This is a genomic window from Lysobacter sp. CCNWLW3 (assembly GCF_036697405.1).
Classification (GTDB): Bacteria; Pseudomonadota; Gammaproteobacteria; order Xanthomonadales; family Xanthomonadaceae; genus Lysobacter.
Genome location: NZ_JBAHWA010000014.1, coordinates 1 through 53802, shown reverse-complemented (window position 1 = coordinate 53802; position 53802 = coordinate 1). Strand labels below are relative to the sequence as shown.

Sequence of the window (53802 nt, the reverse complement as noted above, 5' to 3'; positions counted from 1 at the left end):
AAGCGCTGGCCGAAACTGCGTTCGACATGTTCCAGACCGCGCACCGGCGCCATTTCGTAGAGCCAGACGTAGCCGCGCAGGGCCAGGCCGGCGATCAGGACCGCGGCGCACACGCTCAGGAACCTGGCCGCCGAGGGACGTCGCGTCATCCACCAGGCCAGCCAGGGGAATACCAGGTAGAAGTGTTCTTCCACGCACAGCGACCAGGCATGCGAGAAGGCCTTGTTGTGCTGATAATCGATCAGCAGATTCAGGGTGAAGGTGAGGAACTGCCAGACCGGTTGCATGCCTTCGGCTTCGCGGAAACCGGGCCAAGCCAGGTACAGCGCCAGCACCGCCAGGAACGCCGGCAGCACGCGGAACGCGCGGCGCAGGTAGAAGTCGCCGGGCCGGAAGGGTTGCCCCTGGCTCAGCGGCTTGAGCAGCTGGCCGCCGATCAGATAACCGCTGAGCACGAAGAACAGGTCCACGCCCATCCAGCCGTACGTGACCACCTCGCCCCAGAACTCGCCCACGCCGCCGACCAGATAGGAGTGGAACAGCATCACCCAGACGATGGCGATGGCGCGCAGCAGATCCAGACCGGGAAGGCGACTCATGCGCAGACTCGTATAGCGTTGCGGCGCGCAGCGGCAGCAGCGCGCGACAGTGGAAGGAGTGGGGGGATTTGCGGGCGCCGTCGCAACAACCGGCTGCGTCCGCACGAGCAGCATAGAACCCGCACGCGATCCTGCCTATCCCCGCCAACGAGCTTGCGCCGAGTCGTTTCGGCGCCGATCGGCAGCCGGGTCCGGACCGGCTTCGAAACCGGCCGGGCCGATGCGGATACCGGAGCGGAATCCCGCGATCCGGGCGGCGCACCGAGGCTTCCGGCGACCGCTCCGCCGGCCCCACCGCCTGGCCCCGACCTCCCGCCGGCCGGCACCGCCGGCGACCGCAAAACCGTGGACAATGCGCGCAATTGCGGCCCGACCGCGGACCGCGCCGGATCGGAGGGGATGCACCGATGCTGCAAAGGCTCATGGGATTCGCAGCGATCGTCGCAGGCGCGGTACTGGCGCTGGCCAGTCATTGGCTGATCGGCCTGGCGGTGCTGATCGTCGGGGTGCTGCTCGCCACCAGCGCGCGCCGCAACGCGACCTTGACCAGCGACAGCGGTTCCGGCCCGGGCTACGACAGCGGCAGCAGTTGGAGCGGTTCCGGCAGCGACTGGAACTCGTCCGGCAACGGCAACGACGGCCATCGCGATTGCAGCGCCGGCGACAACGACGGTGGCGGCGATTGCGGCGGTGGCGACGGCGGTGGCGACTGAGCCCGCCCCTGCGATCGATCAGGAGCCCGTATCGATGTCACGACGCGAACGCCCCACCGCCCTGCCCGGCAACCGCTCCATGCCGGCGGCGGGCGTGATCCCGGAGCTGGCCTATCCCGACGTGCGCGCCGCGGCGCAGTGGCTATGCCGCTGGTTCGGATTCCAGGAGCGCCTGCGCATAGGCGAGCACCGCGCCCAGTTGGTGCTGGGCGACGGCGCGGTGATCGTGGTCGGCCTGCCGCAGGCCTGCGATGAGCAACCGCCGCAGTCGCGGCACGCGGTGATGGTGCGGGTGGCCGACGTCGACGCGCACTACCGCCGGGTCGAGGCCTCCGGTGCCCGCACCGGCGGGCCGCCGGTCGACTATCCCTATGGCGAGCGCCAGTACAGCGCGCTCGACCCGGGCGGGCACCGCTGGATCTTCTCGGAGTCGATCGCGGACGTGGACCCGGGCGATTGGGGCGGCCAAGCAGGCCCGGGCATGGACTGAAGGCGACGCCGGCGCGATCGCGGGCTTGCGCTAGGTGCGATTGACCGACACCCCGCCCTCGACCGCCAGCGCGCTGCCGGTGACGAACGAAGACGCGTCCGAGGCCAGGAACAGCGCGGCCTGCGCGATCTCTTCAGGCCCGGCCACGCGCTTGAGCGCGTACAGCCCGGCGATGTAGCGGCGCGCCTCCTCGCTGTTGCCGAACTCGCGATAGGCCGGCGTGTCGGTCGCTCCGGGCAGCAGCGCATTGCTGCGCACGCCGCGCGCGCCGAACTCCACCGCGATCGAGCGGCTCAAGCCCAGCAGCCCGGCCTTGCTCGCCGCGTAGCCGGCCACACCCGGGAATGCCGCGGTATCGCCGACGAAGGACGAGGTGAAGATCAGCGACCCGCCGCCGCGCGCCAGCAAGGCCGGCAGCTGATGCTTGGCGCCCAGGAACGCGCCGGTGAGGTTGGTGTCGAGCACGTCCTGCCACTGCTGGCGCGACAGCTCCAGCGTCGGCGCCTGCGCGCCGAGCACGCCGGCGTTGTTGAAGGCGATATCCAGACCGCCGTAGCGCTGTTCCGCGCAGCGCACCAGGGCCTGCGCATACGCCTCGTCGCGCACGTCGCCGGCCAGCGCCGTGGCCACGCCGCCGGCCGCCGCGATCTCGGCGGCCAGGGCCTCGAGCAGATCGCCGCGACGCGCGGCCAGCACCAGCCTGGCGCCCTCGCGGGCGAAGCACAGCGCGGTGGCGCGGCCGATGCCGGAACTGGCACCGGTGACGATGGCGATCTTGTCTTGCAATCTTGCGTGCATGTGGGGCTACCCGGGAAGGGCCGCTCGTGCGGCGATGGGGCACTGATCCCTGCAGGCAGGGCGCGATATCCGATTCCTGCGCCCCGGCGTCTCAATCGGCGAGACGCAGGCCATACACAGTGCGCGGTCGAGATCGCCGGAGCGCGACATGCCCAGCTACTACCTCAACCGGACGCCGCAGCCCAACGGCGTATACGAAGTGCATGCGCTGGGCTGCCCGCGCCTGCCCCTGTATCGCATCCATCTGGGCGACTTCGCGCAGGCCCGCGAGGCCTTGCCGATCGCGCTGCGTCATGGCGCGCCGGCGCAGGTCTGCGCACGCTGCGCCTCGGGGCAAACGCGGCGCTGATGACCGCGCACTCTAATTGTGGAAGGCTTCGAACTTCACCGTAACGGCCTCGCCCGAACCGGCGCCGACCATGACCAGATAGTACTTGCCGGGCCGGATCGGCCCCGAGTACAGGTCCGAGCAGATCGCCAGGGCCTTGGACAAGGCGCGGCCGCTCGCATCGAACAATTGATAGCCCGGCGACTTGCCGTCGTACGGGTCGCCTATGCAGCTCATCTGGTGCGATAGCACGAACAGGTCGCCGACGTCCGGCTTGGCGATGTCGATCAGGTAGGTCGTACGTTGCCCGGCCTCGACCGCCACCGTGCGCGTATGGCCGTTCGCCAAGGCGACGGCCCGATCCATATCGGGCGTCCAACGCGCCTGGAAGAACTCGGCCGGGCCGGTCCTGCGCGCCGCCGTCTCGGCCGGCGCGCCGATCCGGCCCAGCGCCTGCGAACCCAATTGATGCGAGCGCAGGAAGCCGCGCTCGCCGGTGACCGCCAGGTCGAAGGCGCAGGCATCGAGCAGGAACGCGGCGACGCCCGCGCCGATGCAGGCCTCGCGCGCCTGCGCGAGGGCCGCGGGCGACGGTGCCGCGGGCGCCCGCGGGAAGTCGCGCAGGTCGTAGCTGGCCGCGTCGCGGCCGGGCGCGTAGTCGAACAGCGATTCCTGCGCGGCGATGCGCCAGCTCTGCACGAAACCGTCGATCCCGATCGCGTCGGGCTGGACCAGGGGAACCCCGGAGCGCGGCACGAAATCGTGGCGCGGATCGTCGTCGGCGCGCCCGATCAATCCCGCGTCCGCGGCCGTGTCGATGCCGCGCATCACCCGGTAGTCGACATCCATCCAACTGCCGTGAGGAATCACGCGCAGCGTGCTGCCGTCGGCCCACATCACCGCGACCACGTCCGGCCGCGCCTGCGCGCCCCACACGCCCAGCGCGTGGCCCCCGCTGAGATCGTGCTGGACGAAACCGCCCTGCCACCGCAAGGGTTGCCCGTCCACGCGCACGCCGTCGGCATAGACGCCGATACGGCGCGCGCCGGCCCGCACCGCCACCGCGGTGACCGCCGCCACCGAGGCGCTGCCGTGCCAGGGTTCCTGGCGCACCTGGATCTGGGCGTCGCGCGCGCTGCGCAACAGCCAGAACTCGCCGGCGCGCTGGGTGCTGAAGACCGCGCCGCTGGGCGCGATGTAGTGCGGCTCGCCGACCACGCCGCCGCCGTGCTGGGTGCCATGGGCGTCGGCGCCGCCACCCGCCGGCGTCGGTCCGGTCGGCGCCACGCCGGACGGCGCGGGCGGCTTCGCGGCATCCGGCTTGCGGCAAGTGTCGATCGCATCGTTGCGGCGGGGCGTGGGCGTCGGACTGCCGTTGGACGAGGGCCGCAGGCAGACCTGGTCGTATAGCGCCAGCCGTTCCAAAAGCGCGTCCTGCTGCTGTCGCAGCGCTGCGCGCCGGGCCGGATCGTCGGCGCCGCCCTGCTCCCCGCACCAGGCCGCGATCGCCTGCTGCGTCTGCGCCAGTTCGCTCTCGGCGCTGTCGCGACGTTCGGCGATGCCGCGCAAGGCCTCGTCGATGTTGTCGCGGGTTTCCTGCTTGTACTTGTCCGGATCGGCGCGCATCCGCGACGACCAGCCGGTCGCGCCCAGGTGCTGCAGGAATTCGTCGATGCCCGGCGCGCCGGCCTGGGCCATGGCCTTGAGCTGGCCGGTGTAGGACGGCCGGAACGCCAGATACCCGTCGGCGGCGTCCTTCAGGGTCGGATAGGAGGGGAAGCACACCGTCACCGCCTGCATGGACTGACCGTTCTCGATCCAGCACGGCGTGGCTATCGGCGACTTCAATGCCTCGGCCTTGGATGCGGCCAAGGGCTTGGCCTGATTGCTCACCTTGCAGTTGACGATGGTGGTCTGCGCGCAGCCCGGCTTCGGGTCTTGCTGCACGTTCCAAAGATTGTTGCCGGACTTGACCGTGTGATTGCCGGCCGGATCGACCTTGCCCCCGAGGCTTTCGGCGCGCGCCTGGCCGGCGATATAGGTCCACAGCACCGGCCCCAGGCCCCCGACATTGTTGCGGATCAGCGGCTCGGTGACGTTGCGGGCAAAGCCTTCGTTGATCTTGCGCAGCGGGTCGCCGGCCGCGCGCGGCGACGGACATTGCACCTGCGCGTAAGCGGGCACGCAGGCCAGCGCCAGTATCGCCGGCAGCAGCCTGCGCGCGATGACCGGCCCCGCGCTCACGGCGCCGCTCCGCTGCCCGCTACCGTTTCGCGACCGTCGCGGCCGATGTAGCGCGATGGTGCGGACGGCGGATACCACCAGCGCTCGGTGCTGCCGTCGGGCCAGCGCTGCTCCAGCACCGCATCGCCGTTGCGGTACAGCGCCTTGCTCAGCGACAGCGCGCCCGGATCGGGCTTCAAGGCCACCCGCAAGGCGTCGCCCTGCGGCCAGCCGGGCACCAGCGGCGCGCTGGCCGGGTCCGAGGCTGCGAGCACGGAACTCGATGCGGAAGCAGGCGAGTCGGCCTGCCGCGATGCCGACCCGCGCCACCACCAGTATCCCAGCAGCCCCAGCAGCGCGATCAGCGCCAGCGCGAATGCCTTCTTCACGGCCTCACTCCCTGTGATGACGGGCCGGCAGCCCGCGCCGCGCCGTTCCCGGCGCCACCGATCACCAACGCAGCACGCGCGGCAATCAGGACAAGAGGGGCCCGCGATTCGCCCGGCTTATTTCGTTCCCAAGGCCAGGGCCGAGCCGGTGAAGGGCACCGCCGCCTTGTAGCCGGCGGGTATCGGCGCCGAGGTGCCGGCGGCGGTGCCGAACTGGGTCACGCCCGCGCCCAGGATCTGGGCCAGGTCGTAACGGCGGCCGCCGAACTCGAAGGCGCGGCTTTCCAGCAGCCAGGCCGAGAACACGTTCGACGCCAGCACCGGCGCCTGGGCGGGCCCGATGCCCTGCTCCACCGTGGTGCCCACGACCATGCCGGTCCGCCGCAAGGTCGCGACGCGCTCGCCCAGCGCGAACGAGGCAGGATCGTCGAAGCTCGCCGCCGGTTCGCGCTGCAGATAGATGGAGAACTCGCCGACCGGATCCAGGCCCAGGTTCAAGGCGCCGTTGATCACGCTGCCGGCCTCGAACGGCCGCGCCGCGAAAGTGAAATGCGCCGTGGTCTCGCCCTGCGCGCCGTCGAACAAGGGCGCGTCGATGCCGGACAGATGCAGGAAATAGCCGAAGTCGGCCAGGCTGTTGTCGTCGGCCAGGTAGAAACGGCCGGTCGCGTACCACGCCAGTTCGCCTGGCATAAGACGCTGGGAACGCGCTTCGGCGCGGCGCGGGGGCCGCGCGGGGCGGCGGCGGCCGGCGCTGCGCGCGCCGGGATGACGGGGTGGGTTCATGTGGTGACGGCTCCAACTGGCGCACCCGATAGTAAGCGGCAAGCTTGCCGCGGCGCCACCTGGCGGCAGACATGCAGGTGGTGCGAGAACGGCTCCGTATAGGAACACCAGGCAGCGAGCGCGCTTCTCAGGTCAACGGTCGATCAGCATCGACGGTCCGTCCCCGCTCAGGCGGCGGACAGCACAAATCTCGAACCCGCTTGCTCGAACGCGTCAGCGCCGCAGCGCGCGCTTGGCGAAAACCACGCAGATCACGCCGAACAGCATATGCGCGAGCACGCTCCAGGCGATCCAATCGAGGTGCTTCAACGAGGGCGTGGCGTTGACCCGCGACAGCGGCAGGACCACGAAATTCATCACCAGGTACAGGGCCACGCCGTAGGGGATGCCGTAGGCCCAGGCACGCGACACCAGGCCGGTATAGCGGCGTGCGACCAGGGTGTAGACCAACACGAACATCGTCGCCATGAACAGGTGCAGCAGCACGCCGAGCCCGGCCGCCTGCAGGCCACCGTCGAAACTGGCCGGGCCGAGCACGCCTACCGCGATGGTCTGGAACAGACGCACCGTGCCGGGACCATCCCAACCGAACCACAGCGTGGCGGCGAACGCCATGTCGCCCAGGGCCACGAGCAGACCGCCCAACAGGACCTGCGCCCAGTCGGGCGAGCGCGAGGCGTGATCGAGGCTGGAGGACATGCCGGAACTCCCCGCGTTCGGATGGTGGCCGGATCATAGGCGGCGTTCGCCGCATCCGTATGTGCCGAAGGCCTGGGTTCGCCGATGCGCGGACCCGCAACAGGAGCGAGCACCGGACCTCCGGCCCGTCGGCGGCGGCCCGCGCAGGAAGCCGATCGCCGCTACACCCGGTTATCGACAGGCAGCCTTACATGGGCGCGACGACCCGGGTCCTTCGGCCGGCCGTCGGCACTGTCCGGAACGGCTCACTTGGCAAAACGGTCGCCGGAGGTCGCGTCGCGGGCGGAATCGCTCAAGGCATAGACGCATTCGAAGAACGGCTCGACTTCCTCCCAGGAGCGATCGCTCCGATACGCCCTCAACAACTGGCGACCCAGGTCCACCACATCGGGATCGTCTTGCAGATGCGCCTCCAGCGCGCCGCGGCTGTCCGCCTGCGCATGCAGGTCGTGGTCCTGGCGGTTGTAGGCGTGGAACTCGACGATCAGGCCGGGCGCGTCCACCTGGGCCCCCGCTATCGCGCACGAACGCGATGGCACCGCGCTGGCGCGCTCCACATGTCCCTCCGCGAAGCTGTCCTGCAGCGTATGCAGAATGCTGCCGAAGGCCATGTCGCGGATGTGTTGACGCAATCCGGGGCTACCCAGGGTGTACAGGTCCTGCAGGTACCAGTCGGTGCGCCCGAAACGGCTTCGTATCGTCTCGTTGGGCACTTCTTTCAAGCGGGTTTCGAGGCGATATTCGCCGCGCATCACGCGCCAGTTGAATTCGGCCCAATCGAGCATCAGCTCCTGCGTTTTCGCGGCGCCGACGCCATCCGCGGACGCCATGGCATGCAGGAACTGCAGATCGCCGAAATGGGTGCGATACAGCATCGCCGAACGCGACTGGGCATCGAATACGGCGCCCGCTCCGGCCCGATCGTTGGCGTCGTCGAAAAGCTGGTACCAGCAATAGGGCTGGGTCTGGAAACGGATGGTTTGCGTCACTTTGCAGTGCGTGCCCTTGCCTTCGCCACTGCTGATGCGAAACGGGGGATCGTCGTTCCAGCGTACCCCCGCCAGCACTCCTGCCGGCGCACGCGTGCTGTCCAGGCCGTCGCAGATGTTGCCGTCGCAACCGTAGATGCGGTTGGTGATTTCCTCGTGTACCGGCTCGCCGAAGGCTTTCAATCCGAAGCCGGCGGCGCTGCGCTCCAAACTCGATATCCAACTGCCCTGCACCCCGCTGAGCCGCCGCTCTTCGGCGGTACCGGTCGGCGACAGCTTGTGCGCATCCACCGTCGCTGCTGCTGCGGCCACCACCAACAGCACCAGGACCGACGCCCTCGCGTACTTGTTACGACCCATGTTTTCCCCCTGTATTCGCGGCGCCATCCTGATATGGCCAGATCGACCAGACAGCCCGGACACCGCCTTCCATGCTTGGATGGACAGGTATTCAGACTATCACCGCGAAAGTTCGGGGCCTTGCTGCAGCGCGGAAAGGCGGCGTCGCACTCCCGCGCCTCAGCGCAGCTGGCTGTCCTTGCTGCCGCGGCGGTTGTAGCCGCCGACCGCGCCCTGCTCGCGGTCGTGCGCTTCCTGGCAGCTCACGCACAGGCGCACGCCCGGGATCGCCTTGCGCCGGGCTTCGGGTATGGGCGTGTCGCATTCTTCGCAGCGCTCCAGGCCGGGGCCCTGCGGGAGTTGGTCGCGGGCGCGCTTGATCGCGTCCTTGATGGTGGCGTCGATCTGGTCCTGCACGGCGCCGTCGCCTGCCCAGCCGGTTGCCATGGCCGCCTCCGGGTGCGGTGGAAGGGAGAAACAGCATAGCCGAGCGAAGCTGAGCGCCGCACGACCCTGCGACCCGTTCTCCGACCCGCCGCCACGGGAACGCAAGCGGACCTGCGTCTCCTCCCACGATACGCCGGCGTGTGTCCGCAGCGTGCCTGCGCTACCATCGGGCGATGCTGCCGGCGATGGACCGCGGCGACGGTCTCCAGGGGAGGGGGAATGGATCCAATACCAGGCCAGGGCACCGCGTCCCGCCCAGGCGGACGCGAACGCGCCCGCGGCCGCCACGACGGTCCCGCTCCGGACCGCGAACCGCCCCGCGCCGCCCGCCGCCGCGCCCACGCTCCACCCCTTCGTTCGCGCCTGGCCGTCCTGGCTCGCGCGCTCGCGCTTTCCGTCCTATTCGCAACAGGATGCCAACCCGCCATGTCCACCCAACCTGCCTACGTCGCGCCCAACAAGACCGACGCCAGCCGGCCGCTGACCTTCGCCCAGCACGATTTCGGCGCCGCGGCCTACGACACCTTCGGCTGCAGCGTGCTCTACAACGGCGAGTACGCCCTGCGCGACTCCGACGAGACCAAGACGCCGTCCTCGGCCTCGCTGGGCAACGACTACCGTAAGTACATCGCCGCGCCCTGGGCCGCGATCCGCAACTTCCCCGGGCCCGCGCAGCTGAGCTGGCGGTCCAAGGACGGCAGCGCGCACGAGGCCACGATCGACATCCCCGGCCTGTTCGAGGATCGGGTGATCCGCCATAACGTGCCCAGCGCCGAACTCGCAGGCGCCGGCGTGATCGCCGAGGATCCCGAGATCCTGATCGAGGTCAACGACCGCACCGTCAACGTCTACATGCGCGCCATGGTCCATACCCGCGAGCTGCAGATCCCCGGCAACAAACACAGCGACTTCCGCAACGATCCGGTCCTGGTGTTCAGCCATACGTACTAAAGGAGTAGTGCGATGACGGACGACAAGAAGAAAAAAGGCCCGGACGGCGTAAGCACCTACCCCGCCGACGCCCACGACCTGGCCAGCTACGACCAGGCCAGTCAGGCGCTGTCGCGGCTGTCCACGCCGGTGCTGCTGCACAGCTCGAACCCGCACGAACGGCTGTTCATCGCCGCTTTCGACGGCACCGGCAACAGCATGCTCAAGGATGCGCCGACCAATCACACCAACATCGCCGATGTGGTGCGCCAGACCGCGGCCGCCAACAGCCGCGGCATGTCCAACATCCGCGTGGACTATGTCGAAGGCCCGGGCACCCAGGACAACGCGCTCAAGGGCGGCCTGGACAGCATGAGCGGCAGCTCCTACGACGACCGCATCGAAGAGATGTACGTGCGCCTCACCGCCCAGAGCAAGAAGTGGCTGGCCGAAGATCCGGACGCGCAGATTCGCGTGGTCAGCGTCGGCTTCAGCCGCGGCGCCGAGCAGGCCGCCGGTTTCACCCGCCTGGTCGACGAGCGCGGCATCCACGACCCCAAGGGGCGCGTGGAAGACCGCAACCTGTTCGGCCATCTCAAGGAAGTGCGCTACACCGGCGAGGCGCTGGTGCCGCCGCACGAAGTGCCGCAGGCCGTGGCCCTGTTCGATCCGGTCGGCACCGGCGAGCCGCGCAAGCACGACCGCCGCCAGCCGCCCTCGGTGCTGTCGGGCTTCCAGATCACCGCCGAGGACGAGCGCCGCAACCTGTTCAAGTCCACCAGCGTGCTGGACCCGGGCGTCAGCGAGAACGGGCGTTTCCTCAACGTCACCGTCGGCGGCGCACACAGCGACATCGGCGGCAGTTACGCGCTCAACGGCCTGTCGGTGCGCAGCGGCAACCTGATGGTCGACTACCTCAATTCGCTCAGCGACCAGCCGTTCCTGGCCAAGCGCGCCCTGCCCTCGGCGCCGGAAATGAACGTCGTCCACCGCTCCGAAGAGCATCAGTGGTTCTACCGCACCTCCGATTTCGACAAGGACGGCCAGCGCGACCGCATGACCCGGCTCACGCCGGACAAGCGCGTGTCCGACCCGCACAACAACGAGCCGCGCGACGAGGACATGAACGGGCGCTTCCCGCAGCGTCCGGTCGCGATCGGCCCGCTGCCGCCGGAGCGGCCCTCGCCGGAGCCGCGCCTGACCGCCGATCCCGCGCCGATCGCCGCCGACCCCCGCGCGCTGTTCCAGCGCCTGGGCCAGGCCGCGGTGAACGGCGACGTCGACGGCGCGCGCGCGGTCGGCGGCAGCTTCCTGGCGTCCGAGCAGGGCCAGCAGCTGCAGCGCCGCGGCGGCGAACAGGCGCAGGCCGCCGCCGCGCCGCCCGAACAACGCCAGCAGGACAAGCCGGCCGACCCGACGACGCCCACGCCGCCCACGTTGCCGCCGAACGGCCACGACGGCCCCGAACGCCGCATGACGCCGCGGCTCTGACAGCAGGACGAGAAAGCGCAAGATGGAGAAACAGGATCTGGAGTTGTTCGCCGTCCAGTTGATGGGCGTCGCCAAGATGTTCGAGGTGGTCTGCGACAAGGCCACCGAACGCTTCACCCAAAGCGCGACCGAACTCAAGCGCACCGCCGATGTCTGGGAGACCAACGCCCAGCTGCTGACCCGCGATCTGGTCGCCAGCGTCGGCGAGCAGACCCGCGAGGCCATCGAGCAGGGCGTGGGCTCGGCCTCGGTGCAGTACGGCCAGCAGTTGCAGAACACCGCCGCGGCACTGCGCGAAGTCTCGCGCAACGCCGAAAAAACCTTGCAGCAGCTGGACGAGCAGCGCCGCGAACTCAAGCGCGAACAGAAGTCGCTGATCTGGACCGGCCTGATCGGCCTGGGCCTGGGCGCCATGCTCGCCGCCGGCGGCGCCGGCTACCTGATCTGGCAGAGCGGCCGCGAAGTCAAACGCGCCGAATTCGCCAGCGACATCCTGAGCGCGACCAAGTCCGGCGCGCTCAGCCGCTGCGGCCAGGCCTTGTGCGCGCGCGTGGACGCGAACGCCAAGCGCTACGGGCCCAAGGGCGAATACCTGCTGCTGGAGCAGTGATCGCACAGGGCGGCGCCCGGCGGCCGCCCTGTTCCCGCGCAGGGCTCAGTCCTGGGTTTCGCCCGACAGCGGCGTCGCCCGCATCGAGGGCCGCGCCTGGAACGCATCGAACCAGCCGCTCAGGCGCGGGCGCCCGGCGCGGAAGTCCGGCAGGGAGCGGAACTCCAGCCAGCCCAGCACCGTCGCCAGGGCGATATGGCCGATGTGGATCGGGCCGTCGGTATCCAGCTCGCTTTCCAGCCAGTCGTAGCTGGCCACCAGCTTGCCGGTGTAGCCCTCGCGCAGGGCCGGATAGCGCAGCGCCTGCGGCCGGCGCACCGTCTCCCAGCGCACCTTGATGCCGGCATCGCCCAGGCCCTGCGCGATCGACTGCAGGCGCAGCGCCTGCCAGCGCGCTTCGCCCTGGTCGGGAATCAGGCGCGGTCCTTCGTGCAGCGTGTCCAGATAAGCGCAGATCACGTCGGAGTCGAACAGGGCCGGCAGGCCCGGACGCAGCAGCACCGGCACCTTGCCCAGCGGGTTGGCGGCGTAGACCTCCTCGTTGCGCAAGGTCGGACTGGTCTCGTGGTGCACGACCTCGATGCGATCGGCGATGCCGGCTTCGTGCGCGAACACCAGCGCTTTGCGCGCGTACGGGGAATGGGTCTGGTAGAGCAGTTTCATGGCAGGACTCCGAGGGAAGAACGAACTTATGCGTGAGCGGCCGATGCCGCGCCGTCGGCCTGGGCCAGGCGCGCATCGTGCAGCAGTTGCGCGACCACGGCGGTGATGCGTTGCGCGGTCGGCAGGTGCAGGAATTCGTTGGGGCCGTGCGCGTTCGACTGCGGGCCGAGCACGCCGGTGACCACGAACTGCGCGGCCGGGAAACGCTGGCCCAGCATCGCCAGGAACGGTATTCCGCCGCCTCCGCCGATCAGGGCCAGGCCGGCGCCGAAGCTGGTCTGCGAGGCCCGCTCCAGGCTCGCGCCCAGCCAGGGCGCGGTCTCCGGCGCGTGCCAACCCTGCGAGACCATGTCGATGCGGAACACGACTTCGCTGGCGTAAGGCGGCTGCGATTCCAGCAGCGCTTTCAGTCGCAGCGCCGCGGCCTGCGCGTCCAGCGTGGGCGGCAAGCGCAGGCTCAGCTTCAGGCCGATCGCCGGCTGCATCACCGCGGCGGCATCGGCCACCACGGGCAGGCCGTCCAGTCCGGTGACCGCCAACTGCGGTCGCCAGGCGCGATTGAGCACCACTTCGGCGGGATCGGCGTGGACCGGACGCAGGCCGGCGCTCAGCGGCAGCTGCGCGTGCAGGCCGTCGCCGAGCGCGCTGGCGGCGGCTTGCGCCTGCGCGCGTCGCGAGTCCGGGATCGGGGCGTGGAACTCGCCCGCGATCTCGCCGCTGTCGGCATCCTCCAAACGCGAGAGCAGACGCCGCGCGATCCGGAACGAGGACGCCACCACGCCCGAGGCATCGCCCGAATGCACGCCCTGCTCCAGCACGCGCACGCTCAGCGTACCGGCGACCTGACCGCGCAGCGAGGTCGTCAGCCATAGTTGCTCGTAGTTGCCGCAGCCGGCATCCAGCGCCATCACCACCGCCGGCGTGCCCAGTCTCGGCGCCAGGTGCTCGACGTAGTACGGCAGATCGCCGCTGCCGGACTCTTCGCAGGCCTCGATCAGGATCGCGCAGGGCGCATGCGCCAGGCCCTGCGCATGCAAGGCCTGGATCGCCAGAATCGCGGCGAACAGCGCATAGCCGTCGTCGGCGCCGCCGCGGCCGTAGAGCCGTTCGCCTTCCAGCGACGGCGTCCAGGCTTCGCGGCCCTGGCTCCAGCCCGGCATCGGCGGCTGCTTGTCCAAGTGTCCGTAGATCAACACCGGCGCGTCGCCCTCACCCGGAATGTCGATGTAGATCACCGGCGTGCGTCCCGGCAGCGTCACCACCTCCACGCGCGCGCCCGCCACCTCGGCCAGGCGTTCGCGCGCCCAGTCGGTCATCAGCGCCACCGCGCGCCGCATATGCCCGCGCTCGGCCCAGTCGGGCTCGAACGCCGGCGATTGGCAGGGAATGGCGATGTACTCGCTCAGCACCGGCAGCAGGTCGTCCTGCCAGCGGCGCGCGATGAAACTGTGCAATGCGGAAAAATCCATGGCCCGGGTCTGTGATTTGGAGCTAGCATCCTAGGAGCGCACTCTCGCGGTTTGGCCGCGAACCAATGCGGTCCCGCGCTTTTTTTCCGCGTTGCATGCAAGTTCCGGAACCCGTATGTCCTTAGACCGATTCGACCGCCAGCTCCTCAACCTGGTCCAGGAAGACGCCGACCAAACCGCCGAACGGCTGGCCGAACAGGTGTTCCTGTCGCCGTCGGCGGTGCAGCGCCGGCTGCGCCGCCTGCGCGAGCAAGGCGTGATCGTGCGCGACGCGGCGGTGGTCGATCCCAGGAAGGTCGGGCGCCCGACCTTCTTCGTGGTCTCGCTGCAGGTCGAACGCGAGCGCCCCGAACTGCTGGCCCAGCTGCGGCAATGGCTGGCGGCGCAGGAGCACGTGCAACAGGCCTTCTACGTGACCGGCGAGGCCGACTTCGTCCTGGTCATCACCGCGCCCGACACCGAGACCTACGACACGCTGATGGCGCGCCTGGTCGGCGACAACCCCAACGTGAAGCGTTTCACCACCAATGTCGCGCTGGGCGTGGTCAAGCGCGGGCTCACGATTCCGATTCCGCTGGACGAAGACGAATGAAACGGCGGCGCGCCGACGGATTTGCGCGCCCGCGGCCGCTCGCGCGCGTTTTTCCCGCATCCGCAGCCGCATAACGCGGCCGGGATGCAGCTACGATGCGACAGACTGCCGGCATGAACCCGACCACCGACGCCGCGCACTGGAACATCGCCGACCTCTGGGACGATTACCGCCCCACCCCGCTGATCGCCCTGCCCGTCCTCGCGCGCCGCGCCGGCGTCGCGCAGGTGCTGGTCAAGTGCGAGGGCGAACGGCCGCTGGGCAACTTCAAGGCCTTGGGCGGCATGTACGCGGGCTTGCGCGCCCTCGCGCGCGCGGTCGGCGTCGCCTCGCTGCGCGAACTGGAAGCGCGCCGCGACGCGGCCCGCGGCCACCGCCTGCTCTGCGCCAGCGACGGCAACCACGGCCTGGCCGTGGCCGCCGCGGCCACACGCGTCGGCGCCGCCGCCTCGGTCTACCTGCCCGCCGATATCGACGCCGGTCGCGCCCGTCGCATCGCGCGTCTGGGCGCCGAGGTCGTGCGCGTGCACGGCACCTACGACGACGCCGTCGATGCCGCGCAGGCCGCGGCGCTGCGCGGCGCGGGGATGCTGATCGCCGACACCGGCGCCGATCCCGCCGATCCGGTGGTAGGCGATGTCATGGCCGGTTACGGCCTGCTCACCCGCGAGGTGCGTGCGCAACTGCACGAGCACGGCGACGGCCGGCTCACACATGTCTTCGTACAGGCCGGCGTCGGCGGGCTCGCCGCCGCGATCGCCGAGGGCCTGCACCAATGCATGTCCGGGCCGGGCCACCTGTGGGTGGTCGAGCCCGCGGCGGCGGCCTGCGTCGCCCGCGCCCTGTCCGAAGGCCGTCCTGTGCGCATCCCCGGCGACCTCCACACCGCCGCGCAGATGCTGTCCTGCGGCCTGGCCTCGGCGCCGGCGCTGGCGATCCTGAAACGCCATGGCGCCGGCTCGGTACTCGTCAGCGAAACCCAATTGCACGCCGCGCCGCAGGCACTGCGCGACGCGAGCGGCCCTAGCGCCACGCCTTCCGGCGCGGCGGGCGTGGCGGGATTGCTGGCCGCTGCCGACGACGCCGCGTTGCGGATCGCGCACGGCCTCGACCAGCGCAGCCGGGTGCTGCTGATCGTCACCGAGCGCATTGCGCCCGATCGCGGTTTGCGACCGGCAGCACAGTACTGAGCGAAGCGTCGGACGATTCGGTCACCGGCGTTTTGCACCAATAGCAGGCACGCACGGGCGCGGACCCGCGCGATCACGATTTCCGACTCGATTGGCCCTTTCGACCGCACACAAATTGGCTCTCCTAGCGGCGCGGCCGGCGGCCTAAGGTCCGTCCTGCCCACCACAAGGAGGTACCCACGATGAAAACCCGCACTTTCCGCCCGGCCCCGCTGTCGACGCTCGCCGCCGCCACGCTGATCGCTCTGTGCTCGTCCACCACCGCCATCGCCGGCGACGCGCACCACGTCGGCATGGACTGGAACGACAACGTCATCACCCGCCTGTGCGCGCGCCAGTTCGAGGTCGCCCAACGCATGGACATGGAGTCCTTCCGCGACTACGACGCCGAGACCTTCCGCGCCGTGCACGACGAACGCGCGATCACCGTGTTCGGCAGCGGCGCGACCCGCATCGGCATCGATGCGATCATGGCCACCTTCGCCAGCCACTTCGCCGATCGCGAAGCGCAGTGGAGCTGGACCGAGCGCTACCGCGTGGTCGACGGCTGCAGCTCGGCCTTCATCCTGTACGAAACCGTCTACGAGATTCCGCGCATCGGCTTCCGCTCGCGCGCGCTGACCGGCGTGACCTACACCTACGACCGCGGCAAATGGCTGGCCATCGCCGATCAGGGCACGCCGCTGCCCTGATCGCTCCCCTGCAGCAGGTTTCGCAGCAGGGGCGGCGGCGAGGCCGCCCTTGCTGCGCAGCCGTTTCCGTCAGCGCAGGTTGCTCTCGAAGGCCATGTAGCCGCCGATCCGATCGGCCCAGCGCACGTCCGCTCCCGCCGGCGGCAGGGTGCTCACCATGGTCAACGACGCGTCCACATAATCGGCGAAGGTGCCGGCCCATTGCTGCGGATCCAGGGGCAAGGCATGGCCCAACACCGTGGTCAAGTTGACGATGGAATGGCGCGACAGTTCGTGCGGGTACCACTCGCCCTGGACGTAGAAGGCGGTGCGGAAGCCGGTGCCGACCGCGTCGTAACCGAAATCCGAGGGCGGCAGCGAAGGCACGTAATCCCAGTAGTTGTAGACGCGGATGCTGGCGCTGGCCGCGATGGCGCCGTTGTAGGCCGCCTGCCAGCTGCTGGTGCCGACCATCGGGCTGGAGAAGTTGATGTTGGTCGAGGCGATGGGCTGGCTGATCGCCAGATCCAGCGAGAACAACTGGCTCAGCGCGGCGCCCAGGCTGTGCCCGGTGACATAGACCTGCTGCGGCTGGTACTGGTCGATCAGCGCGAACAACTGCTCGCGCATCGACTGGCTCATGCCGCCGCCCTTGCCGTCGTAGATGCCGTAGAAGCCCGAGGCCACGCGCGGCGCGGGACTGATGCCGCCGCGGCTGGGCACGAAGTCGCGGGTCAGGAAATGCACGTCCTCGTACGCGTCCATGTCCGAGTCGGTACCGCGGAAAGCGAAGATGAAGGTGCCGGGATCGTCGATGGCCTGGAACACCAGCCCGTAGTTCTCTTCGGACCCGGTGAACAGGAACGCGTCCCAGCCGGTCCAGGCATCGATCTGGTCGTAGCCCCGCGGCGAGGTGAACGGCGTGCCGCTGTAGTAGTCGTAAGCGGCCTTGGAGGCCTGCGCGAGCGCGATGGTGAGGTCGGCGTCGAGCACGGGCTGGCTGGCGATATTGAGATTCTGGTTCACGGCATCCGTCCTTGTGATGGGTGAGTCGGGGTGTGGGTGAATCGGTGGCGGCGGCACGAGCCTAAGACGAAACGCATTCGACAAAAACACCCGCCTACATTTCAGGTGTCGAGGCTTCGATCACCTTCATCGCCTCATCGGCCTTGCGCTGCGACTCGCGCCGTTCGGCTTCGGTTTGCGGCTTGGCAGGTTCCACGGGCTGCACCGCCTGTTCGGCGGGCCATTCCATGACGACAGGCGCGGATTCCGACACCGGTTGCGTCGGCGCGCTGGCCTCCGGCGACGGCGACGGCGGCGGTACGGGGCTGGCGCCCGCGCTCCATGCGGTGCGCCCCAGCAACAGGCGCACCAGCAAGACGAAAACCAGCGTGCCCACTATCGCCACGATCCACCAACCCGCGTTGTTCTGATGCGGAATCGGCCTGCTGCGCGGATGCATCGGCGTCCTCGGCGAAGGAGGCCCGGACAGGGCTGCTGCCGGATCGCCGCCCCAACCGGCATCGCGCCCCGAAGACGAGCCCTCGGTGTCGTCCGCCAGAATGCTCGCCGCCTCGAGCAACGGCGCCAGCATGGGTCGCAACGCCACGCCATCGATCAGCTGCACATGCCCCTGGCGTATCGCGGCGTCTTGTGCGGCGCGGGTGAACTCGCCGCTGGACACGAGTATCGCCCCGGTCGCTCCCTCGTTGACCATGATGCCCAGCAATTCGTGCACCGCGTTGTGGGTTACTTGCACAGCGTTCCAATGCTTGCATTGGACCAGGATGTAAGCATCGTCGCGGCGCAGCTTGAGATCGATACCGCCGTCGAAACGACGTGCCGTAGCGCCCGTGCCCACATGATCGACCTGGTAGCCCTGGCCCCTGTAGTACGCCGCCAGCAGCGCCTCGAACTGATCCCAGCGTATTCGGGACAAGGCATCGTGATGGCGCTGCACGACCGGTTTCAGTCTGCTCATGGGCCCTTCCCCGGACAGCATCCCTGCCTACCCGCGCGCCTACAGCCGCGCCCCCTTTCGCCCAGAATATCGCGCCGACGGACTCGTGCCGCAAGCCAGGCCAGGCGACGACCTGCCTTCCCGTGCGGCATGTCATCCCAGCGCCCGACCGCGCGTTCAAAGCCCAACGCCCCGGAACCTCAGCGCCATGCCCCCCAACCCGATCCGTCTGGCTGCGCTAACCCTGCTGCTCCTGACCGTCGCGTCGGTCCCCGCCGCGCCGCCCTCGGACGCCGACCCGCGCGACCGCGGCTACGGTCCCGACCCCGCCCAGCGCCTGGACGTGTATCGCCCGGCGCGCGCCCGCGGCGCGCCCATCGTGCTGATGGTCCACGGCGGCGGCTGGCGGATCGGCCGCAAGGACGCGCGCGGCGTGGTCGGCCACAAGGCCGCGCGCTATCTCGCCGACGGCAAGCTCTTCGTCTCGATCGACTATCGCCTGCTGCCGCAGGCCGACCCGCTGAGCCAGGCCGAGGACGTCGCGCGAGCCCTGGCCTACGTCCAAGGCGAAGCGCCGGCGTGGGGCGGCGACCCCGCGCGCGTGGTGCTGATGGGCCATTCCGCCGGCGCCCACCTGGTCGCCCTGCTCGCCGCGGCGCCGGATATCGCCGCCCGCCAGGGCGCCAAGCCCTGGCGCGGCACGGTGGCGCTGGACAGCGCCGCCTACGATGTCGACGCCTTGATGCGCCGCCCGCACCTGCCGCTGTACGACCAGGCCTTCGGCCGCGATCCCGCCTACTGGCGCCAGGCCTCGCCGACCCTGCGCCTGCGCAGCGCGCCGGCGCCGATGCTGCTGGTGTGCTCCAGCCAGCGCCGCCAATCCTGCGCGCAGGCGGAAGCATTCGCCGGCCGCGCCGCCGAACTCGGAGGGCGCGCCACCGTGCTGCCCGTGGATCTGAATCACGCCCAGATCAATGCCGATCTCGGTCTGCCGGGCGCCTACACGGACCAGGTGGAAACCTTCCTGCGATCCCTGTGATCTCGCGGCGCGCTCAGCGCGCCATCGCGATCGCCAGCACCAGCACCGACAGACGATTGACGTAGGCCGTCATCGTGTCGGCGACGCTGCCCCATCGCGGCGTGAACGCGTCGCAGGCGCCGCCCGGATTCGCCTGTTCGCCGAAACCCGATTCGACGATGGCGTCGGCATTGGCCAGGATCTGCGCGCGATAGGCCTGCAGCGGCATCGGGTTGGCGCGCCAGGCCTGCAGCAGATAGCGCATGAACACGCCCACGCCGGTCTGATAGTCGCCGTCGTCGTTGCCGGGCGACGGCGCGTCGTAGGGGCTCGCAGACGCGGTATCCAGCCAGGGCATCGGAAAATCGCCGGACACCGCGCCGTAGTTGCGCGGCTGGTAGGCGTTCTTGAACACGCCCTCGATCAGCCCCGGATACAGACCCAGCACCTTGGGCGTGACGCCTCCCGGCCAGGCCCCTTGCGCTTCGCGCAGCGCGCCCAGCAACAGGCCCTGGTCGCCGGTCCAGGCCAGGGTGCTGCGGTACATCGCATCCCAATAGAGCTGAGCGTTCGGCCCCACCGGCTGGAAGGTGGACACGCGCTCGCGCACCAGCGCGCCCGCGGGCAAGGCCATCAGCAGGGACTGATCGGCTTGCGGCGTGCCGACCATCCATTGATCGAACCAGACGATCTGTTCGGACCAGGCGCTCGCGCAGGCGGAGGCGTTCAGGGCGCTGGCGCGGAACACCGATGTGAACGCCGGATTCCGCGAGGCGCGGTGCAAGCGCAAGCTCAACAGCGCATACAGGCCGTTGGTGACCGTGTTCTGCACCGGATTGAGATAGCTGCGCCACCATTGGCTCTGCCGCGACGGCACCGGGTCCGGGTAGTCGTTCGCGGTGATCGGCGAATTCCACGCGCCGCCCGGCGTCCGACGCGGCATCATCCATGCATTGGGCGACGGCGACGGATTCGGACGGGTCTGGCCGATGCGCTTGCCGACGTTGGGCGCGCCGATGTTGTTCGGATGGCCGTCTGCGAACGGGCCCCAACCCGGCAGCTCGCGGAACGGATAGATCGCCGCGCCGGGCTGCAAGGACCAGCCGGGGCCGTACATATAGGCCCAGGCATTGATCGCGATCTTGAGGAAATCGTCGCGCCGCTGCGGCGCGAAGCCCTGCTCGGCCGCGCGCAAGGCGGCGATGCCGATCCAACCGAAGTCGTCCCACCAATTGCCGGCCTGGGTCGGATCCAGGGCGCCGATCGCGGCGTCGCCATAGGGCCGGCTGTCGACACCGCTGGCCGCGAAGTAGTCCAGGATGGTGTCCATGGCCCAGGCCGTGCGCCAGACGTTCTCGGCCGAGATCCAGCGCGGGTAGATCTCCTGTTCGAACAGCTGCCTGGCCTTGTCCCGGTAGGTCTGAACCTTGCCGTTCGCCGATGCCGCATCGGCTTGCGCCTGGTCCGTCCATCGACCTTCGTTGGTGGTGTTCATGTCCTCATCCCTGAGCCGTGTGGAAACGCATCGCTGGGTGGTGCGTGCGCGCAGCATAGTCCCGCCGTCGCTGCGGCAGGCACACCTGGGCTACCTGCTTTCGGTGATGGGCGACGGCGTCTCGGCGAGCTAGAAAGTGGGATTCGCCGGCGCCCGGCTTCCCTGCTCGAAACACTCTGGCGTCGCGCGCCGCCATGAGCGGCGGTTCCACCGCGACCGCCCCGCCCGGCATCGCCCATAGGTGCAATAGCCAAGCCCCCCGCCGGGGTCCAGCATCGCTGCGATCCGGCATTCGATGTGGTCGAAAGACACCCTGGGGAGGGCTCTCATGTTCCGCAGCACGCTAGATTTCGTCTCGCTCGCGCTTTCGGCCTCCGATCGCATGTCCGCCCGCGCCAGCGGATTCGCCTGCGCGCTCCTGCTGCCGGCCCTGGCCAGCCTGGCCCTGTTCGCGCCCGGCACCGCGCAGGCCCTGGATTGCGGCAGCAACAACGGCTACACCTGCCTGGGCACGGCCAGCCAATACGCGGGCGGATTCAGCCCCGGCGTGGGCAACGGCGGCTTCGGCGGCGGCAACTGCATCGCCACGCGCACGCCGGTGGTGTTCATCGCCGGCAACGGCGACAGTGCGATCAGTTTCGACATGCCGCCCGCCGCCGTCGCCGGTTACGCCACGCCGGCCCACTCGATCTACGACGAACTCAAGGCGCGCGGCTACAACGACTGCGAGCTGTTCGGCGTGACCTATCTGGATGCGGACGAACGCGCCGCGCCGCAGTACAACTACCACGAGCCGGCCAAGTACCAGATCCTCAAGACCTTCATCGACAAGGTGAAGACCTACACCGGCCGCAGCCAGGTCGATATCGTCGCCCACTCGCTGGGCTCGTCGATGAGCCTGGCCATGCTGCGCTACTACGGCTACCACGGCAGCGTGCGCCGCTTCGTCAACATCGGCGGCGGCCTGCGCGGCCTGCAGACCTGCCTGAGCACGGGCTATCAGTCGCCGTACGCCCCGACCTGCAACGCCGAGGCCTACGTCTTCCCCTACGACTACTACACCTTCGGCCTCTACCCGAGCACCGGCGTGGCCTACTACGGCTACAACCGCTGGACCGGCAGCGGCAGCAACAGCCTGCGCGCGATGCCGACCCTGCTCAGCACGATCTCGTTCTACACCATCACCGGCGGCCTCTACGACCAGGTCCATTGCTTCACCACCAGTTACTCGGGCGGCTGCAGCTCCGGCGCGCTGTTCAACGCGGCCGCCAACGTCAAGGCGCAGGTCGACATCGGCACCGGCAGCAGCGCTTATGCCTACGACTGGGACTGGTCGGACGGCAGCCCCTACAACGCCGGCGGCGGCGACACCAGCAACGGCGTCGGCCACTTCCGCTCCAAGAGCAACGCCGGTCGCATCGTCTACAACATGCTCGCGACCACCTGCACCACCGGCTGCGCGAACGGCTACGTGGGCGTGAACGGGCCTTCGGTGAATCGCTGACCGTCGCCGCCCGGGACGGTCGACCGCGGCCGGCTCGGGCGGCGCTGCACGCACCCCGCACTTCGGTCCCACCGCCAGCGCGCACGCGCAACCGTGCGCGCCTTCTCCGTATCCGTAGCCTTAACCGCACGGATACGAGCGTCCGGTCTTGCACCCGTCGCCTCGGTCCAGTACATCGTGCGGCCTCGCGTTTCGTTTCCACGCATTCGAAGGGCCGCTCATGAAACCACTGCCGCTGCTGTTCGCCTTGTCGCTGCTCCTGTGTCCCGCCGCCCAGGCGGCCGAATGCAAGGACACCTCCAAGTACGCCGACGCCCGCGTGGTCATTCAGGACCTGGGCCGCATCCTCAATCCCGACGGGGTGCAGGAAGCCTACGCGGTGAAGGCCGGCGGCATCGAGCAGTGGATCAACGTGCGCGGCCAGGACAAGGCCAATCCCTTGATCCTGTTCGTGCATGGCGGGCCGGCCTCGCCGCTGACGCCGACCCTGTGGCAGTTCCAGCGCCCGATCGAGGAATACTTCACCGTCGCCAACTGGGACCAGCGCGGCGCCGGCAAGACCTACACCCGGCAGGATCCGAACGGCTACGCCGACACCCTGCGCATCGAGCGCTACGTCGACGATGCCATCGAAGTGGCCGAGTACCTGCGCAAGCGCTACGGCAAACCCAAGTTGGTGCTGATGGGCCACAGTTGGGGCACCATCATCGGCATGCGCGCGGCCCTGAAGCGGCCGGACCTGTTCTACGCCTACATCGGCGTCGGCCAGGTCATCGACGTGCGCGAGAACGAGCGCATCAGCTTCGAGCACGGCATGCGCCAGGCCCAGGCCGAGGGCAACCTGGAGGCGATCAAGGAAATGCAGGCGATCGCGCCCTACCCCGGCGACCGGCCCATCACCCGCGAGCGCATCATCGCCGCGCGCAAATGGGCGCAGCATTACGGCGGCCTGACCGCCTACCGCGACAGCTCGACCTACTTCTACCGCGCACCGCTGCTGTCGCCGGAGTACGACGACTGCGACCGCGCCGCCGTCGACGAAGGCAACGTGTTCTCGCTGGGCCGCCTGCTGCCCGAATTCCTGACCGTCGACATGAGCCAGGTGCGCGAATTCCCGATCCCGGTGCTGATGTTCATGGGCCGCCACGACTACACCACGCCGTCGGAACCCACCGCCGCCTGGCTGGCCCAGCTCAAGGCGCCCTACAAGCGCGGCGTCTGGTTCGAGCACTCCTCGCACATGATGCCCTGGGAGGAGCCCGGCAAGCTGCTGACCAGCCTGCTCGACTATGTGCGGCCCTTGACCGCCGAAGGCGGCGGCGACAAGCGCTAGCGCCGACGTACGGCCGGCAGCCTTGGCGCAGGCGGGTCCGAATCCGTCCTAGAGAGCAGGGTCCTTGACGACGAAGACCAGGTTCAACCGGCGCTGGAATACGCGCTCGTAGCCCTCGTACGGCAGCGGCTGCGCCTTCAGCACCGCCGTCTCGATGGAACGCTTGCCGATGGCGTCGTATTCGCAGTCGGGCGTCGCCATCACGGACACGACGATGCCGCCCGGGAGTTGGGTCACCGCCAGCACGCAGCGCTGGCCTTCGGCCACCGATTCCGGCCGCGTCCAGCGCTCGAGGATGGCGCGCTGCACGGCCAGGCCGTATTCGCGGACCAGCGGGTCCCGCGACTCGGAGGCGCGCTCCTGCGCGGGGAGCGCGCCGGCGCTCAGACTCAGCAAGGCGGCCAGCATCCACGCAGATCTCATTGGCGCTTCACCGGCGGGCGGCGGCGATAAATGATGTAGGGCCAGAAGCCGCCCACCGCGAACGCGGCCACGGTACCGAACAGCGCCTTCAAGGCCGCGCCGATGCCGTCGGGTACCTTGAAGGCGCCCGACTGCGGGTCGTACCAGGTCAGGTAGAGCAGGCTCAGACCGAAGATCAGCATCGGCCCGCCGAGAAAGATCAGCGCGAACCAGCGCACGCCGGAACCGGCGCCGCCGTCGTGCAGCTTGCCGATCACGTCGGTGGTGGCGAAGTTCGCCTGGAAGGGATCGACGGTGGAACGCGCCGGCTCCATGGGCTCGGGCGCCGACGGCGCGACGGGCTGGTTCAGATCGACTTCCTGCGAGGGTGGCGCCAGCAACTGGTCCAGATTGGTGCGGGCCATGAGTTCTTGCAGTTTCGGATCCATTCCGGCCTCCCCGGGGCTCGAAATCTGGCGCATAGATAGCAGATGCCGCGAAACGGCGTCCAGCACGGTCGCAGTCCGCCGAGCATGCGGTTCCAGCCGGCGCGCTCCGGACCTAGGTCGGCTTCTTTCCGGGCCTGATGCCGCCGGACGCCGCCGCGCGCAGGATGCGGCGGAAGCTCGGGCATTCCATGTGACTGGGCGCACGACAGGCCGCTGCGTGGCGCAAGCCCTCGCGCAGCCCGCTGAGCTTGCGAATGGTCGCATCCAGCTCCTCTGCCTTGGCCAGCAGCTTGTGTCGGTCGATGCGCGGCTGGCCGTCCGCGGCGAACATCTGCGCGATCTCGTCCAAGGCGAAGCCGGCGGCCCGTCCTACCGCGATCAGCGCCAGCCGCTCCAGCACCGCCGGATCGTACTGACGGCGCAGGCCGTGCCTGCCGATCGGCGCGATCAGGCCTTTTTCCTCGTAGTAGCGCAGGGCCGACGCGGGTACGCCGGAGCGCCGCGCGACCTCGGCGATGTCCAACTCGCTCACGCCCTTGACCTCAAGTCGACTTGAAGTTGCACAGTGCGGTCTCCCTCATTCGAAGGCAAGCCCACCGCCATGAACGCCGACGCGCAGACCTCCCCCAACACCGCCGGCCTGTGGAACGGCCCCGCCGGGCACGCCTGGGTCGAGTCCCAGGCCTTGCTCGACCGCCTGTTCCTGCCGTTCCAGGAACTGCTGATCGCGGAGATCGCTATCGGTTCCGCAAGCCGGGTGCTCGATATCGGTTGCGGCACGGGGGCGGTCTCGCTGGCGGCCTCGCGGCGGCTGGGCGCGCAAGGCCGCTGCCTGGGCATCGACATTTCGGAACCGATGATCGCGATGGCGCGCGTGCGCGCCGAGCAGGAAGCTTCGTCGGCGCGCTACGTCGTCGCCGACGCGCAGACCTACGATTTCGAACCCGGCGGCTTCGACCTGTTGCTGTCGCGCTTCGGCGTGATGTTCTTCGACGACCCGGTCGCGGCCCACGCCAACCTGCGCCGCGCTACCGGCCCCGGCGCCGAACTGCGCTGCATCGCCTGGCGCGGCGCCGCCGAGAACCCGTTCATGACCGTCGCCGAACGCGCCGCGGCGCCGCTGCTGCCCGAACTGCCGGCGCGGCGCGCCGACGGCCCCGGGCAATTCGCCTTCGCCGACGCTGAGCGCGTGCGCAACATCCTCCAGGACAGCGGCTGGACCGGCATCGACATCGCGCCGATCGATGTGGACTGCGCCCTGCCCGAGCGCGAGCTGGTCCCCTATCTCAGCCGCCTCGGCCCGGTCGGCCTCAGCCTGCGCGGCGCGGACGAGCCGACGCGCACGCGGGTGATCGAAACCGTGCGTAACGCGTTCGAGCCCTATGTGTACGGCGGCACGGTGCGATTCACCGCGGCCTGCTGGATGCTCAGGGCCAGGGCGGCCGGGGCCTGACGCCGCCGGCGGCCGGCGCCGAAAAAAGGCCGCTCGATGAGCGGCCTTCGCGTGAATTCGCCCAGCGGCGATCAGGGATGCGCCAGGGCGTAATCGATCGCCGCGCACACGGCGGTGGCCTGCGCGGTGTTGCACTGCTCGGGCGTGGCGCGCGGGCTGTCCGGATAGACCTCGGTGGTGGTGCGGTAACGCGCGTCGGTGACGCCGGCACACAGGCCCAGCGGCCGCAGCGCATAGTGGATGACGCCCGGCGCGACCACCGTCGAGCCGATGATTTCGCCCTTGTCGTCGGCCGGCGCGATATGGGTGACCTGGGCCACCGCCGCGATCACCGCCTGCTGGAAGGCCGGCTGCGGAGCCTGCGTGTCGTCGACCAGATAGAAGCCGTCGGGGATTTCGCCGGGCTCGAAGGGCTTGCCGTCGCGCGCGGCCAGCGCCGGGCGGAACTCGGATTCGTCGCTGTCGGTGGTTTCGTGCAGGTCGATGTGCACCAGCACGCTCTCGCTCACCGGGGCGACCAGGCGCATCAGCGCGGCCGACTCCGGTGCCGGGCTGTCTTCGCGGAAGGAGCGGTTCGGGTCGATCGCCTGCGGGTTCCAGCGGTGGATGCGCTCGTAGGCCCAGGGGCTGATGCAGGGCGCGATCAGCAGGTTGGCGCGGCCGGCGTAGTCGGCGGCATGGCGCTCGACGAATTCCAGCGCGCCGTGCACGCCGCTGGTCTCGTAACCGTGCACGCCGCCGGTGACCAGAGCGGTGGGCAGGCCGTCCTGCCAGTCCCGGCTCTTGATCGCGAACAGCGGATAACTGTCGGGCGCATAGTCCAGGCGGCCGTACTCGATCACGTCGAAGCGCGAACGCAGCGCATCGATCTTGCTCAGCACATCGGCTTCGTAGCTGCGATGACGGACCTGTCGCGAGCGCCACTCGGCGACTTCCGCGGCCCCCCAAGCCTGACCGGGGGTACCGATGGGATAGAAAGCTGTGGCGGTCATCGCGTCGCTCGCTCCGAGGCTGGCTGAAGGGATCCGGATTTTAACATCCGCCCCTTCGAAAATTTTTTCACCGGGCTTGTCGATTCCGCCCGCCTTGGTTCGTCGCCCTGGGTAAGAGCGCCGCTCATCCGCCCACTCAGGAGCCCCATCCATGTCCTTCCAGGCCTATCTCGACAACATCCAGACCAAGACCGGCAAGACCCCGTCCGACTTCCGCGCCCTGGCCGCCAAAAAGGGATTGGCGGGCCCCAAGGGCCTGCAGCCCGGTGTGAAGCCGGGCGACGTCATTGCCTGGCTGAAGCAGGACTTCGATCTGGGCCATGGCCATTCGATGGCGATCGTGGCCTTGCTGAAGGGCATGAAGAAAGAGGGCGACAAGTAAGGCGCATGCGCCTCGGTCGGCCCGGTCGGCCGAGGTTTTCACTTCCGCAGGCTGGGCCTGGGTCCACCCTGTTTCCACACCCCCAAGAAGGAGTAAGCGATGAAGAACTATCTGGCGATATTTACCGGCTCGGCGGCCTCGATGGACGCCTGGAAGACCCTGGACGAAGCCACGCGCGCGGCGCGCGAGAAGGCCGGCATGCAGGCCTGGGAGGAGTGGGCGACGCGCAACGCCAGCGTCATCGTCGATCACGGCGCGCCCTTGGGCAAAACCAAGCGCGTCACCAGCGAGGGCATCGCGGACATCCGCAACGCCATGGCCGCCTACAGCGTGGTGCGCGCCGATTCGCAGGAAGCCGCCGCCAAACTGTTCGAGAACCATCCGCACTTCGCGATCTTCCCGGGAGACGGCGTCGAGGTGATGGAGTGCCTGCCGATTCCGGGCATGTGAAGCGTCCGACCGCGCCCAGGCGCGCGCCTGGGCCAGGCCGGCCCTAACCGGATCGCGCCACCGCCGCGCCGCAGGCCATCGCCTGCGCGCGCGCGGGCGGCGCGGCCTTGCGCCGCAGATGGCCCTCGCCCCACACGCGCACGCTCTCGATCAGGGGCAGCAGGGTCTGGCCATACGCGCTGAGCTGGTAGATCACCGGCGCCGGCGCCGCGCCGGTGGGCCTGCGTTCGACGATGCCGTCGGCCTCGAGCTCGCGCAGCTGCTGGGTCAGCACCTTGTGCGAGATCGGCGCGACCCGCCGCGTCAGGCCGGCAAAATGCAGCTCGCCGTGGGCCAGCCAATACAGGATGGTGAGCTTCCATTTGCCGCCGATGGCGCCGAACGCGGCCGCCAGCGGACAGCCATCCAGCGGATTGGGCCGGGCACGGTTACCTGCAGGTGCGTTCTTGTTCATGCACGCCTCGCGCTCGCAATCTGTCGCCATCATGCGAAACGGAGCGCGACGATGCAAAACACCCTGCGATTGCGACGGTTCGGCGCCTGCCTGTTGGCGCTGTTGGCGATGACGGCCTTCGCGCAGCCGCCGCGCGCCACGGCCGAGACCGCCCCAGGCGACGGCCAGCACGATTTCGATTGGGAACTGGGCCATTGGAAGACCCAGGTGCGGCGGCTGACGCGCCCGCTGTCGGGATCGAAGGACTGGGTCGAGTACACCGGCACCACCGTGGTGCGCGGCGTGCTGGACGGTCGCGCCAACTTGGTCGAACTGCGTGTGGAAAGTCCGGCCGGCCGCATCCACGGCACCAGCCTGCGGCTGTACAACCCGCAGACCCGGCAATGGAACATCAACTACGCCAGCGCGAGCAACGGCATGCTCACGCGTCCGCTGTACGGCGCTTTCCGTGGCGGTCGCGGCGAGTTCTACGGGGCGGAAGACCTGGACGGCCGCGCGATCCTGGTGCGCTTCGTCATCTCCGACATCGGCCGCGACTCGGCGCGCTTCGAGCAGGCCTACTCCGACGACGGCGGCCGCAGCTGGGAGACCAATTGGATCGCGGTCGATACCCGCGTGGCGTCGCCGGACTGACCGGCGCAGGCGGGCTTGCGTCCCCCTACGCCGGCGCTCGTCCGCCGCGCCTCAAAATCGATACTTCACCGTCGCCAGCCAGCTGCGCTCGCTGCCGGGGTAATAGCCGCCGTACGCGCGCGAGGAAACGTATTCGCGTTGCGCGAGATTGCTGACGTTGAGGGCGAAGCGCCACGGCCCGCGCTGGTAATGCGCGCTGGCGTCGACCAGGGCGACGACGCCTTCGGCGCGGGTGTTGCCCTCGTCGTTCCAGCGGCGGCCGATGTAACGCGCGCCGGCGCCGACGCCGAAACCGTTGTCCATGCCGTAGTCCAGCCACACGGCGGCGGTCTGCTCGGGCACCTGGATCGGGGTGTTGCCCAGCTCGACGGCGTTGGCGCTGTCGATCACCTTCATGTCCAGCCAGGTGTAGGACGCGGTCAGGTCCAGGCCCCGCGCCAATTCGGTCTTGGCCTCCAGTTCGACGCCGCGCGAGCGGATGCGGCCGATCTGGCGGCCTTCGAAGGTCTGCTGGTCGTAGGTGAGCACGTTGGACTTGCGCAGGTCGAACACCGCCGCGGTCAGCAGGGTGCGCGCGCCCTCGGGCTGGAACTTCACGCCCGCCTCCACCTGCTTGCCGCGGCTGGGCTCGAACGGGCGCGCGTCGGCGCCGACGCCGCTGGTGGGCAGGAAGGATTCGCCGTAGCTGATGTAGGGCGCCCAGCCGTTGCCGACCAGGTAGGTCACGCCGGCGCGCGCGCTGAACTGGTCGTCGGTCTGAGTGCTGCGGCTGCCGCCCAGGCGATCGCGGGTGACGGCTTCGACGCGATCCTGGCGGCCGCTCAGGGTGAGCACCCAATGCTCGCCGTAGCGGATCTGATCCTGCGCGTACACGCCGATCTGGGTGGTGGCCTGCTTGAAGTCCGTGCCCAGCAGCGAGGGCGCGGCGATGGGCCGGCCGTAGACGGGCGCCAGCAGGTCCAGGTCCGGCGCCGGGCCGGAATAGGACTGCGTCCAATAGCCGATCCGGGTCCAGTCCACTCCGACCAACAAGGTGTGTTCGGCGGCGCCGCCGCTCACGCGGCCCTGCAGGTTGGTGTCGACGGTCCACTGGTGGACGCGGTCCATGTCGTAGCGCGCGCTGCGCGTCAGGGTGCGGCCGTCGCCGCCCAGGCTGGAATGGATGTGGTGCTTGTCGGTGTCGAAGCCGTTGTAGCGCAGGTTCTGGTGCAGGGCCCAGGCCTCGCTCAGACGGTGCTCGAACAGATAACCCAGCGCGTGCTGTTCCTGTTCGATCCAGCTGTAGCGCGGCTCGCCTTCCTTGACCCGCGTGGGCACGCCGCCGGGGCCGACCACGTAACCGGTGTCGTCGCCCGCCCGGCTCTTGAAGTACTCGCCCAGCAGGGTGAAGGAGGTGTCCGGCGAGGGCTGCCAGCGCAGCGACGGCGCCAGGTAGTCGCGCCTCACCTCGACCTGCGCCCCGTTCGGGTAGCGCTCCTGGGTGTGGCTGTCCAGGCTGGTGGCGACCACGCGGTAGCTCAGCGCGTCGCTCAGCGGGCCGCCGACGTCCGCGGCCAGCCGCCGCCGATCGAAGCTGCCCACCTGCAATTCGAGCTCGCGCACGGCGCTGGCGCTGGGCTGCTTGCTGACCCGGTTGACGACGCCGCCCGCGTCGCTCTGCCCGAAGGTCACCGACGCCGGCCCGCGCAGCAGTTCCACCCGCTCCAGCCCGTACGAATCGGTGAGCGAATAGGCCGGCATCAGCAGGCCGTCGCGGAACATGGCGTTGGTGGCGTCGAAACCGCGGATCAGCAGCCAGTCGATGCCGCGCGCGTCGTAGCCCCAGTTGCCGACCACGACGCCGGGCGCGTACCCCACCGCCTCCATGACCGTCTGCGCGCCGCGCGCATCGAGCTCCTCGCGCCCGATCACCGAGATCGACTGCGGCGTCTCCAGCAGCGGGGTGTCGGTCTTGGTGCCGGTGGCGCTGCGGCGCGCGGCATAGCCCTGCACCGGCCCGTTCGCGGTTTCGTCCACCGCCACGCCGTGCACGGTGACCGCCGGCAGGGTCGCATCGGCCTCGTCTGCCGCGGCATCGCCGGCGCCGGGTGCGAGCGGCGCAGCGGAAGGGCCCGCCTGGGCCGACAAGGACAGACTGGCGAACGCGAACACGCAGGCGATGGCGGCCGCGAGCGAGGCCGTCGGCGCGGCGCCAGGCCGGGAAGAAACATGCATGCAGGACGATTCCGGAACGTGGGAGTGCGTCCACTATAATGAGAATGCTTCTCATTTCAAAACAGCGGCGCGCGCCGATGCCTTGGCGATTTGCGGCGCGCGTAGCCGCAGGCTGCGGCCGGACATCGCCCACGACCGCGCTGCGCGACCGAGGTCGCGGCGTTCCCGTCGCGCCCGCAGCGCCGCGCACACGGTACGATCCGCCCCCAGCCCTGCATCCATCGCCGCCTCACCGCATCGGCGATGCGCCGGCGTCGCCACCGAGAGATCGCCCGTCGTGCCCCACTACTCAGGCCCCTTGCTGACCCGTCCCATCGCCGAGGCCCTGCTCGCCGCGCGCGACGCCCGGGCCGGCGCGTGGACGGGCTCGCTGGATCTGGGCCGTACCAACGACGAGGCGCGCTTGGACGCGCAGGACTGGCAATGGCGCGAACGCAGTTACCCCTACCCCGGCCCGCTCAAGGACCGCACCGTCTACTACTGGGACGGTGCGGACTACGCACCGGTGTCGCGCTATGCCGGTTCGCTGATCAAGCTGGTGCCGACCGAATGGGGCGCGCCCACCTTCGAAATCGACGGCATCAAGATGCTGCCCACCGCCAAGACCTCGCCCGTCGACGACGCGCAGCGCAAGGTCGCGCTGGTCGAACCGCGCGGCAAGGTGGTGCTGGATACCTGCGGCGGCCTGGGCTATTTCGCCGCCTGCTGCCTGGACGCGGGTGCGGCGCGCATCCTCTCGTTCGAGAAAAACGAGAACGTGCTGTGGCTGCGCACGCTCAATCCCTGGTCGCCCGACCCGGACGCGCCCGCCCACGGCGGGCGTTTGCGGCTCGCCCATGCCGACGTGTCCAAAGCGATCGCGCAGATCGCCGACGCCTCGGTCGATGCCCTGCTCCACGATCCGCCGCGCTTCGGCATCGCCGGCGAGCTGTATTCGCAGGCTTTCTACGATCAACTGGCGCGGGTGCTGCGCCGCGGCGGCCGTCTGTTCCATTACACCGGCAGCCCGAACAAGCTCACCAGCGGCCGCGACGTGCCGCGCGAAGTCGCCAAGCGCCTGGACAAGGCCGGCTTCAAGGCGCAGCTGGCGTTGGACGGCGTGTTGGCGAGCAAACGCTAAGGCCGCGCGCGCCGGCGATGTCCCGGCGCGCGCGGACGCAGCGCCGGAAAGTCCGACGTGCGCCGCCGCGCCGTTCAGGCCTTCGTGGACAGCAGGGCCGGCAGCACGTGCTGCAGGGCCAGCTTGACCTCGTCCACGCTCAGCTCCGGCTGGCAGATGGCGCGGATCGCCAGGCCCTCGATCAAGGACTGCAGCAGCAGCACCCGGGTTTCGGCCTCGCGCTGCGGCAGGCCCAGGCCGCCGTCCTCGGTGCCGCGCACGAACCACGCCACCAGGTCGGCGCGCAGAACCCGGTCCGACGACTGCGTGGCCGCGGCGATCTCATCGTCGCGGGTGGCCTGCGCGGTCAGCTCCAGGAACAGGGCCGCATTGGTCAGGGTGGGGTCCTTGGCCTGCCACTGCTGGAACACCCCGGCGATGCCGCCGACCAGGTCGCTGCTGGTGTGCAGCTGCGCCACATCGGCCCTGGCCTCCTCGAGCTGGCGCCCGATGATGGCCAGGATGATGTCGTTCTTGCTCTTGAAGTAGCGATAGATCAGGCCGGCGCTCATACCGGCCGTATCGGCGATGTTGGCCATGCTGGCGGCATGGAAGCCGTGCACGACGAAGCACTTCTGCGCCGCGACCAGGATGCGCTCGCGCTGGGCGAGCGCGCGCGCCTCGGCCTTGGGGCTGGACTTGGCCTGCCTGCTCATTGGCTACGCTCGTTCCAGCCACCTCCGAGGACCTTGTAGAGCGTCACGCGGTTGATCTGTTCGTTCAAGCGCGTGGTCACCAGGCCCTGCTGCGCCGCGTACAAGGTGCGCTGCGCATCGAGCTGGTTGAGGTAGCTGTCGCGGCCGGCCTTGTAGCGCGCGGTGGACAGTTCGTCGGCGCGCGCGGCCGCCTCGACCAGCGCTTCCTGCGCCTGGCGCTGTTCGGCCAGGGTGGTGGTCAGCGCCAGGGCGTCGGCGACGTCGCGGAAGCCGGACTGGATCGCCTTCTCGTATTGCGCCAGGGCGATCTGCTGGTCGGCCTTGGCCGAATCCAGGCCCGCGCGCAGCTTGCCGCCCTGGAAAATCGGGATCGACACCACCGGATTGACCGACCAGGCGCGCGTGTTCGCATCGAACAACCCCGACAGCTCGCCGCTGGCGCTGCCGAGCAAACCGGTCAGGCTGATCGAGGGAAAGAACGCCGCCCGCGCGGCGCCGATGTTGGCGTTGGCGGCGCGCAGCAAGTGCTCGGCCTGCAGCACGTCGGGGCGGCGCAACAGCACTTCCGACGGCAGCCCGGACGGCAAGGCGGCGATGCCGCTGACCTCGCTGGTCAGGCGCTGCGGCAGCAGCGCCGGATCCACCGGCTCGCCCACCAACAGGTTCAGCGCGTTGATGTCCTGCGCCACCTGCCCGGCATAACGCGCCGCGTCCGCGCGCGCCTGCTCGACCTGGGTGCGCGCCTGGCTCACTTCCAGGCCCGACACCGCGCCCAGCTCGCGCCGCTTCTGGGTCAGCTCGTACGCCGACTGCTGGTTCTTCAAGGTGGCTTCGGACACCGACAGCAGTTCGCGGTCGGCGGCCAGGGTCAGGTAGGCGTTGGCCACTTCGGCGATCAGGCTCAGCTGCGCGCTGCGGCGCGCCTCCTCCTCGGCGAAGTAGCGCTGCAGCGCCGACTGGCTCAGATTGCGCACGCGCCCGAACAGGTCCAGTTCGAAATTGGTGATGCCCACGCCGGCGGTGTATTGGTCGACCACCGCCTGATTGTCGCCGCCGGTGCGCTGCAACTGCGCACTGACGCCCACGGCCGGAACGCGGTCGGCGCGCTGGATGCGGTATTGCGCGCGCGCCTTCTCGACGTTCAGCACGGCCACGCGCAGGTCGCGGTTGTTCTCCAGCGCGCGGCCGACCAGGGTCTCCAGGTTCGGATCGGCGAAGAAATCCTGCCAACCGATGTCGGCCACCGCGGTCGAGGCCGGCGCGCCGCCCTCGCCCACCGGCGCGGCGCCGGTGAAGGCCTGGGTGGTCGGCGGCAGCGGCCATTCGCCGGGAATCGCCGCGTCGGCGACGGGCAACTTCGGCGCCAGGCTGACGCAGCCGCTGGTCGCCAGCGCGATCGCCAGCGCCAGGGTGTGGATCGGAAGCTTATTCATGGCTCTGCGCTCCTGCCGAAGCCTGCGCCGGGGGCGCGTGCTTTTTCCTGACGAACAGTTTCTCCACCACCACGAAGAACAGCGGTACGAAGAAGATGCCGAGGAAGGTACCCACCACCATGCCGCCCAGCACGCCGGTGCCGATCGCGCGCTGCGCGCCGGAACCCGCGCCGGTGGCCAGCGCCAGCGGCAGCACGCCCAGGCCGAAGGCCAGCGAGGTCATGATGATCGGGCGCAGGCGGTCGCGCACCGCGGCCAGGGTGGCCCCGATCAGGTCCATGCCGTTCTTCAGGTTCTCCTTGGCGAACTCGACGATCAGGATCGCGTTCTTGCTCGACAGACCCACGGTGGTGAGCATCGCCACCTGGAAGTAGACGTCGCGCTCCATGCCGCGCGCCCAGGTCGCCAGCACCGTGCCCAGGATGCCCATCGGCGCGATCAGCAGCACCGAGGTCGGGATGGCCCAGCTTTCGTACATCGCCGCCAGGCACAGGAACACGATCAGCAGCGACAGCGTGTACAGCAGCGGCGTCTGCGCACCGGCCTGGCGTTCCTGGAACGACAGGCCGGTCCATTCCAGACCGATGCCCGGCGGCAGTTGCGCCACCAGCTTCTCCACTTCCGCCATGGCCTGGCCCGAGCTCACGCCCTCCTTGGCTTCGCCGTTGATCTCGAGCGCCGAGACGCCGTTGTAGCGCTCCAGGCGCGGCGAACCGTATTCCCAACGCGTGCTGGCGAAGGCCGAGAACGGCACCATGTCGCCCTTGTCGTTGCGCACGTACCAGCGATTGAAGTCGCTGGGCACCATGCGGAACGGCGCGTCGGACTGGATGTAGACGCGCTTGACCCGGCCGCGGTCGACGAAATCGTCGATGTACTGACCGCCCCAGGCCGCCTGCAGGGTCGAGTTGATGTCGTCGATGCTCAGGCCCAAGGCGGCGGCCTTTTGATTGTCGACGTCGACCCGGAACTGCGGCGTGTCCTCCATGCCGTTCGGGCGCACGTTCTGCAGCAGCTCGCTCTTGCCGGCCATGCCCAGGAACTGGTTGCGCGCGGCGACCAGCGCCTCGTGGCCCAGGCCGGCGTTGTCCTTCATGTAGAACACGAAGCCGTTGGAGTTGCCCAGCTCGAACACCGCCGGCGGCGCCAGCGCGAACACGAACGCGTCCTTGATGCCCATGAAGCTGCCCATCGCGCGGCCGACCACACCGTCCACGCTGTTGTCGGGCATCGGGGTCTTGCCGAAGCTGGTCAGCCAGCGCCAGCGGTCGCCCCAGGTGTTTTCGCGCTCTTCCCACGGCTTGAGCTGCGAGAACGCCATGCCCGCGTTCTGGCCGTTGCCGGCGAAGCTGAAGCCCTGCACGGTGAACAGCGAATCCACCGCCTTGTCCGACAGGAACTGCTCCTCGACCTTCTTCAGCACCTCGCCGGTGCGCTCCTGGGTCGCGCCGACCGGCGCCTGCACGATGGTGAACAGGAAGCCCTGGTCCTCCTGCGGCAGGAACGACGACGGCAGACGGAAGAACATCACGCCCATCAGCACCGCCATCGCGGCGAACACCATCATGAAGCGGCCCGAGCGGGTGACGATGCCGCGCACCACGCCCTGGTACTTGCTGTTGCCGGCATCGAACTTCTTGTTGAACCAGCCGAAGAAGCCCTTGTCCGAGGCGTGGTGGCCCTTCTCGATCTGCTTGAGCATGGTCGCGCACAGCGCCGGAGTCAGCACGATCGCGACCAGCACCGACAGGCCCATCGCCGAAACGATGGTGACCGAGAACTGGCGGTAGATGACGCCGGTGGCGCCGCCCAGGAAGGCCATCGGCACGAACACCGCCGACAGCACCAGGCCGATGCCGACCAGCGCGCCGGTGATCTGGTCCATGGATTTGCGGGTGGCCTCGACCGGCGACAGCCCTTCCTCGCTCATCACGCGCTCGACGTTCTCGACCACGACGATGGCGTCGTCCACCAGCAGGCCGATCGCCAGCACCACCGCGAACATGGTCAACATGTTGACCGAATAGCCGAACAGGGCCAGCAGGCCGAACGTGCCCAGCAACACCACCGGCACCGCGATGGTGGGGATCAGGGTGGCGCGGAAGTTCTGCAGGAACAGGTACATCACCAGGAACACCAGCACGATCGCCTCGAGCAGGGTCTTGATCACCTCCTCGATCGCCACCCGCACGAACGGCGTGGTGTCGAACGGCGTCACCGCCTTGAGCCCCTTCGGGAACGAGGGCTTGAGCTGCTCCAACTCGGCCTGCACCGCCTGCGCGGTGGCCAGCGCATTGGCGCCGGTGGCCAGCGAGATCGCGATGCCGGTCGCCGGCTTGCCGTTGAAGCGGGCGATGGTGCCGTAATCTTCCTGGCCCAGCTCCACGCGGGCGACGTCGCGCAGCTTCAGCACCGCGCCGCTGCTGTTGGACCGCAGCACGATGTTCTGGAACTGCTCGGCGGTCTGCAGGCGGTCCTGCGCGGTGATGGTGGCGTTGAGCTGCTGGCCCTTCACCGAGGGCGTGCCGCCGAGCTGGCCGACCGCGACCTGCGCGTTCTGCGCTTTCAGGGCGCCGATGACGTCGGCCGGGGTCAGCTTGTAAGTGTTGAGCTTATCGGGGTCCAGCCAGATCCGCATCGCGTACTTGGTGCCGAACAGCTGGGTGCTGCCGACGCCGTCGACGCGGGCGAGCGGATCGACCAGGTTGGCGGCCACGTAGTCGGCGATGTCGGCGCCGTTCATGCTGCCGTCCTCGGACACGAAGCCGATGACCTGCAGGAACGACGAGTTCGCCTTGGACACGCTCACGCCCTGCTGCTGCACGATCTGCGGCAGCAGCGGCGTGGCCAGCTGCAGCTTGTTCTGCACCTGCACCTGGGCGATGTCGGGATCGACCCCGCTTTCGAAGGTCAGGGTGACGCTGGACTGGCCGTCGGACGAGCTGGTCGCCGACATGTACATCAGGCCGTCGATGCCCTTCATGTTCTGCTCGATGATCTGGGTCACCGAGTTCTCGACGGCCTTGGCCGAAGCGCCGGGGTAGGACGCGTTCACCGATACGGTCGGCGGCGCGATGGTCGGGTACTGCGAGATCGGCAGTTGGGTGATCGCGATCGCGCCACCGAGCATGATGATGATCGCCAGGACCCAGGCAAAGATCGGGCGATCGATAAAGAACCGTGCCATGAATGTCTCCGTTTACGGCTTAGGCGCGGCGGCGGGGGCGGCCGGCTTGGCGGGCGCGGCGCCCTTCTCGGTCGCATCGACCGGCATGCCGGGGCCGATCTTCTGCAGGCCCTCGACGATCACCCTGTCGCCGGCCTTGAGGCCGCCTTCGACCAGCCACTTGTCGCCGATCGCCTGGCCCACCTGGACCTCGCGCGGTTCGACCTGGCCCTTGGCGTTGACGACCATCGCGGTCGCGCTGCCCTTGGGATCGCGGGTGATGCCCTGCTGCGGCACCAGCAGCGCGTTCTGGCGCACGCCGGTGCCGATCAGCGCGCGCACATACATGCCGGGCATCAGCAGTTGGTCGGGATTGGGCACCACCACACGCAGCAGGAAGCTGCCGGTGCCTTCGTCCACGGTGACTTCGGAGAACGCCAGCTTGCCGTCCAGCGGGTACTTGCTGCCGTCTTCCAGCAGGATCGTCACCGGCGTGTTCGCCTCGGTCAGGGTGCCGGCGGCGATCTGCTTGCGCAGCGCGAGCAGCTCGGCGCTGGACTGGCTGATGTCGACGTGCACCGGATCGAGCTGTTGCACCACCGCCAGCGGCTCGGCCTGATTGGCCGTCACCAAAGCGCCCTGGGTCACCGCCGACTTGCCGATGCGGCCGCTGATCGGAGCGCTGATGCGCGCGCGGCCCAACACCACGCTGGCGTTCTGCACGGCGGCGCGGCCGGAGGCCACGTCGGCCTGGCTCTGCTTGAGCGTGGCGATCGCGGCTTCGTCGTCCTGCCGGCTGACCGCGTCGATCTTGACCAGGTCGCTGGAGCGCTTGGCGTTCAAGCGCGCCGAGTTCAAGGCCGCTTCGCCGCGCGCGAGCGTGGCCCGCGCGGTTTCCAGATCCGCCGCGTAGGTCTTGTCGTCCAACTGGTACAGCGGCTGGCCGGCGCGGACCAGGCCGCCTTCGGTGAACAAACGGCGCTCGACGATGCCGCTGACCTGCGGCCGCACTTCGGCGATCAGCGAGGCGCTGGTGCGCCCCGGCAGTTCGCGGGTCAGGGTGACGGTCTCGGGCTTCAGGGTCACCACCGTGACCTGGCCCTTCTGGCCGCCGGGGCCGCCGGGCGGCTCGCCGCCGCCGCAGGCGACCAGCGCCAGGCTGAGCGCGGTCGCGGCCAACAGCTGAGGAGCGCGGGTAATAGCGTTATGGAACATGGACTTATGCGACGGCATGGGGGAGCCTCAGGTCGTTGTTGCGGTCGGCCGGACCGCGGGCATTGCAAAGAATGAACGATCATTCTCTTTTCAAGGGCGCGCCGGGTCAAGCGGTTCGATCCATGCCTAATGGCCTATTTTATCGATAAACGATATTTGTATTATCGACACACGATAAAACGCAGAGGTTACCGCCATGAACCGCACAGCCACCCGCGCCCTGGCCGCGGCCCGTCCCGTCATCCAGGGCCTGACCCTGCTCAACCTGCTGTATGCCCTGTGCCTGATCGTGCTGCTGTGCGCCAGCCTCCTCATGAACGGCTGGCCGGAACGCGCACTGGGCTTTGACCAGGTGGCGAAATACCCGCAGGCCTCCTACGGCTTGCGCGCGATCGTCGTCGTCGGCATCGCCGGCGCGGCGATCGTCCACACCGTCCTGCGCCGGCTGTTGGCCATCGTCGACACGGTGCGCAGCGGCGACCCCTTCATCCAGGCCAATGTCCGCCGCTTGGACTGGATCGCCTGGAGCGTGCTGGCGCTGGAAGCGCTGCGCATGCTCGTCGCCGCGATCGCCGCCGCGGTGTGGGAACCGGGTCGCATCGAAAGCTTCTCCTTCACCCCCTGGCTGGCGGTATTGCTGCTGTTCGTGCTGTCCGGCGTGTTCGCCCACGGCGCCCGCATGCGCGCCGACCTCGAAGGGACGGTGTGACATGGCGATCGTCGTGCGCCTGGACGAACAACTGCACGCGCGCCGCATGACGCTCACCGAGCTCGCCGCGCGCATCGACATCACCCTGGCCAACCTGTCCATCCTCAAGACCGGCAAGGCCAAGGCGATCCGCTTCTCCACCCTCGAAGCGATCTGCGCGGCGCTGGAATGCCAGCCCGGCGACCTGCTCGTCTTCGACCCCACCCTGCCTTCCGAGGATTGACGCCATGCGCAACCCGTTCGCCCCCGACCCGCGCCACGAAGGCGTGCGCCCCGTCCAGATCTGGGGCCTGCGCCTGTTCTTCGCGCTGATGCTGCTGTTGGTCGCACCGACCGCCTGGCGTGCGCTGCTCACCCACGAAGGCCCGTGGGAGCCGGTGCGCGCGATCGCGTTCGCCGTCTGGGCCACCTACCCCGCGCTCGCGCTGTTCGGCCTGCTGCGACCGCTGCGCTGGCTGCCGCTGATGTTCTTCACCCTCGGCTACAAGGCGGTGTGGCTGGGCTTCGTCGCCTATCCGCTATGGCAGGCCGGCACGCTGTGGGACACGCCGACCGGCGAGGTCGCCGCGTCGTTCCTCGCGCTGCCCTTGCTGGCGGCGGTGGTGCCGTGGGGCTATGCGTGGCGGACGTACTTCGCTTGGCCGCGGCGGGCTGGCGCATCGCAGCCGACGCCAGCGAGCGCGGCCTAGCCGGCTCGCACCGCTGGCGCAATACGCAACGCGGTAATGGTCACAGGTCGAAGCCCTACTTCTTCGGCGGATCCTCGCCGGGCAGCGTCTGATGACCCTCGCCCTCCGGCAGGTCCGCGTTCTGCACCTGCTTGCGCCGCGCGTGCGCGTCCTGCCCGGACGGGTTCTCTCCGGGCAGCGTCTGATGGCCCTGACCGGCCGGCGGGCCGTCGTCGTGTTGGCCGCCGTCGTGCTTCCGGTTCTGGCCTGAAGTGTCCTTGCCCATGTCGATCGCCTCGTATGCCGGTGCTGTGGGCCGGCGATACCGCACGCTGAGGGCTGGGCGGTTAACGCAAGGTCGATTGGTCGCGTCCGGCTCTTCACGGGCGGCGAACGCGCGCACCTAAACCCCGCCAGCCGGCCCTCTATGAGCACCGCAGCCGGCAAGACCTTCACTACCTCACAGTTCACGCAAGCGGCGATGGGCCGCCGCCTCGCCCGGGACTATGCTCGGTCCATGCCCTTGGAGCGTCCGATGGACCGGATCGAGCCAATCTCCGCCCTGGCCCTCACACCCGCGGCCGTCGCCGCCGGCCTCCCGCCAGTGACATGGCGCAATAGCTTGCGCACCAAGCTCATGCTGTGGTTCGGCGCGCTGGTCAGCGTGTTGCTGCTGATCGGCTTCGTCCTGGCCTTCCTGCTCGCACGCTATCAGATCATCGCCAATGCGCAGGAGCGCACGCGCTACGAGGCGGCGCAAACGGCCGACCGGCTGCTGGCTTCGATGGAGTCGGTGCGCATCACCGGCGCGGGCATGATCGACCTGTTCAACAGCCTCGCCCTGGACCGCGAATCGACCATAAAGACGATGGAGGCGCTGCTGAACGCCGATGCCAGCGCCATCGGCGGCCTTATCGCACTGGAACCCAACGTGCTGCGCGACGGCGCGCCGATGGCCTACTACGTCGGCGTCGACAAGCGCGGCGTGCGCGATCGCGACCTCATCGCCCTGGGCTATAACGCGCACCGCCAGGGCTGGTACCAGCGCACGCTGCATGCCGATGCGCCCTGGTGGTCGGAGCCCTACTTCAACGAAACCGCCGGTGGCCTCTGGATGAGCACCTTGAACATGCCGCTCAAGGCGCGCGACGGTACGCGCCTGGGCATGATCAGCCTGGACGTGCCCATCGCCCGCTGGGCCGAGCTGGTCGAGCCGCTGCATCGCATCCACGGCCAGCGCCCGGCGCTGTTCGCGCCCAAGGGCAGCATCGCCCTGCACCAGGACCCGGCCGTCGCTCTGAAGACCACCCTCGCACGCTACATCGTCGCGTCCGGGCGCACCGATCTGATCGACATGAGCGCCGCGCAAGCGCGCGGCCGTCGACTCGAGTTCACCCACACCCTGCCGGGCACCCGCGAGACGCGTTACTCCCTGTTGGAACCGATCGGGACCACCGGCTGGAGCCTGCAGGTGTCGATGTCGCACACCCCGCTGCTGGCCGCGCTCAGGCGCACCCTGATCGAACTGGCGGCCATCGTACTGGTCGCCCTGGGCCTGATCGCGCTGCTGGTGCGTCGGATGGCGGCCCGCATCACCACGCCGTTGAGCGACCTGACCGGTTCGGCCAGCCATTTCGCTGCGGGCGAGTTCGATTACCCCCTGGGCCAGACCGAGCGGCGCGACGAAGTTGGGGTGATGGCGCGCGCGTTCGACAATGCACGCAGCTCGATCAAGCGCCAGATGGTCGAGATCCAGGACATGAGCACGGCACGCCAGCGCCTCGAAAGCGAGCTGGACATCGCCCACGAAATACAGCTGGCGATGCTGCCCAGCGCGCGCGTGCTGGGCACCGACACTTGGCGCTTGCAGGCCAATGCGCGCCTGGAGCCGGCCAAGGCGGTGGGCGGCGACTTCTACAGCTTCTTCGAACGCGACCGCCATACCCTGTGGTTCGCGATCGGCGACGTCTCCGACAAGGGCGTGCCGGCCGCCTTGTTCATGGCGCGCACGATGACCGTGCTGGAAATCGCCGCAGGCCTGGGCGGCTCGCCCGAGATCGCGCTCAAGGAAGCCGCACGGCGCCTGCTCGAAGGCAACGACACCTGCATGTTCGCCACCGTTCTGTGCGGCCTGATCGACGCGCGCAGCGGCGAACTCGCGCTGGCCAGCGCAGGCCACGAACCGCCGGTGCTGCTGCGCGCGGACGGCGACGCCCAATTCGTGGACCTGAACTCGGGTCCGCCCCTGGGAGTGTCGGTCGCGGACCGCTATCCGGTGTGGCGTGGCCGCCTGCGCAATGGCGATGCCCTCGTGGCCTACACCGACGGCGTCACCGAAGCCTTCGACGCCGGCCAGCGGGCATTCGGCGGCGAGCGCCTGCTGGAGGCCCTGCGCCACGGGACGGAAGCCGGCGCGCTGTGCGGCGCCCTGGTCGCCGACGTGCATCGCTTCGCCGCCGGTGCCCCGCAATCCGACGATATCGCCGTGCTCTCGCTGCACTGGACCGGCAGCGACGCCGGCACCCGACCGGAGGATGCCATGCGCCATCACTTCCGCGCGCCGCAGGAACGCGCGCTGTTGCCGGGCTTGCTCGCGACCCTGGACGAAGCCCTGACGAAGGCCGGCGTCGATCGAGCGCGCGCCGGCGACGTAAGGCTCATCGCCGAGGAGGTGATGTGCAACGCCGTCGACCATGGCGCGCGGCCCGGTATCGAGCACGAAGTCGTCCTCGACCTCACGATCGGCCACGACCGTATCGCACTGGACTTCCGCGACGACGGCCCCGCCTTCGATCCGCTCTCGCAAGCCGAACCCGACCTGGACGCCGACATCGACGATCGCCCCCTGGGTGGCCTGGGCCTGCGCCTGATCCGCAGCCTCGCCGACGAGGCGACCTATGCCCGCGAGGGCCGCTACAACCTGTTGCACATCATGCTGCTACGAACCGACACCGGCGGTTGAAGCCGCCTCTCGCCTCTGGAGCCACTCATGGACCTGACGATCCGGATAGACCCGCCCTCCGCGCACGCCCAGCGCGTCAGCCTCGCCGGCCGCCTGGACACGGCCAGCTACGCCGAACTCGATCGCCACCTGGCGCCCGTGCTCAACACCGCCCTGTCTTCGCTGGTGCTGGATCTCGCCGACCTGGAGTACATCAGCTCAGCCGGCATCCGTTCGATCTTCCGCGCCCGCAAGGCGCTGTCGGCGCGCGGCGGCAAGGTCGTGGTGGTCAACCCGCAGCCGCAGATCCAGAAGGTGTTCGACCTGGTCAAGGCCGTGCCCATGAACGAAATCTTCAGCAGCATGGCCGAAGCCGACGCCTACCTCGACGCGATGCAGCGCAAAGTCCTGGCCGGCGCCGCGGGCGGCGACGACGACGCCGATTGAACGGGCGCCGTAGCCATTGCCTCAAGGCACGTCGCAGCGCCAGATCGAACTGGCCAGCCACAGGTTGGCGCGGGTGACGTGGTTGTAGATCTCTTCCAGCGGCGTGCCGCCCTGCGCCGTGCATTGCGCGACGGCGTCGGCGCGCGCATCCGCCAGGGCGATGCCGGGGTCGTAGCTCTGGCCCTGTCCGCTGACCGTCACCACGGCCGCCATGACCGCCCAGGAGGCCGGCAATAGCAGCGCCAGGGCCATCGCGATCGAAAGCTGTCTCATTGCGCGCTCCTTGACCGATGCGAGTGCGCGCATTCGAGCATGGCGGGCGGAGAAGACCGTGAAAGGCGGGTAACCAAAGCGTGAAAATGTGTCGCAGGACACAGGGCCCGATGACCGCATCGCGAATCCATGTTTCGACCCGTGTTCTGCCTCGCCGCCCACCCTATGCCCGCGCCGGATCGACACCCGGTCCGAGGCCCTAATTCTTGGACAGCAACCAGTGCTCGCCGGTCGTCCAACCGATAAAAACCCGAGCGCCGTCGGGGCCGGGCTGTCGCTGGTTCAACCTACGGCCCTTCATCGCCAGGCGCAAACCGAGCATGGCAGGCTCGAACTTCGCGCGAAATGATGCCTGCTGCTCGCTGAAATGCGCCTCTATGGCCGCTACGGCGTTCGATCGACGCGAGGAATCCAGCGCCGACAGGTAGAAGATCATCTGCCGCCAGGCGTAAGCCGTGTTCTTGATCATGGTCAGTCGAGCGCGCCAATCCACGATCCGCATCTGTTGACGCCTGCATATCCACTCGAACGAACGCTGCGCCATCGCCTCCAGATTGGGTTGCAGCCAGGCCTTCAAGCCGAGATCGTCGAACAGCAGCGCCAGGTTATGCGTGGTGAGGATCTGCGCCTGTTCCAGGATCGTCCCGTTCACCGCCGCTCTCCAGGCCCCCAGTGGCGCTCCTGCCCGCGCCGCCGCCAGCATTGAAAGGGCGTCGCCGCGCGATGCATCCCTCCGCCAAAAGCTCGGTTTCGACCCAGCCTTGCGCGGGTCCGGAAGCGCGGCCAGCGCATCGGTGTCGATCGCATAATAGTCGGCGTACACCGTCCCGGCGATGCTGCGGGCAGCCCGCCTGCCGGCGTCGGCGAATTTGGCCGAGAGCTGGCCCATGAAAATATCGGCGGCGACCTCGTCGACGAACGGTAGATTCAATTGCGCGGCTTGCGCCAGGGCCCGGTATTCCTGGAGCAACTTGTTGGGAAAAATGGCATGCGGGAATGCTAGCAGCGTCACCGCGGCCGACTCGACCAGGGCCTCCCGCGCCGACGCGACCGCCGCGGCGTCGGCCGCCCGATCGTTTTCGATGATCGCAACCCAAGGCAGTTCAGCCAGCCGGACCTGGCTTTCCAAATTGACGAGCAACAGCGAACGCCGCCTCCGGAAAGCGCGGTACGTAGCGGCGTACAGCCGCCGCAGCGTCGCATCCGCAAAGCCGGCACTGCGGATCTCCGCTGTCAGTGCAGGCAGGACCCGAGCCACGGTATCGGCTGAAGTGATGATGCCGCTTTCGATCAGCTCGGCGACCGTGCCCCGGCGACAACGTTCCAGGCGACGTCGGATGGCGGTCGGCAAAGCGATGCCGGATTCGAGCGCGACCCCCTCCGCCTCCGCGGAGGAGATCGGAACGCATAGGGCCGTGAAATCCGCAATGCCCTCCGCGGCAGGATACGCGGCCAGCCGGGCCGAGACCGCTTTGGCGATCAGATGATGGGCCGGTGCAGCGACATCCCGGCGCTGCCGCTGCCGGTAGTCGCCCAGACGATCGCCTCCCGGCGGCCCATGCGCTTGCACGAAATCGTCGACGATCCGGCGGACGCGGCCAACCTGACGCCCCGTCAAGGCCATCGGCTCGTCGGCGCATACGGCCAGCAAAGCGAACAACTCCTCGACGCGGTTCTTCGTGGGGTCCCGGGCCAGCGCCGGGGCGCGCCTGGCCGCGTCGATCCTCAGGCATAGCCCGCGCGCCGACGCGGACCAACCCGACGGGTATTGCCGGCACGGCCAACCATCAGAATACGTATCGAGAAACAAGGCGACCGTCTCGTCGTAGAGGGGCAGCCGCACCTCGACGGCATGCCTCTGCTCCGCCAACCTCGGCTGCGCGGGCAATGCGGCAAGCCGCCGCGCGACGTCCCCCGCGCTGAATACATTCACTTCGGCGGATGCGATCGACGCGCCCTGCGCCGGTGGCGGGAAGAACCGCAGCCGATCGAAGAACGGCGCGATTGCCTCGATCAATGATCGCGCCTCTTCGACGCGATGCCGGCCGAGCAGCCAGGCCACCGTCGGCAGCGCGGCTTCCTCCGGCAGATCGATACGGTAATCGCCGCATTGCAGACGTTGGCGCAAGTGCTCCAGGCCCGCATCGCTCAAGCACCAAAGATTCAAATCCAGGCGCTCGTAGCCGGGCCGAATTCCAGGCAACGATGCCGCGAGTTCGCGCTCGTATCCCGTAAGCTCGCCGCCCGCCAGCAGCCTGCCGGTGGCGAAACCGCCGGCGGCCACCTCCAATGTCACCCAAGCGGGCACTTGCGCCAACGGCGTGCGGGATCCGTAGCTCGCGGCGCCGGAGACCATGTGCTCCAACACCCCGAGCCAACGCGCGGTACGTTCCTCTGCGCGAGCGCGGACCTCCGGATCAGGGCTGGTTTCCGACGTGGTCAGCGCTTTCGACAACTGGAAGGCCGCGTAGGCCGAACCTAGGCCCTTCGCCTCGACGGGATCATCGCTTCGGTTCGACATGTGCGTGGCTGAGGATGCAACCGAATGGGTCCGAGGGCTGGATTCGAACCAGCGCCTTCCCGGTTAAGAGCCGAGCGTTCTACCGCTGAACTACCCCGGAACATGCGAACAATGTCGCATCAGCCGCCCGACGAAGCAACAGGCCTGGCCAGCGAAGCAAGCGGCACGTAAAGCGGAGCACGGGCGCAGGCTTCCACGACGGCGCGGCACGCGCGATGGCGATGCCTACGGCGGCGTGCGTTCAAGGAGCTGAATCAAATAACCGCGGCGACGCCCTCATCCGGGCGGCCGATGATGGTTGAATGGCCGGGCATCGAATTCGACCGCCTTCCGTCATTGCCGCAGGAACCTGAGCCATGCCCCTCAGCATCACCAGCCTCAAGGCCTATGTTCCGGCCCAGAACTTCGAGATCTCCAAGGGCTTCTACCGGGCCATGGGCTTCACGATGTCCGAAGGCTGGGGCGGCACCGCCGATTTCGACTTGAACGGCCATCGCTTCCGCCTGCAGAACTACTACGTCAAGGACTGGGCCGAGAACTTCATGATGGTCATCGGCGTGCCCGACATCGAGGCCTGGCACCAGCGCGCCAAGCAGGTGGTGGGCAGCGGCGCCTACGCGCCCGCGCGCTACATGCCGCCCGAACCGGTGGACGACGCCAGCGTGCTGCACGTCTGGGACCCGAGCGGTGTCTTGCTGATCTTCGTGCAGTAGCGGCCGGCGCAAGTTTTGCTCCTAGAATGGCCGATCGCACCGACGCGGCCACACATGAACACCCACCCCGTCTACAAACCCGGCTCGCTCGCGGACACCGACCGCATGATCGCCGCGCATCCCTTCGCCCTGGTGATCAGCTCCGCCGCCGGCACGCCGCTGGCCACGCCGCTGCCCCTGCTGCTGGAACGCGACGCCGACGGCGCCATGACCCTGCTGGGCCACATGCCGCGCGTGCACCCGCACACGGAGCTGCTGCGGCGGGAGCCGCGCGCGCTGGCGGTATTCCAGGGCGCGCACGGCTACATCTCGCCCTCGTGGCTGAGCGACCGCACCCAGGCGCCGACCTGGAACTACGAAACCGTGCAGTTGGACATCGACGTCGCCTTCGACGACAGCGCCGAGGCCACCGAACTCGCGCTCAATCGCCTGGTCGATCACATGGAACGCGAGCGCCCGGCCGCCTGGTCGGTCGCCGACATGGGCGCGCGCTACGACAAACTCGCCCCGCACGTGGTCGCTTTCCGCGCCCGCGTGGTCGCGGGCTACGCCAAGTTCAAACTGGGCCAGAACGAGCGCCCGGGCGACCGCAGCGAGATCCTCGCGGGCCTGGAGCGCACCGGGCAGCAAGCCTTGCTGGACGCCATGATGCGGGCCGGAACCTCATCGCAGTGAGATCGGCGGCCTGAGCCGGGCCGTGCCCAACCTGCGTCGAGTCGGGCGCACGCGCTTCGGAACGCGCAAAACCGTCGGCTATGATCCGGCGAGTAGGCACCCTCCGCCAGCGAGGCAGTGATGGTCCATTCCCGCCATACCGCGAGCTCCACCGCCAACGCATCCCGCCGCGCCACCTGGGCCGTGCTGTGGCTGGTGGCGGTGACGCTGGTGCTGCATTTCCTGTGGGGCAGCTATCACAAGTACGCAGCGCAGGACCCCGCCGCCTACGGCATGTTCTGGTCGCGCCGCGCCTGGCTGTGGACGCACCTGGCCGGCGGCGCCCTGACCGCGCTGCTGGGGCCGCTGCAGTTCATCGCGCGGCTGCGCAACGCCTACCCGCGTGCGCACCGCTGGACCGGCCGCGTATACCTGAGCGCGATGCTGGTGGCCTGCGCCGGCGCGGCCGGCTTGATCGCCACCACGCCCGGCGGCTTCGCCCTGCAGGCGGCCTTCGCCGCCACCGCGCTGGCATGGCTGTGCACCGCGCTGCCGGGCTACCTCGCCATTCGCGCCGGCCGTACCCAGGCGCACCGGCGCTGGATGCTGCGCAACTACATCGTCACCCTGGCGCCGATGGTGTTCCGCCTGTCGATCCAGGTGCCGGGCGTTATGGCGCTGACGCATCCGGCCGTGCTGATTCCGACGCTGCTGTGGCTGAGCTGGGCCGCGCCGCTGCTGGTGTTCGAGTTGGCGTCCGCCGTGACGCGCTGGGCGCACCGCGCGCCGGCGCCTAGCGCAGAGCCCGCCTAGGGGCGCGAAAAGCCGGACATATCTGCGCTCCGTCCTGAGAAGCCCCGGGCTTGGCCGACGGCGGCGGTGTCCTGCGTTGAACGGGAAACGCCCCACCGAAACAGGAAAGATACGAATGGACCCGTATGTCTGCGTCGACCAAACCACCTGCCACGCATCGATCGACTCATCCGACGACATCTACCTGCTGGTATTCCGAGGCAATACCCGCGCACCGTTCCACAACTCGATGTCCGTCATCCATCCCAGCGCTTTCGCCGATTTCGAAGACGGGCAAAGCCGCGGCAACGATATCAAGATCGGGCGCTACTTCGACGACTCGCTGTACGTCGTCGGCCTGCTGGAACGCGACGAGGACAACGACTTTCTCGACAACGGCGCCAAGTTCTTGGACCTGGTGAGGGCGCAGGCCAACCTGGCCTGGACCACGCGCATGGGGGCGCTGCAGCTCGGCGGCGGCGGCCAGCCCAGCGAGGCACAGTTGGCTGCCTCGGCCAACATCGTGATCACCGCCATCGAGGGCACGGTCGGGCTCGCCACCACCTGGCCCGTGGGCGACGACGATCCCATCGCGCGCTCCCGGCACCTCAGGATCGCCCCCGGACAAGAGCCCGTGCTGTCCTACATCGGCGACGGCGCCAGCTACCGTATCCGCTTCAAGGTCAGGGACTTCTGAGATCGCGCTGGGCGCGGCGCCAAGGCATGGCGGCTTGATCGGGCGTGGATCGGTCGACGGCACCTGGGTGCGTCGCGCGCCCATGGCTCCACCGTCGTCGAACAGGGCGACGGTGCTCGCATCCGCCGTGACGGGCTACCGGCGCGCCGGCCGCCCTACCCTCAATCCTCGGACCGTCCCGTGCCTTCGCGATCCCGCACGTAGCCGCGCTTCAGCGGAAACGGCGGCAGCCAGGGCTCGCGGCGGACGCTCCAGCTTTCGTAGGTCGGGATCAGGTCGCCCGGAACGTCCAAGGCGCCCAGGCTCAGCTCGATCTCGTCGCCGCTGCGCGCGAACACCGACGAACCGCAGCGCGGACAGAAGCAGCGCCCGCCGTAGTCGCGGATCTCGCCCTCGATGGCGACCGCGTCCTCGGGGAAGATCGCCGAGCCGTGAAATACCGAGCCGCTGTGCTTGCGGCAATCCAGGCAATGGCACAGGCCCACCCGATAGGGGCGGCCCGACGCCACCACTCGGACGTCGCCGCACAGGCAACTGGCGGTGTATCGGTCCATGCGTGTCTCCTGCGGTCAGCCGACCGGGCGACGATGGCAGATGGGCTATGTCGTTTCGATGAAGCCGCCGGTCTTGTGCACTCGGACGAAGCCTTCCTTCATCACGGGCAGCTCCGCTAGGCACTCCATGGCCTTCTCCACGTCCAGCACATAGATATCGACCTGTGAGGTCTTCACGTCAGTCCCGGACATGAACTCGATCCCCGCCGCGTGCAGCCGCTGGCCCAGCAAGTCCTGCGTGCCGCGCAATACCTGCAACGACCGCGGCGCGGTCTGCGCCACGTACAGCGGATCGCCGGTGTAAGCGGCCAACTGCGCCTGGGCGTCGCCGGTGAAACGCACCACCACCCGGTAGGCCGGCCGATGCTCGATATACAGCCCCGCGAACGTGTCCGGCCGCTCGGCCTGCATACGCTGCTCCAGCGCACCGATATCGGCCTGCCGCGCGAGTCGGCGCTCGGCCTCGTCCACGGACACGCCGTAGGTTTGCGCGTACGTGTGCGCTACTGGATTGCTCTCGGGTGGGGCTGCGCAGACGCTCATCGAGAACAGGCCGCAGGCCAGGATCAGGCACGCGAAGCGCGCCGGGGCGCGGGTAGCTTCTTCCATGAGGCTTGGCTCCTTGGATCCATCGAGCGAACGATTGCCTGCGACTTTAGCGCGCGGCCGCACCGGGCGATCACCGGCTCACCGCACGGCCGTACAACAACGCAAAGCGCAGCCACAAGGAACTCAGGAAACATGCGCCCTCCCCGCCTCCAAGTCCCCGGGGATGTCAGATCTTCTCTTAACCAGCCGTACCGCCGCGCTTTCGATCCAAGCGGCGCATTCTCTTGACCTCGCCCCCGATGCTGGGATCTTCACGCAACTCCAGCAGCAGCATCTTCGCCCTTGGGTCTTTGGAACGCTTCAGCGCAAACAGCAGCGGGGCGCGGGCATGGCCCAAGCGAGGATCCTTGACCAGCCGCAGTAGATCGTCGATCACTGCATCGCTGAAGGCGCCATCCAGCGCAATTGCAGCCACGTAATGAATCGCTGGCGACAGATGCGCGGCGTTCTGCTCGAACAGCGCGACCAACTCATCCCAGTACGGCCGCGCTACCGGCGAACCGAGGGCACGCAGCAGCATTTCCCGGATCTGATCTGGGTACTCGAGCCGTTTCACGTGCTCCAGTAGGATAGGAATGATGGCTGGGTCAAGTTCTCGACCATCAAGCAAGTCCGCCACCACCTGCACGTTCACGCCGGCAGCACGCAGCCCTTCCACGATGGGCTGAGCCGCTCGATCCCATTCTTCTTGAAGTTGCTTTCGCTCCTCCTCTTTCCGGGCAAGCATCGCTTGGTGCTCGGGGTCAGAGCCTAGCTCAGCGATGAGCTCAGCAGCAGTCTTTCGCTTCTCATTCATGGAATAACCTTCAGAGCTACTTCTCCAGACCTAACTGCAGCTTCTAGGGGCGCTGACAATTGCGCACCAGGCCTAACGAACAAGTTGAACTGCATACCATTTGCTCGAGCATAATCAACATAGTTGCAGAACTAGGGTCAGAGTGGACTTTTCCTACCCAAACGGCCGGCGCCCGCCTACGGATGTCCAATGGCGATTCTCGGAGACTGCACGCAGCTCGCATGGAAACGTCGCATGCCCCGCCAGCCCCGTCTCGACCTGCCGCACGTCCCTCAACACGTCGTACAGCGCGGCAATGATCGCCGCCCCTGCTTCTTCGAGGAGATCGATCGTACTCGCTATCTGAGCGAACTTAGCGATATCGCCGGGCGCATAGGTTGCGCGGTCCACGCCTATGTCCTGACGACCAATCACGTGCACCTGCTAGTGACGCCGTCCCAGACGGGTCAAGTCGGCTCGATGATGCAAGCACTCGGCCGACGCTTTGTCCGCTACGTGAACGATCGATACCACCGCACCGGTACGCTTTGGGAGGGGCGTTACAAGGCTTGCCTGGTGGACAGCGACCATTACCTACTGCGGTGCTACCGCTACATCGAGCTCAACCCCGTACGGGCAGGGTTGGTGCCCACGCCTAGCCTGTATCGCTGGTCTAGCTATCACGCCAATGCGCTAGGCGAACACGCCCCACTGATCACCGCGCACTCCGCCTACCTGGCATTGGACCCGCAGACCGAACACCGCGCACATGCGTATCGCGCGTTCGTCGAAGAAGCGCTCGACCCAGAAGAGTTAGATGTCATTCGACTGCGCCTACAACGCCAGCACGCACTCGGCGGAGATCGCTTCCGCACCATGATCGAGGAACAACTACAGCGTCGCGCCGGACCGGCGAAGATCGGGCGGCCACATAAGGCGTGAGCTGGCGGGGCGCTGTAGCTGAAAGTGCACTCTGACCCCTGTTTCCAGCGCTACCTCCCTTGCTCGCGGGCGACAAACCGCTCACAACTCATGGTCTCCTCTGAGATGGCAGCCTCGGGTCCGAACGGGTCTACCTCAGCACTTGAAGATATGTATGTGCTTTCTTTGACATTGCAGGACCGAGCATCAAAATCCATCGATATGATCGCGTAGCGAACATGGAACGTGCTCGTGTACGTGCCATCTTCATTGCAGTCGCGCCCCTCACGCCTAATGCCATAGCTCCAAGCAGACTCTCCTGAGGGCAGGTCTTTCGGAGAGCCTAGACGCTTAATTGCTTGCGACTTGACCCGTTCCGCCCCCATCAACCATTTGACATCATCGATTACATCTCCGCTCCCTATTTTTTCGGGTGCTATATCCATACTTTTTCCTGTGCATTCGCGAACATCACCAGATGCACAGCTGGCAATCGTCAGGCAAGAGATCGCGAGGGCAAGTGCTTTTGTTTGCATAAAGATCACCATTTCTTGCATCCGAAACAACGTTCTTCCATAAAGAAAATTCTCTGATGGCCGTTTCGCACCTGTGCTTGGTGGCCGGCCTCATGAGCAAGCAAGCTGGCCAAAGAGCAAGCCTTTGCCGACATGAACATATGAGGATACACGTCCACTAGATCACCATTTACATGGATTGCATCTACTGGCCGTGGCGGATTATCAACCGTAAATACTTGCCGTGGCACGTAGCGATACTCCGCGTCATGAAGCTTAGCAATGATCAGCTCTTTCTCCATATCGGAGATACAGTACCCACTGTAGTACCCATTCGGACCGCAATCCGTGCAACCTGAGCATTTCCGCAGACGCTGGATGGCCTCTTCGTTTGCAGCACGCATCTCTTTCTCCCTAGGAGGGGAGAATCCGTAGTACCTGGCAAGACCATAGATATCAAACGAATGCAGCGGCGTGGAATGCACGTATGCGTAAGTACTGGGACCATCCCACAGTCCGATCGGATCACTTTCAAAGTAGCGACCAGTGACAGACTCATAGTCACGGAAATAGTTGTAGTTTAGTCCGCTGACAACATCGTAGCGCTGCCCCGGGAACCGCAGATCGAGCACGAATGCGGCGCCGTTGTTATCGGGGTCTTGATTCGGCGCGCTGCCGCCGAACGCCTCGTTGCCCAGCTGCCACGCCCACACCGATTTCTCCACCACCGGATCGATCACGTTACGCGGCGTACCCAGGTGGTCGGCCTGGACGTAGTGCAGCTTGTTGGTGGCGATCACGCCGATTGGCAGGTCGTTCAGCCAGATGACTTCCTGGATGCGGTTGCCGGCGTGGTCGTAGATGCCGACCGTATGCCCCGCCTCGTCGTAGCTTGCGTAGGTTTGCGCAGTTGATGTGCTGGTCGGGTAGCGCCGCGTCTGCTCGCCCTTGCCGTTATAGGCATAGTTCATCACCGCATTGCCGCCCTGCTTCACCTGGCCCATGCGGTTGGCGGCGGTGTAGACGTACTCCTGGGCAGTGCCGCCGACGGCGGTGGTGTTGCCTACCGCGTCGTAGCTGCGGGCGGTGGCGCCGATCTGCGATAGGCGGTGGCTGGTGCTCGGGTAGGTGTAAGCCTGGGTGGCGCCCGCATCGGTCTTGCTGGTGCGGTTGCCGGTGGCGTCGTAGGTGTAGCCCTGCAGCAACGCGTTGGTAGTGCCGTCGCG

At 68.3% G+C, this 53802-nt stretch carries 59 protein-coding genes and 1 tRNA gene (1 of these 60 only partly in view); 28 read left to right on the top strand and 32 right to left on the bottom strand.

Annotated features, from left to right (window positions below; all coding sequences use genetic code 11):
- Positions 1 to 599, bottom strand: the 5' portion of a protein-coding gene (locus V1318_RS17475) for an acyltransferase (RefSeq protein WP_332941017.1). Its footprint begins 544 nt before the window's first position; only the first 599 of its 1143 coding nucleotides appear in the window; it begins with the start codon at positions 597 to 599; its stop codon lies off the left edge, out of view.
- 422 nt (positions 600 to 1021) lie between these two features.
- On the opposite strand from V1318_RS17475, the gene V1318_RS17470 reads away from it, so the two are divergent.
- Positions 1022 to 1312 (top strand): hypothetical protein, encoded by a 291-nt coding sequence (locus V1318_RS17470; RefSeq protein WP_332941016.1) that lies wholly within the window; start codon positions 1022 to 1024, stop codon positions 1310 to 1312.
- Between the two features lie 34 nt (positions 1313 to 1346).
- Positions 1347 to 1802, top strand: a complete 456-nt coding sequence (locus V1318_RS17465) for a VOC family protein (RefSeq protein WP_332941015.1) — start codon at positions 1347 to 1349, stop codon at positions 1800 to 1802.
- A gap of 30 nt (positions 1803 to 1832) precedes the next feature.
- Here V1318_RS17465 and V1318_RS17460 read toward each other — a convergent pair whose 3' ends face one another.
- Entirely contained in the window at positions 1833 to 2600 is a 768-nt protein-coding gene (locus V1318_RS17460) for an SDR family oxidoreductase (RefSeq protein ID WP_332941014.1), read from the bottom strand.
- A gap of 148 nt (positions 2601 to 2748) precedes the next feature.
- Here V1318_RS17460 and V1318_RS17455 point away from each other — a divergent pair, with 148 nt between their 5' ends.
- Positions 2749 to 2949 carry a hypothetical protein gene (locus V1318_RS17455; RefSeq protein ID WP_332941013.1) on the top strand — a complete coding sequence of 67 codons (201 nt, stop codon included), beginning with the start codon at positions 2749 to 2751 and terminating at the stop codon, positions 2947 to 2949.
- Positions 2950 to 2961: 12 nt separating this feature from the next.
- Here V1318_RS17455 and V1318_RS17450 read toward each other — a convergent pair whose 3' ends face one another.
- From V1318_RS17450 to V1318_RS17425, 6 genes are all read right to left on the bottom strand, one after another.
- Positions 2962 to 5172, bottom strand: a complete 2211-nt coding sequence (locus V1318_RS17450) for a hypothetical protein (RefSeq protein WP_332941012.1) — start codon at positions 5170 to 5172, stop codon at positions 2962 to 2964.
- Entirely contained in the window at positions 5169 to 5540 is a 372-nt protein-coding gene (locus V1318_RS17445) for a hypothetical protein (protein ID WP_332941011.1), read from the bottom strand. Before V1318_RS17445 ends, V1318_RS17450 begins: the two co-directional genes overlap by 4 nt.
- Before the next feature lie 117 nt (positions 5541 to 5657).
- Positions 5658 to 6326, bottom strand: a complete 669-nt coding sequence (locus V1318_RS17440) for a hypothetical protein (protein ID WP_332941010.1) — start codon at positions 6324 to 6326, stop codon at positions 5658 to 5660.
- 213 nt (positions 6327 to 6539) lie between these two features.
- Positions 6540 to 7025 (bottom strand): hypothetical protein, encoded by a 486-nt coding sequence (locus V1318_RS17435; RefSeq protein ID WP_332941009.1) that lies wholly within the window; start codon positions 7023 to 7025, stop codon positions 6540 to 6542.
- 245 nt (positions 7026 to 7270) lie between these two features.
- Positions 7271 to 8374, bottom strand: coding sequence for a hypothetical protein (locus tag V1318_RS17430; RefSeq protein WP_332941008.1), 1104 nt, complete (start codon positions 8372 to 8374; stop codon positions 7271 to 7273).
- A gap of 159 nt (positions 8375 to 8533) precedes the next feature.
- Positions 8534 to 8800: a DksA/TraR family C4-type zinc finger protein gene (locus V1318_RS17425; protein WP_332941007.1), complete on the bottom strand. Its 267-nt coding sequence runs from the start codon at positions 8798 to 8800 to the stop codon at positions 8534 to 8536.
- 426 nt (positions 8801 to 9226) lie between these two features.
- On the opposite strand from V1318_RS17425, the gene V1318_RS17420 reads away from it, so the two are divergent.
- Genes V1318_RS17420 through V1318_RS17410 form a run of 3 tightly spaced genes read left to right on the top strand, consistent with a single transcriptional unit; the run spans position 9227 to position 11831 of the window.
- Entirely contained in the window at positions 9227 to 9751 is a 525-nt protein-coding gene (locus tag V1318_RS17420; protein ID WP_332941006.1) for a hypothetical protein, read from the top strand.
- Between the two features lie 12 nt (positions 9752 to 9763).
- A complete protein-coding gene (locus V1318_RS17415; RefSeq protein ID WP_332941005.1) occupies positions 9764 to 11221 on the top strand; it encodes a DUF2235 domain-containing protein in 1458 nt (485 codons plus the stop codon).
- Between the two features lie 22 nt (positions 11222 to 11243).
- The gene (locus V1318_RS17410) at positions 11244 to 11831 is read left to right on the top strand and encodes a hypothetical protein (protein ID WP_332941004.1); all 588 of its coding nucleotides are present in this window, start codon (positions 11244 to 11246) and stop codon (positions 11829 to 11831) included.
- 45 nt (positions 11832 to 11876) lie between these two features.
- Here the strand turns inward: V1318_RS17410 and V1318_RS17405 are convergent, their stop codons facing one another.
- Together V1318_RS17405 and V1318_RS17400 are read right to left on the bottom strand one after the other, a co-directional pair.
- On the bottom strand, positions 11877 to 12494 hold the full coding sequence (locus tag V1318_RS17405; RefSeq protein WP_332941003.1) for a glutathione S-transferase: 618 nt from the start codon (positions 12492 to 12494) through the stop codon (positions 11877 to 11879).
- A gap of 26 nt (positions 12495 to 12520) precedes the next feature.
- Positions 12521 to 13963, bottom strand: a complete 1443-nt coding sequence (locus tag V1318_RS17400; protein WP_332941002.1) for a M20/M25/M40 family metallo-hydrolase — start codon at positions 13961 to 13963, stop codon at positions 12521 to 12523.
- A gap of 115 nt (positions 13964 to 14078) precedes the next feature.
- Here V1318_RS17400 and V1318_RS17395 point away from each other — a divergent pair, with 115 nt between their 5' ends.
- The 3 genes from V1318_RS17395 to V1318_RS17385 all read left to right on the top strand — a co-directional run bounded on the left by V1318_RS17395 (position 14079) and on the right by V1318_RS17385 (position 16437).
- Entirely contained in the window at positions 14079 to 14555 is a 477-nt protein-coding gene (locus V1318_RS17395; RefSeq protein ID WP_332941001.1) for an Lrp/AsnC family transcriptional regulator, read from the top strand.
- A 113-nt stretch (positions 14556 to 14668) separates the two neighbouring features.
- The gene (locus V1318_RS17390) at positions 14669 to 15745 is read left to right on the top strand and encodes a pyridoxal-phosphate dependent enzyme (RefSeq protein WP_332941000.1); all 1077 of its coding nucleotides are present in this window, start codon (positions 14669 to 14671) and stop codon (positions 15743 to 15745) included.
- A gap of 182 nt (positions 15746 to 15927) precedes the next feature.
- A complete protein-coding gene (locus V1318_RS17385) occupies positions 15928 to 16437 on the top strand; it encodes a hypothetical protein (RefSeq protein WP_332940999.1) in 510 nt (169 codons plus the stop codon).
- 69 nt (positions 16438 to 16506) lie between these two features.
- Here V1318_RS17385 and V1318_RS17380 read toward each other — a convergent pair whose 3' ends face one another.
- Positions 16507 to 17442, bottom strand: coding sequence for a lipase family protein (locus V1318_RS17380; protein WP_332940998.1), 936 nt, complete (start codon positions 17440 to 17442; stop codon positions 16507 to 16509).
- 94 nt (positions 17443 to 17536) lie between these two features.
- Positions 17537 to 18400, bottom strand: coding sequence for a restriction endonuclease (locus tag V1318_RS17375; RefSeq protein WP_332940997.1), 864 nt, complete (start codon positions 18398 to 18400; stop codon positions 17537 to 17539).
- Between the two features lie 187 nt (positions 18401 to 18587).
- Between V1318_RS17375 and V1318_RS17370 the strand changes: the two genes are divergently transcribed.
- Positions 18588 to 19418: an alpha/beta hydrolase gene (locus tag V1318_RS17370; RefSeq protein WP_332940996.1), complete on the top strand. Its 831-nt coding sequence runs from the start codon at positions 18588 to 18590 to the stop codon at positions 19416 to 19418.
- A 13-nt stretch (positions 19419 to 19431) separates the two neighbouring features.
- Here V1318_RS17370 and V1318_RS17365 read toward each other — a convergent pair whose 3' ends face one another.
- Positions 19432 to 20892 (bottom strand): hypothetical protein, encoded by a 1461-nt coding sequence (locus tag V1318_RS17365; RefSeq protein ID WP_332940994.1) that lies wholly within the window; start codon positions 20890 to 20892, stop codon positions 19432 to 19434.
- Here V1318_RS17365 and V1318_RS17360 point away from each other — a divergent pair.
- From V1318_RS17360 to V1318_RS17350, 3 genes are all read left to right on the top strand, one after another.
- A complete protein-coding gene (locus tag V1318_RS17360) occupies positions 20891 to 21025 on the top strand; it encodes a hypothetical protein (protein ID WP_332940993.1) in 135 nt (44 codons plus the stop codon). The genes V1318_RS17365 and V1318_RS17360 overlap by 2 nt on opposite strands.
- Positions 21026 to 21220: 195 nt before the next feature.
- Positions 21221 to 22396 (top strand): hypothetical protein, encoded by a 1176-nt coding sequence (locus V1318_RS17355; protein WP_332940992.1) that lies wholly within the window; start codon positions 21221 to 21223, stop codon positions 22394 to 22396.
- A gap of 220 nt (positions 22397 to 22616) precedes the next feature.
- Positions 22617 to 23729: an alpha/beta hydrolase gene (locus V1318_RS17350; RefSeq protein ID WP_332940991.1), complete on the top strand. Its 1113-nt coding sequence runs from the start codon at positions 22617 to 22619 to the stop codon at positions 23727 to 23729.
- Between the two features lie 48 nt (positions 23730 to 23777).
- Here V1318_RS17350 and V1318_RS17345 read toward each other — a convergent pair whose 3' ends face one another.
- From V1318_RS17345 to V1318_RS17335, 3 genes are all read right to left on the bottom strand, one after another.
- Positions 23778 to 24137: a hypothetical protein gene (locus V1318_RS17345; protein WP_332940990.1), complete on the bottom strand. Its 360-nt coding sequence runs from the start codon at positions 24135 to 24137 to the stop codon at positions 23778 to 23780.
- A gap of 11 nt (positions 24138 to 24148) precedes the next feature.
- A complete protein-coding gene (locus V1318_RS17340; protein ID WP_332940989.1) occupies positions 24149 to 24556 on the bottom strand; it encodes a hypothetical protein in 408 nt (135 codons plus the stop codon).
- Positions 24557 to 24692: 136 nt separating this feature from the next.
- Entirely contained in the window at positions 24693 to 25112 is a 420-nt protein-coding gene (locus tag V1318_RS17335; RefSeq protein WP_343224032.1) for a helix-turn-helix domain-containing protein, read from the bottom strand.
- A gap of 69 nt (positions 25113 to 25181) precedes the next feature.
- Between V1318_RS17335 and V1318_RS17330 the strand changes: the two genes are divergently transcribed.
- Positions 25182 to 26033 carry a class I SAM-dependent methyltransferase gene (locus V1318_RS17330; RefSeq protein WP_332940988.1) on the top strand — a complete coding sequence of 284 codons (852 nt, stop codon included), beginning with the start codon at positions 25182 to 25184 and terminating at the stop codon, positions 26031 to 26033.
- 71 nt (positions 26034 to 26104) lie between these two features.
- Here V1318_RS17330 and V1318_RS17325 read toward each other — a convergent pair whose 3' ends face one another.
- On the bottom strand, positions 26105 to 27025 hold the full coding sequence (locus V1318_RS17325; RefSeq protein WP_332940987.1) for a M14 family metallocarboxypeptidase: 921 nt from the start codon (positions 27023 to 27025) through the stop codon (positions 26105 to 26107).
- Positions 27026 to 27176: 151 nt separating this feature from the next.
- On the opposite strand from V1318_RS17325, the gene V1318_RS17320 reads away from it, so the two are divergent.
- Both V1318_RS17320 and V1318_RS17315 read left to right on the top strand, forming a co-directional pair.
- On the top strand, positions 27177 to 27407 hold the full coding sequence (locus V1318_RS17320) for a DUF4287 domain-containing protein (RefSeq protein WP_332940986.1): 231 nt from the start codon (positions 27177 to 27179) through the stop codon (positions 27405 to 27407).
- A gap of 99 nt (positions 27408 to 27506) precedes the next feature.
- Positions 27507 to 27857, top strand: coding sequence for a hypothetical protein (locus V1318_RS17315; protein WP_332940985.1), 351 nt, complete (start codon positions 27507 to 27509; stop codon positions 27855 to 27857).
- A gap of 43 nt (positions 27858 to 27900) precedes the next feature.
- Here V1318_RS17315 and V1318_RS17310 read toward each other — a convergent pair whose 3' ends face one another.
- Positions 27901 to 28311, bottom strand: coding sequence for a helix-turn-helix domain-containing protein (locus tag V1318_RS17310; protein ID WP_332940984.1), 411 nt, complete (start codon positions 28309 to 28311; stop codon positions 27901 to 27903).
- 51 nt (positions 28312 to 28362) lie between these two features.
- Here V1318_RS17310 and V1318_RS17305 point away from each other — a divergent pair, with 51 nt between their 5' ends.
- The gene (locus tag V1318_RS17305) at positions 28363 to 28944 is read left to right on the top strand and encodes a hypothetical protein (RefSeq protein WP_332940983.1); all 582 of its coding nucleotides are present in this window, start codon (positions 28363 to 28365) and stop codon (positions 28942 to 28944) included.
- A 51-nt stretch (positions 28945 to 28995) separates the two neighbouring features.
- On the opposite strand, the gene V1318_RS17300 is transcribed toward V1318_RS17305, so the two are convergent.
- Positions 28996 to 31158, bottom strand: a complete 2163-nt coding sequence (locus V1318_RS17300; protein ID WP_332940982.1) for a TonB-dependent siderophore receptor — start codon at positions 31156 to 31158, stop codon at positions 28996 to 28998.
- Between the two features lie 277 nt (positions 31159 to 31435).
- Between V1318_RS17300 and V1318_RS17295 the strand changes: the two genes are divergently transcribed.
- Entirely contained in the window at positions 31436 to 32278 is an 843-nt protein-coding gene (locus V1318_RS17295) for an SAM-dependent methyltransferase (protein WP_332940981.1), read from the top strand.
- A 74-nt stretch (positions 32279 to 32352) separates the two neighbouring features.
- On the opposite strand, the gene V1318_RS17290 is transcribed toward V1318_RS17295, so the two are convergent.
- The 4 genes from V1318_RS17290 to V1318_RS17275 are packed head-to-tail and all read right to left on the bottom strand — an operon-like array spanning position 32353 to position 38787.
- Positions 32353 to 32973 (bottom strand): TetR/AcrR family transcriptional regulator, encoded by a 621-nt coding sequence (locus tag V1318_RS17290; RefSeq protein WP_332940980.1) that lies wholly within the window; start codon positions 32971 to 32973, stop codon positions 32353 to 32355.
- A complete protein-coding gene (locus V1318_RS17285; protein ID WP_332940979.1) occupies positions 32970 to 34406 on the bottom strand; it encodes an efflux transporter outer membrane subunit in 1437 nt (478 codons plus the stop codon). The genes V1318_RS17290 and V1318_RS17285 overlap by 4 nt, the downstream gene beginning before the upstream one ends.
- The gene (locus tag V1318_RS17280) at positions 34399 to 37593 is read right to left on the bottom strand and encodes an efflux RND transporter permease subunit (RefSeq protein WP_332940978.1); all 3195 of its coding nucleotides are present in this window, start codon (positions 37591 to 37593) and stop codon (positions 34399 to 34401) included. Before V1318_RS17280 ends, V1318_RS17285 begins: the two co-directional genes overlap by 8 nt.
- A 12-nt stretch (positions 37594 to 37605) precedes the next feature.
- Entirely contained in the window at positions 37606 to 38787 is a 1182-nt protein-coding gene (locus V1318_RS17275; protein WP_332940977.1) for an efflux RND transporter periplasmic adaptor subunit, read from the bottom strand.
- Between the two features lie 196 nt (positions 38788 to 38983).
- Between V1318_RS17275 and V1318_RS17270 the strand changes: the two genes are divergently transcribed.
- From V1318_RS17270 to V1318_RS17260, 3 genes are read left to right on the top strand one after another with little or no spacing between them, the layout of a single operon-like run.
- Entirely contained in the window at positions 38984 to 39496 is a 513-nt protein-coding gene (locus tag V1318_RS17270) for a DUF2975 domain-containing protein (protein WP_332940976.1), read from the top strand.
- A 1-nt stretch (position 39497) separates the two neighbouring features.
- Positions 39498 to 39719 (top strand): helix-turn-helix transcriptional regulator, encoded by a 222-nt coding sequence (locus V1318_RS17265; protein WP_332940975.1) that lies wholly within the window; start codon positions 39498 to 39500, stop codon positions 39717 to 39719.
- Positions 39720 to 39723: 4 nt separating this feature from the next.
- Entirely contained in the window at positions 39724 to 40185 is a 462-nt protein-coding gene (locus V1318_RS17260; protein WP_332940974.1) for a hypothetical protein, read from the top strand.
- Between the two features lie 55 nt (positions 40186 to 40240).
- Here the strand turns inward: V1318_RS17260 and V1318_RS17255 are convergent, their stop codons facing one another.
- On the bottom strand, positions 40241 to 40450 hold the full coding sequence (locus tag V1318_RS17255) for a hypothetical protein (RefSeq protein ID WP_332940973.1): 210 nt from the start codon (positions 40448 to 40450) through the stop codon (positions 40241 to 40243).
- A gap of 336 nt (positions 40451 to 40786) precedes the next feature.
- Here V1318_RS17255 and V1318_RS17250 point away from each other — a divergent pair, with 336 nt between their 5' ends.
- Together V1318_RS17250 and V1318_RS17245 are read left to right on the top strand one after the other, a co-directional pair.
- Positions 40787 to 43126, top strand: coding sequence for a SpoIIE family protein phosphatase (locus V1318_RS17250; protein WP_332940972.1), 2340 nt, complete (start codon positions 40787 to 40789; stop codon positions 43124 to 43126).
- Positions 43127 to 43153: 27 nt separating this feature from the next.
- Positions 43154 to 43552 (top strand): STAS domain-containing protein, encoded by a 399-nt coding sequence (locus tag V1318_RS17245; RefSeq protein ID WP_332940971.1) that lies wholly within the window; start codon positions 43154 to 43156, stop codon positions 43550 to 43552.
- 21 nt (positions 43553 to 43573) lie between these two features.
- Here V1318_RS17245 and V1318_RS17240 read toward each other — a convergent pair whose 3' ends face one another.
- The 3 genes from V1318_RS17240 to V1318_RS17230 form a co-directional block, all read right to left on the bottom strand.
- Positions 43574 to 43825 carry a hypothetical protein gene (locus V1318_RS17240; RefSeq protein ID WP_332940970.1) on the bottom strand — a complete coding sequence of 84 codons (252 nt, stop codon included), beginning with the start codon at positions 43823 to 43825 and terminating at the stop codon, positions 43574 to 43576.
- A 199-nt stretch (positions 43826 to 44024) separates the two neighbouring features.
- Complete coding sequence (locus tag V1318_RS17235) at positions 44025 to 46346, bottom strand: hypothetical protein (protein ID WP_332940969.1); 2322 nt, start codon at positions 46344 to 46346, stop codon at positions 44025 to 44027.
- A gap of 25 nt (positions 46347 to 46371) precedes the next feature.
- Positions 46372 to 46446: transfer RNA gene (locus tag V1318_RS17230), tRNA-Lys, on the bottom strand.
- Positions 46447 to 46702: 256 nt separating this feature from the next.
- Between V1318_RS17230 and V1318_RS17225 the strand changes: the two genes are divergently transcribed.
- From V1318_RS17225 to V1318_RS17210, 4 genes are all read left to right on the top strand, one after another.
- Positions 46703 to 47059: a hypothetical protein gene (locus V1318_RS17225; protein WP_332940968.1), complete on the top strand. Its 357-nt coding sequence runs from the start codon at positions 46703 to 46705 to the stop codon at positions 47057 to 47059.
- A gap of 54 nt (positions 47060 to 47113) precedes the next feature.
- On the top strand, positions 47114 to 47734 hold the full coding sequence (locus V1318_RS17220; RefSeq protein ID WP_332940967.1) for an FMN-binding negative transcriptional regulator: 621 nt from the start codon (positions 47114 to 47116) through the stop codon (positions 47732 to 47734).
- Between the two features lie 120 nt (positions 47735 to 47854).
- Positions 47855 to 48526 (top strand): DUF2306 domain-containing protein, encoded by a 672-nt coding sequence (locus tag V1318_RS17215; protein WP_332940966.1) that lies wholly within the window; start codon positions 47855 to 47857, stop codon positions 48524 to 48526.
- A 115-nt stretch (positions 48527 to 48641) separates the two neighbouring features.
- On the top strand, positions 48642 to 49202 hold the full coding sequence (locus tag V1318_RS17210; RefSeq protein WP_332940965.1) for a hypothetical protein: 561 nt from the start codon (positions 48642 to 48644) through the stop codon (positions 49200 to 49202).
- Between the two features lie 161 nt (positions 49203 to 49363).
- Here the strand turns inward: V1318_RS17210 and V1318_RS17205 are convergent, their stop codons facing one another.
- The 3 genes from V1318_RS17205 to V1318_RS17195 all read right to left on the bottom strand — a co-directional run bounded on the left by V1318_RS17205 (position 49364) and on the right by V1318_RS17195 (position 51161).
- Complete coding sequence (locus V1318_RS17205) at positions 49364 to 49756, bottom strand: GFA family protein (protein ID WP_332940964.1); 393 nt, start codon at positions 49754 to 49756, stop codon at positions 49364 to 49366.
- Between the two features lie 45 nt (positions 49757 to 49801).
- Positions 49802 to 50365: a hypothetical protein gene (locus V1318_RS17200; protein ID WP_332940963.1), complete on the bottom strand. Its 564-nt coding sequence runs from the start codon at positions 50363 to 50365 to the stop codon at positions 49802 to 49804.
- Positions 50366 to 50543: 178 nt separating this feature from the next.
- On the bottom strand, positions 50544 to 51161 hold the full coding sequence (locus V1318_RS17195) for a hypothetical protein (protein ID WP_332940962.1): 618 nt from the start codon (positions 51159 to 51161) through the stop codon (positions 50544 to 50546).
- A gap of 234 nt (positions 51162 to 51395) precedes the next feature.
- Here V1318_RS17195 and V1318_RS17190 point away from each other — a divergent pair, with 234 nt between their 5' ends.
- Positions 51396 to 52082 (top strand): transposase, encoded by a 687-nt coding sequence (locus V1318_RS17190; protein WP_332940961.1) that lies wholly within the window; start codon positions 51396 to 51398, stop codon positions 52080 to 52082.
- Between the two features lie 50 nt (positions 52083 to 52132).
- Here V1318_RS17190 and V1318_RS17185 read toward each other — a convergent pair whose 3' ends face one another.
- Positions 52133 to 52618: a hypothetical protein gene (locus V1318_RS17185; RefSeq protein WP_332940960.1), complete on the bottom strand. Its 486-nt coding sequence runs from the start codon at positions 52616 to 52618 to the stop codon at positions 52133 to 52135.
- The coding region (locus tag V1318_RS17180; RefSeq protein WP_332940959.1) for an RHS repeat-associated core domain-containing protein at positions 52603 to 53802 on the bottom strand (1200 nt) is incomplete at its 5' end. The genes V1318_RS17180 and V1318_RS17185, both read right to left, overlap by 16 nt.

What these genes read in the sequence shown, in the direction of transcription:
- V1318_RS17470 (WP_332941016.1), top strand. Translation starts at nt 1,022, where the DNA reads ATGGGATTCGCAGCGATCGTCGCAGGCGCGGTACTGGCGCTGGCCAGT.
- V1318_RS17465 (WP_332941015.1), top strand. Translation starts at nt 1,347, where the DNA reads ATGTCACGACGCGAACGCCCCACCGCCCTGCCCGGCAACCGCTCCATG.
- V1318_RS17460 (WP_332941014.1), bottom strand. Translation starts at nt 2,600, where the DNA reads ATGCACGCAAGATTGCAAGACAAGATCGCCATCGTCACCGGTGCCAGT.
- V1318_RS17455 (WP_332941013.1), top strand. Translation starts at nt 2,749, where the DNA reads ATGCCCAGCTACTACCTCAACCGGACGCCGCAGCCCAACGGCGTATAC.
- V1318_RS17440 (WP_332941010.1), bottom strand. Translation starts at nt 6,326, where the DNA reads ATGAACCCACCCCGTCATCCCGGCGCGCGCAGCGCCGGCCGCCGCCGC.
- V1318_RS17435 (WP_332941009.1), bottom strand. Translation starts at nt 7,025, where the DNA reads ATGTCCTCCAGCCTCGATCACGCCTCGCGCTCGCCCGACTGGGCGCAG.
- V1318_RS17430 (WP_332941008.1), bottom strand. Translation starts at nt 8,374, where the DNA reads ATGGGTCGTAACAAGTACGCGAGGGCGTCGGTCCTGGTGCTGTTGGTG.
- V1318_RS17425 (WP_332941007.1), bottom strand. Translation starts at nt 8,800, where the DNA reads ATGGCAACCGGCTGGGCAGGCGACGGCGCCGTGCAGGACCAGATCGAC.
- V1318_RS17420 (WP_332941006.1), top strand. Translation starts at nt 9,227, where the DNA reads ATGTCCACCCAACCTGCCTACGTCGCGCCCAACAAGACCGACGCCAGC.
- V1318_RS17415 (WP_332941005.1), top strand. Translation starts at nt 9,764, where the DNA reads ATGACGGACGACAAGAAGAAAAAAGGCCCGGACGGCGTAAGCACCTAC.
- V1318_RS17410 (WP_332941004.1), top strand. Translation starts at nt 11,244, where the DNA reads ATGGAGAAACAGGATCTGGAGTTGTTCGCCGTCCAGTTGATGGGCGTC.
- V1318_RS17405 (WP_332941003.1), bottom strand. Translation starts at nt 12,494, where the DNA reads ATGAAACTGCTCTACCAGACCCATTCCCCGTACGCGCGCAAAGCGCTG.
- V1318_RS17400 (WP_332941002.1), bottom strand. Translation starts at nt 13,963, where the DNA reads ATGGATTTTTCCGCATTGCACAGTTTCATCGCGCGCCGCTGGCAGGAC.
- V1318_RS17395 (WP_332941001.1), top strand. Translation starts at nt 14,079, where the DNA reads ATGTCCTTAGACCGATTCGACCGCCAGCTCCTCAACCTGGTCCAGGAA.
- V1318_RS17390 (WP_332941000.1), top strand. Translation starts at nt 14,669, where the DNA reads ATGAACCCGACCACCGACGCCGCGCACTGGAACATCGCCGACCTCTGG.
- V1318_RS17385 (WP_332940999.1), top strand. Translation starts at nt 15,928, where the DNA reads ATGAAAACCCGCACTTTCCGCCCGGCCCCGCTGTCGACGCTCGCCGCC.
- V1318_RS17375 (WP_332940997.1), bottom strand. Translation starts at nt 18,400, where the DNA reads ATGAGCAGACTGAAACCGGTCGTGCAGCGCCATCACGATGCCTTGTCC.
- V1318_RS17370 (WP_332940996.1), top strand. Translation starts at nt 18,588, where the DNA reads ATGCCCCCCAACCCGATCCGTCTGGCTGCGCTAACCCTGCTGCTCCTG.
- V1318_RS17360 (WP_332940993.1), top strand. Translation starts at nt 20,891, where the DNA reads ATGTCCTCATCCCTGAGCCGTGTGGAAACGCATCGCTGGGTGGTGCGT.
- V1318_RS17365 (WP_332940994.1), bottom strand. Translation starts at nt 20,892, where the DNA reads ATGAACACCACCAACGAAGGTCGATGGACGGACCAGGCGCAAGCCGAT.
- V1318_RS17355 (WP_332940992.1), top strand. Translation starts at nt 21,221, where the DNA reads ATGTTCCGCAGCACGCTAGATTTCGTCTCGCTCGCGCTTTCGGCCTCC.
- V1318_RS17350 (WP_332940991.1), top strand. Translation starts at nt 22,617, where the DNA reads ATGAAACCACTGCCGCTGCTGTTCGCCTTGTCGCTGCTCCTGTGTCCC.
- V1318_RS17345 (WP_332940990.1), bottom strand. Translation starts at nt 24,137, where the DNA reads ATGCTGGCCGCCTTGCTGAGTCTGAGCGCCGGCGCGCTCCCCGCGCAG.
- V1318_RS17340 (WP_332940989.1), bottom strand. Translation starts at nt 24,556, where the DNA reads ATGGCCCGCACCAATCTGGACCAGTTGCTGGCGCCACCCTCGCAGGAA.
- V1318_RS17330 (WP_332940988.1), top strand. Translation starts at nt 25,182, where the DNA reads ATGAACGCCGACGCGCAGACCTCCCCCAACACCGCCGGCCTGTGGAAC.
- V1318_RS17325 (WP_332940987.1), bottom strand. Translation starts at nt 27,025, where the DNA reads ATGACCGCCACAGCTTTCTATCCCATCGGTACCCCCGGTCAGGCTTGG.
- V1318_RS17320 (WP_332940986.1), top strand. Translation starts at nt 27,177, where the DNA reads ATGTCCTTCCAGGCCTATCTCGACAACATCCAGACCAAGACCGGCAAG.
- V1318_RS17315 (WP_332940985.1), top strand. Translation starts at nt 27,507, where the DNA reads ATGAAGAACTATCTGGCGATATTTACCGGCTCGGCGGCCTCGATGGAC.
- V1318_RS17310 (WP_332940984.1), bottom strand. Translation starts at nt 28,311, where the DNA reads ATGAACAAGAACGCACCTGCAGGTAACCGTGCCCGGCCCAATCCGCTG.
- V1318_RS17305 (WP_332940983.1), top strand. Translation starts at nt 28,363, where the DNA reads ATGCAAAACACCCTGCGATTGCGACGGTTCGGCGCCTGCCTGTTGGCG.
- V1318_RS17300 (WP_332940982.1), bottom strand. Translation starts at nt 31,158, where the DNA reads ATGCATGTTTCTTCCCGGCCTGGCGCCGCGCCGACGGCCTCGCTCGCG.
- V1318_RS17290 (WP_332940980.1), bottom strand. Translation starts at nt 32,973, where the DNA reads ATGAGCAGGCAGGCCAAGTCCAGCCCCAAGGCCGAGGCGCGCGCGCTC.
- V1318_RS17285 (WP_332940979.1), bottom strand. Translation starts at nt 34,406, where the DNA reads ATGAATAAGCTTCCGATCCACACCCTGGCGCTGGCGATCGCGCTGGCG.
- V1318_RS17280 (WP_332940978.1), bottom strand. Translation starts at nt 37,593, where the DNA reads ATGGCACGGTTCTTTATCGATCGCCCGATCTTTGCCTGGGTCCTGGCG.
- V1318_RS17275 (WP_332940977.1), bottom strand. Translation starts at nt 38,787, where the DNA reads ATGTTCCATAACGCTATTACCCGCGCTCCTCAGCTGTTGGCCGCGACC.
- V1318_RS17270 (WP_332940976.1), top strand. Translation starts at nt 38,984, where the DNA reads ATGAACCGCACAGCCACCCGCGCCCTGGCCGCGGCCCGTCCCGTCATC.
- V1318_RS17265 (WP_332940975.1), top strand. Translation starts at nt 39,498, where the DNA reads ATGGCGATCGTCGTGCGCCTGGACGAACAACTGCACGCGCGCCGCATG.
- V1318_RS17260 (WP_332940974.1), top strand. Translation starts at nt 39,724, where the DNA reads ATGCGCAACCCGTTCGCCCCCGACCCGCGCCACGAAGGCGTGCGCCCC.
- V1318_RS17255 (WP_332940973.1), bottom strand. Translation starts at nt 40,450, where the DNA reads ATGGGCAAGGACACTTCAGGCCAGAACCGGAAGCACGACGGCGGCCAA.
- V1318_RS17245 (WP_332940971.1), top strand. Translation starts at nt 43,154, where the DNA reads ATGGACCTGACGATCCGGATAGACCCGCCCTCCGCGCACGCCCAGCGC.
- V1318_RS17240 (WP_332940970.1), bottom strand. Translation starts at nt 43,825, where the DNA reads ATGAGACAGCTTTCGATCGCGATGGCCCTGGCGCTGCTATTGCCGGCC.
- V1318_RS17235 (WP_332940969.1), bottom strand. Translation starts at nt 46,346, where the DNA reads ATGTCGAACCGAAGCGATGATCCCGTCGAGGCGAAGGGCCTAGGTTCG.
- V1318_RS17225 (WP_332940968.1), top strand. Translation starts at nt 46,703, where the DNA reads ATGCCCCTCAGCATCACCAGCCTCAAGGCCTATGTTCCGGCCCAGAAC.
- V1318_RS17220 (WP_332940967.1), top strand. Translation starts at nt 47,114, where the DNA reads ATGAACACCCACCCCGTCTACAAACCCGGCTCGCTCGCGGACACCGAC.
- V1318_RS17215 (WP_332940966.1), top strand. Translation starts at nt 47,855, where the DNA reads ATGGTCCATTCCCGCCATACCGCGAGCTCCACCGCCAACGCATCCCGC.
- V1318_RS17210 (WP_332940965.1), top strand. Translation starts at nt 48,642, where the DNA reads ATGGACCCGTATGTCTGCGTCGACCAAACCACCTGCCACGCATCGATC.
- V1318_RS17205 (WP_332940964.1), bottom strand. Translation starts at nt 49,756, where the DNA reads ATGGACCGATACACCGCCAGTTGCCTGTGCGGCGACGTCCGAGTGGTG.
- V1318_RS17200 (WP_332940963.1), bottom strand. Translation starts at nt 50,365, where the DNA reads ATGGAAGAAGCTACCCGCGCCCCGGCGCGCTTCGCGTGCCTGATCCTG.
- V1318_RS17195 (WP_332940962.1), bottom strand. Translation starts at nt 51,161, where the DNA reads ATGAATGAGAAGCGAAAGACTGCTGCTGAGCTCATCGCTGAGCTAGGC.
- V1318_RS17190 (WP_332940961.1), top strand. Translation starts at nt 51,396, where the DNA reads ATGCCCCGCCAGCCCCGTCTCGACCTGCCGCACGTCCCTCAACACGTC.
- V1318_RS17185 (WP_332940960.1), bottom strand. Translation starts at nt 52,618, where the DNA reads ATGCAAGAAATGGTGATCTTTATGCAAACAAAAGCACTTGCCCTCGCG.